Source organism: Sphingomonas phoenicis, from assembly GCF_047238005.1.
Classification (GTDB): Bacteria; Pseudomonadota; Alphaproteobacteria; order Sphingomonadales; family Sphingomonadaceae; genus Sphingomonas.
Genome location: NZ_JBDFMC010000002.1, coordinates 3,287,672 through 3,345,342 on the forward strand (window position 1 = coordinate 3,287,672; position 57,671 = coordinate 3,345,342).

Annotated in this window: 36 protein-coding genes (2 of these 36 running past the window's edge); 11 read left to right on the top strand and 25 right to left on the bottom strand. The window is 69.7% G+C overall.

The genetic code is table 11. The features are described 5' to 3' along the window. On the top strand, window positions 1-2,477 hold the 3' portion of the coding sequence (locus tag ABC319_RS16565; RefSeq protein WP_413071279.1) for a glycoside hydrolase family 3 protein. It extends 22 nt beyond the left edge of the window; the window shows 2,477 of its 2,499 coding nt (coding positions 23-2,499); the start codon falls outside the window, past its left edge; it ends in the stop codon at window positions 2,475-2,477. Window positions 2,478-2,486: 9 nt separating this feature from the next. Here the strand turns inward: ABC319_RS16565 and ABC319_RS16570 are convergent, their stop codons facing one another. The 3 genes from ABC319_RS16570 to ABC319_RS16580 form a co-directional block, all read right to left on the bottom strand. Continuing rightward, complete coding sequence (locus tag ABC319_RS16570; protein ID WP_413071280.1) at window positions 2,487-3,788, bottom strand: sugar porter family MFS transporter; 1,302 nt, start codon at window positions 3,786-3,788, stop codon at window positions 2,487-2,489. 28 nt (window positions 3,789-3,816) lie between these two features. Then, complete coding sequence (locus ABC319_RS16575; RefSeq protein WP_413071281.1) at window positions 3,817-5,337, bottom strand: tryptophan halogenase family protein; 1,521 nt, start codon at window positions 5,335-5,337, stop codon at window positions 3,817-3,819. Between the two features lie 634 nt (window positions 5,338-5,971). Next, complete coding sequence (locus ABC319_RS16580) at window positions 5,972-9,085, bottom strand: TonB-dependent receptor (protein WP_413071282.1); 3,114 nt, start codon at window positions 9,083-9,085, stop codon at window positions 5,972-5,974. 344 nt (window positions 9,086-9,429) lie between these two features. Here ABC319_RS16580 and ABC319_RS16585 point away from each other — a divergent pair, with 344 nt between their 5' ends. Continuing rightward, window positions 9,430-11,406, top strand: coding sequence for a glycoside hydrolase family 84 protein (locus tag ABC319_RS16585; RefSeq protein ID WP_413071283.1), 1,977 nt, complete (start codon window positions 9,430-9,432; stop codon window positions 11,404-11,406). Here ABC319_RS16585 and ABC319_RS16590 read toward each other — a convergent pair. Continuing rightward, complete coding sequence (locus tag ABC319_RS16590; protein WP_413071284.1) at window positions 11,366-13,915, bottom strand: beta-N-acetylhexosaminidase; 2,550 nt, start codon at window positions 13,913-13,915, stop codon at window positions 11,366-11,368. The two genes, ABC319_RS16585 and ABC319_RS16590, sit on opposite strands and share 41 nt — an antisense overlap. A 198-nt stretch (window positions 13,916-14,113) precedes the next feature. Here ABC319_RS16590 and ABC319_RS16595 point away from each other — a divergent pair, with 198 nt between their 5' ends. Next, entirely contained in the window at window positions 14,114-14,851 is a 738-nt protein-coding gene (locus ABC319_RS16595; RefSeq protein WP_413071285.1) for a GntR family transcriptional regulator, read from the top strand. A gap of 9 nt (window positions 14,852-14,860) precedes the next feature. Here the strand turns inward: ABC319_RS16595 and ABC319_RS16600 are convergent, their stop codons facing one another. From ABC319_RS16600 to ABC319_RS16615, 4 genes are read right to left on the bottom strand one after another with little or no spacing between them, the layout of a single operon-like run. Beyond that, window positions 14,861-16,771: an alpha-L-fucosidase gene (locus ABC319_RS16600; protein ID WP_413071286.1), complete on the bottom strand. Its 1,911-nt coding sequence runs from the start codon at window positions 16,769-16,771 to the stop codon at window positions 14,861-14,863. Further along, window positions 16,768-19,077: a GH92 family glycosyl hydrolase gene (locus ABC319_RS16605; protein WP_413071287.1), complete on the bottom strand. Its 2,310-nt coding sequence runs from the start codon at window positions 19,075-19,077 to the stop codon at window positions 16,768-16,770. The genes ABC319_RS16600 and ABC319_RS16605 overlap by 4 nt, the downstream gene beginning before the upstream one ends. Further along, entirely contained in the window at window positions 19,071-20,486 is a 1,416-nt protein-coding gene (locus ABC319_RS16610; RefSeq protein WP_413071288.1) for a glycoside hydrolase family 125 protein, read from the bottom strand. Before ABC319_RS16610 ends, ABC319_RS16605 begins: the two co-directional genes overlap by 7 nt. Beyond that, on the bottom strand, window positions 20,483-23,041 hold the full coding sequence (locus tag ABC319_RS16615) for a glycoside hydrolase family 3 C-terminal domain-containing protein (RefSeq protein WP_413071289.1): 2,559 nt from the start codon (window positions 23,039-23,041) through the stop codon (window positions 20,483-20,485). The genes ABC319_RS16610 and ABC319_RS16615 overlap by 4 nt, the downstream gene beginning before the upstream one ends. A gap of 117 nt (window positions 23,042-23,158) precedes the next feature. Here ABC319_RS16615 and ABC319_RS16620 point away from each other — a divergent pair, with 117 nt between their 5' ends. From ABC319_RS16620 to ABC319_RS16630, 3 genes are all read left to right on the top strand, one after another. After that, window positions 23,159-23,905 carry a copper homeostasis protein CutC gene (locus ABC319_RS16620; protein ID WP_413071290.1) on the top strand — a complete coding sequence of 249 codons (747 nt, stop codon included), beginning with the start codon at window positions 23,159-23,161 and terminating at the stop codon, window positions 23,903-23,905. Window positions 23,906-23,968: 63 nt separating this feature from the next. After that, window positions 23,969-24,979 carry a glycosylasparaginase gene (locus ABC319_RS16625; RefSeq protein ID WP_413071291.1) on the top strand — a complete coding sequence of 337 codons (1,011 nt, stop codon included), beginning with the start codon at window positions 23,969-23,971 and terminating at the stop codon, window positions 24,977-24,979. A gap of 65 nt (window positions 24,980-25,044) precedes the next feature. After that, window positions 25,045-25,539, top strand: coding sequence for a hypothetical protein (locus tag ABC319_RS16630; RefSeq protein ID WP_413071292.1), 495 nt, complete (start codon window positions 25,045-25,047; stop codon window positions 25,537-25,539). Window positions 25,540-25,926: 387 nt separating this feature from the next. Here ABC319_RS16630 and ABC319_RS16635 read toward each other — a convergent pair whose 3' ends face one another. The 5 genes from ABC319_RS16635 to ABC319_RS16655 form a co-directional block, all read right to left on the bottom strand. Then, window positions 25,927-26,361: a pyridoxamine 5'-phosphate oxidase family protein gene (locus ABC319_RS16635; RefSeq protein ID WP_413071293.1), complete on the bottom strand. Its 435-nt coding sequence runs from the start codon at window positions 26,359-26,361 to the stop codon at window positions 25,927-25,929. Between the two features lie 25 nt (window positions 26,362-26,386). Next, window positions 26,387-26,611, bottom strand: a complete 225-nt coding sequence (locus ABC319_RS16640; protein WP_413071294.1) for a hypothetical protein — start codon at window positions 26,609-26,611, stop codon at window positions 26,387-26,389. A 142-nt stretch (window positions 26,612-26,753) separates the two neighbouring features. After that, window positions 26,754-29,387: a M1 family metallopeptidase gene (locus ABC319_RS16645; RefSeq protein WP_413071295.1), complete on the bottom strand. Its 2,634-nt coding sequence runs from the start codon at window positions 29,385-29,387 to the stop codon at window positions 26,754-26,756. 119 nt (window positions 29,388-29,506) lie between these two features. Next, window positions 29,507-30,598, bottom strand: coding sequence for an AI-2E family transporter (locus tag ABC319_RS16650; protein ID WP_413071296.1), 1,092 nt, complete (start codon window positions 30,596-30,598; stop codon window positions 29,507-29,509). 2 nt (window positions 30,599-30,600) lie between these two features. Next, on the bottom strand, window positions 30,601-31,077 hold the full coding sequence (locus tag ABC319_RS16655; RefSeq protein ID WP_413071297.1) for a hypothetical protein: 477 nt from the start codon (window positions 31,075-31,077) through the stop codon (window positions 30,601-30,603). 207 nt (window positions 31,078-31,284) lie between these two features. Here ABC319_RS16655 and ABC319_RS16660 point away from each other — a divergent pair, with 207 nt between their 5' ends. After that, window positions 31,285-34,581, top strand: a complete 3,297-nt coding sequence (locus ABC319_RS16660; protein ID WP_413071298.1) for a trifunctional glycoside hydrolase family 18/polysaccharide deacetylase/glycosyltransferase family 2 protein — start codon at window positions 31,285-31,287, stop codon at window positions 34,579-34,581. Here ABC319_RS16660 and cobA read toward each other — a convergent pair. The 7 genes from cobA to ABC319_RS16695 all read right to left on the bottom strand — a co-directional run bounded on the left by cobA (window position 34,467) and on the right by ABC319_RS16695 (window position 44,086). Beyond that, window positions 34,467-35,321 (bottom strand): uroporphyrinogen-III C-methyltransferase, encoded by an 855-nt coding sequence (gene cobA / locus ABC319_RS16665; protein ID WP_413071299.1) that lies wholly within the window; start codon window positions 35,319-35,321, stop codon window positions 34,467-34,469. The two genes, ABC319_RS16660 and cobA, sit on opposite strands and share 115 nt — an antisense overlap. Continuing rightward, window positions 35,311-37,905, bottom strand: coding sequence for a molybdopterin-dependent oxidoreductase (locus tag ABC319_RS16670; protein ID WP_413071300.1), 2,595 nt, complete (start codon window positions 37,903-37,905; stop codon window positions 35,311-35,313). The genes cobA and ABC319_RS16670 overlap by 11 nt, the downstream gene beginning before the upstream one ends. Window positions 37,906-37,963: 58 nt before the next feature. Further along, entirely contained in the window at window positions 37,964-38,302 is a 339-nt protein-coding gene (gene nirD / locus ABC319_RS16675; protein WP_413071301.1) for a nitrite reductase small subunit NirD, read from the bottom strand. Further along, complete coding sequence (nirB, locus tag ABC319_RS16680; RefSeq protein ID WP_413071302.1) at window positions 38,299-40,788, bottom strand: nitrite reductase large subunit NirB; 2,490 nt, start codon at window positions 40,786-40,788, stop codon at window positions 38,299-38,301. The genes nirD and nirB overlap by 4 nt, the downstream gene beginning before the upstream one ends. Before the next feature lie 28 nt (window positions 40,789-40,816). Beyond that, a complete protein-coding gene (locus tag ABC319_RS16685; RefSeq protein WP_413071303.1) occupies window positions 40,817-42,052 on the bottom strand; it encodes a nitrate/nitrite transporter in 1,236 nt (411 codons plus the stop codon). Between the two features lie 244 nt (window positions 42,053-42,296). Continuing rightward, window positions 42,297-43,508, bottom strand: a complete 1,212-nt coding sequence (locus ABC319_RS16690) for an ABC transporter substrate-binding protein (protein WP_413071304.1) — start codon at window positions 43,506-43,508, stop codon at window positions 42,297-42,299. Continuing rightward, window positions 43,505-44,086, bottom strand: coding sequence for an ANTAR domain-containing response regulator (locus ABC319_RS16695; RefSeq protein ID WP_413071305.1), 582 nt, complete (start codon window positions 44,084-44,086; stop codon window positions 43,505-43,507). The genes ABC319_RS16690 and ABC319_RS16695 overlap by 4 nt, the downstream gene beginning before the upstream one ends. Before the next feature lie 177 nt (window positions 44,087-44,263). On the opposite strand from ABC319_RS16695, the gene ABC319_RS16700 reads away from it, so the two are divergent. Genes ABC319_RS16700 through ABC319_RS16710 form a run of 3 tightly spaced genes read left to right on the top strand, consistent with a single transcriptional unit; the run spans window position 44,264 to window position 50,245 of the window. Further along, on the top strand, window positions 44,264-47,629 hold the full coding sequence (locus ABC319_RS16700) for a polysaccharide deacetylase family protein (protein ID WP_413071306.1): 3,366 nt from the start codon (window positions 44,264-44,266) through the stop codon (window positions 47,627-47,629). 40 nt (window positions 47,630-47,669) lie between these two features. Then, a complete protein-coding gene (locus ABC319_RS16705; RefSeq protein WP_413071307.1) occupies window positions 47,670-49,241 on the top strand; it encodes an alpha-amylase family glycosyl hydrolase in 1,572 nt (523 codons plus the stop codon). After that, a complete protein-coding gene (locus ABC319_RS16710; protein ID WP_413071308.1) occupies window positions 49,238-50,245 on the top strand; it encodes a glycosyltransferase family 4 protein in 1,008 nt (335 codons plus the stop codon). Before ABC319_RS16705 ends, ABC319_RS16710 begins: the two co-directional genes overlap by 4 nt. 55 nt (window positions 50,246-50,300) lie before the next feature. Here the strand turns inward: ABC319_RS16710 and ABC319_RS16715 are convergent, their stop codons facing one another. Further along, window positions 50,301-50,753 (bottom strand): VOC family protein, encoded by a 453-nt coding sequence (locus ABC319_RS16715; RefSeq protein WP_413071309.1) that lies wholly within the window; start codon window positions 50,751-50,753, stop codon window positions 50,301-50,303. A gap of 129 nt (window positions 50,754-50,882) precedes the next feature. Beyond that, the gene (locus tag ABC319_RS16720) at window positions 50,883-51,944 is read right to left on the bottom strand and encodes an SDR family oxidoreductase (RefSeq protein WP_413071310.1); all 1,062 of its coding nucleotides are present in this window, start codon (window positions 51,942-51,944) and stop codon (window positions 50,883-50,885) included. A 91-nt stretch (window positions 51,945-52,035) separates the two neighbouring features. Here ABC319_RS16720 and ABC319_RS16725 point away from each other — a divergent pair, with 91 nt between their 5' ends. Further along, complete coding sequence (locus ABC319_RS16725) at window positions 52,036-52,416, top strand: winged helix-turn-helix transcriptional regulator (protein WP_413071311.1); 381 nt, start codon at window positions 52,036-52,038, stop codon at window positions 52,414-52,416. A gap of 15 nt (window positions 52,417-52,431) precedes the next feature. On the opposite strand, the gene ABC319_RS16730 is transcribed toward ABC319_RS16725, so the two are convergent. The 3 genes from ABC319_RS16730 to ABC319_RS16740 all read right to left on the bottom strand — a co-directional run. Further along, window positions 52,432-54,231, bottom strand: a complete 1,800-nt coding sequence (locus ABC319_RS16730) for a DUF885 domain-containing protein (RefSeq protein WP_413071312.1) — start codon at window positions 54,229-54,231, stop codon at window positions 52,432-52,434. Window positions 54,232-54,354: 123 nt separating this feature from the next. Further along, entirely contained in the window at window positions 54,355-55,041 is a 687-nt protein-coding gene (locus ABC319_RS16735; protein WP_413071313.1) for a response regulator transcription factor, read from the bottom strand. Beyond that, window positions 55,041-57,671, bottom strand: the 3' portion of a protein-coding gene (locus ABC319_RS16740) for a DUF4118 domain-containing protein (protein WP_413071314.1). The gene runs 45 nt beyond the window's last position; only the last 2,631 of its 2,676 coding nucleotides appear in the window; its start codon lies off the right edge, out of view — the gene reads right to left on this strand; its stop codon occupies window positions 55,041-55,043. Before ABC319_RS16740 ends, ABC319_RS16735 begins: the two co-directional genes overlap by 1 nt.

Genomic DNA, 57,671 nt, shown 5'->3' on the forward strand with positions numbered 1-57,671 from the left:
TGACCGGTGCGGTCGGCGTGGTGATGGCGATGGCGCCGGCAGCGGCGCAGACGGTGGCGGGCAATCTGGGCAGCGATGCCGTCCATCCGGCGGAATGGCCCTCGCCCAAATGGCCCTATGCGCGCGACGCCGCGACCGAGGCGAAGATCGCGGCCCTGCTGAAGCGGATGTCGGTCGAGGAGAAGGTGGGGCAGGTCATTCAGCCCGACATCGCCAGCGTCACGCCCGCGGATATGCGCAAGTACCATTTCGGCTCCATCCTGAACGGCGGCAACTCGGCGCCTAACAACGATGAGTTCGCGCCGGCCGGCGAATGGCTGAAGCTGGCGGACGCCTTCTACGATGCTTCGGTCGACGCGACGGGCGGCAAGGTCGCCGTGCCGATGATCTGGGGCACGGACGCGGTCCATGGCCATTCGAACATCGTGGGCGCGACGCTGTTCCCGCACAATATCGGGCTGGGCGCGATGCGCGACTCCACACTGATCGAGAAGATCGGCGCGGCGACCGCGGCGGAGATCCGGGCGACCGGCATGGAGTGGACGTTCGCGCCGACGGTAACGGTGCCGCAGGATTATCGCTGGGGTCGCGCGTACGAGGGATACTCGTCCGATCCGACGCTGGTCGCCGGCTATGTCGGGGCGATGATCCGTGGCCTGCAGGGCGCGCCAAATGGGGAAGCGGTGCTGAAGGGCGCCCATGTCATCGCCAGCACCAAGCACTTCCTGGCCGATGGCGGCACGGCCGGTGGCGTGGATCAGGGCGATGCGAAGATCGATGAGGCGACGTTGCGTCGAATCCATGGCGCCCCCTATGTTCCCGCGATCGAGAACGGCGTCGACACCGTCATGGCGAGCTTCTCGAGCTGGAACGGCCGCAAGCTGACCGGGCACAAGGGCCTGCTGACTGACGTGTTGAAAAACCGGATGAACTTCGGCGGCTTCATCGTATCGGACTGGAACGCGCACGGCCAGGTCGAGGGGTGCACCAACGCGCGCTGCCCGACCGCGCTGCTCGCGGGGATCGATCTGTACATGGCGCCGGACAGCTGGAAGCCGGTGTACGAATCGCTGCTGGCCGAGGTGAAGGCGGGCACGGTGCCGATGGCGCGGCTGGACGATGCGGTGGCGCGCATCCTGCGGGTGAAATACCGGATGGGCCTGTTCGAGGCGGGACGCCCGTCGAGCCGACCACTGGCGGGGCAGTTCGACCTGCTCGGCTCTCCTGCGCACCGTGCAGTCGCGCGCGAGGCGGTGGCGAAATCGCTGGTGCTGCTGAAGCAACAGGGCAGCGTGCTGCCGATCAGGCCGGGTGCGAAGGTGCTGGTGGCGGGCGACGGGGCCGACGACATCGGACGCCAGTCGGGCGGCTGGACGCTGACGTGGCAGGGCACCGGCGTCGACAACAGCCGCTTCCCCGGCGCGACGTCGATCTGGAAGGGGCTGAACGATGCGGTCACCGCCGCCGGCGGCACCGCGACGCTGGCGCCGGACGGACACTTCACGACGAAGCCGGACGTGGCGATCGTCGTGTTCGGCGAGACGCCGTACGCCGAGTTCCAGGGCGACGTGAAGGCGCTGCAACTGCGCCCCGAACTGCGCCAGCCATGGGAGACGATGCGCAAGCTGAAGGCGGCGGGCGTGCCGGTCGTGGCGCTGATGATCACCGGGCGGCCGCTGTATGTGAACCCGGCACTGAACGTGGCGGATGCGTTCGTGGTGACGTGGCTGCCGGGATCGGAGGGCGGCGGCATTGCCGACGTGCTGGTCGCGGGCAAGGACGGGCGGGCGAAGCGCGGCTTCACCGGCAAGCTGCCCACCGCCTGGCCGATCAGCGCGGCCCCGGGGGCGGCGACGCTGTTCCCGTTCGGATACGGGATGGCCGGCGCGGCGGCGTGGAAGCCGTTGCCGGAGAACTCCGGCGTGGCCGAGGCCACCGGCGAGGGCGTGTACCTGGACCGCGGCGTGCCGTCGCCGGCCTGGTCGCTGGAGGTGGGCGCACCCGGCCAGTCGACCAGCCGCATCTCGACCGTGCCGGCACAGGCGGCGGCGGGGAAGATCACCGTCACTGCGACCGACAACGTCGTGCAGGAAGGCGCGCGCAAGTTCGCGGTCACCGGCGGGCAGGGAGTGATCGCCCTGTCGACGCAGGATCCGGTCGACGTCACCCGGCAGTCGAACGGCGACGTCGCGTTGATCGTGACGGCGCGGCGCGACGCGGCGGTGACCGGCACCCCGACGATCGGCGTGCGCAACGGCCAGAAGACCGCCAGCGTGCCGTTCGGCGACCTGGCGGCACTGCCCGCCGGCCAGTGGCGGACGATATCGGTGCCGCTGAAATGCTTCGCCAAGGCGGGAGCCGACCTGGCGAAGCTGGATGCGCCGTTCGTCCTGACGCTGCCCGGGCCGGCGACCGTCAGCATCTCCCGCGTGGCGCTGGGCACGGTGGCCGACCAGATCGTCGCCTGCCCCAAGTGACGGAAGCGATCAGCGCGGGCCGGACAGGTCCGCGCTGATCGTCTCCAGTGCCCGGCCCCGCGTCTCCGGGAAGAAGCGCCAGACCAGCACCGCCTGGAGCAGCATGGCGGCGGCGAAGAACCAGAAGGGCAGCGACTGGCTGTATTCGGCCAGCACCGGGAAGGCGAAGGACAGGACCGCGTTCGCCACCCAGTGCGTCGCACTGCCGATCGACTGGCCGCGGGCGCGGACGCTGGTCGGGAAGATTTCCGACAGATAGACCCAGATCACCGCCCCCTGCGACATCGCGAAGGCGATGATGAAGAGGATCAGGAGTGGCAGCAGCAGCGTCGCCGGCGCGGCGCCGGTATAGACGAGCGCGACCCCCGACAGCGCGACGGCGGTGACGATGCCGCCCAGGATCAGCAACGGCTTGCGCCCGACCCGGTCGATGATCGCCATCGCGGTCATCGTCGCGATGAGGTTGGCCACGCCGATGGCGATCGCCTGGGCATCGGCAGTGAGGCCGGAAAAGCCGGCGGCGGCGAAGATGTCGTTGAGATAATAGAGGATCGCGTTGATCCCCGACAGCTGGTTGAACAGCCCGATGCCGATCGCAAGCATGATCGGCAGGCGGTGGCGACGCCAGTCGAGGCGCGCGGTGCCCGGCTGGTCATCGACAGCGGCGGGGGCCAGATCGATGCCCAGCCGGCCGGCGGCATCGGCCGCCTCCGCATCGCGACCACGCGCGGTCAGCCAGCGCGGGCTTTGCGGCAGGCCGGTCAGGAGGACGAGGAACAGTGCGGCGGGGAAGGCGGCGGCGGCGAGTTTCCAGCGCCACGCGATGTCCGGATCGACGGCCTGCGCGATCAGGAAGTTGCTGAGATAGGCGACGAGGATGCCGAAGACGACGTTGAACTGGAACAGCCCGACGAGGAAGCCGCGGCGTGCCGGCGGGCTGATTTCGGCGATGTAGACGGGCACGAGCACCGACGAGGCGCCGATCGCGATGCCGCCGAGGAAACGGAAGGCGGAGAAGACGGTCAGCGAATCCGCGACCGCGCAGCCGAGCGCGGAGACGACATAGAGAAGGCCTATGATGCGGAGCACCGCGAGGCTACCCCAGCGGTCGCCCGGCGCGCCGCTGAACATCGCGCCGACCAGCGTCCCCCACAGCGCGGCGGACACGGCGGCGCCGAGACCGGCGGCGGAGAGGGCGTATTCGGTGCGCAGCGCTTCCGTCACGCCGGAGATGACGGCGGTGTCGAAGCCGAACAGGAGGCCGCCGAGGCTCATCGCGACGACGGCACGGGTGTGGGTGGATCGGGTCATGCGGTCGCCTGCACTGGAGAGGAGGGGATCATGCCGCCGACAGCCGGTCGAGGAAACGGGCATGCGGTTCGGCATGGGCGAGCGTGGCGCCGATCGCCGCCTTCATCCGGGCGAAGGTATCGGCGAGCTGGTCGTCGGTGAACTGGTCGGCGAGCGGCGAGGGGCGGACGGGCAGGTCGTCGAACCCGGCGTACATGCTGAGCCAGCTGGGGTCCTGGAAGGTATCCCATTCATTGCGGACGAACTCGCCACCGGCGCGCCACGCGTCGAGCTTGATCTGCAATCCTTCGGGCGGAGTCAGTGCGCGCATGCGATCCCAGAACGGCTCGCCCTCGCGCCGGTTCGACCAGTAGTGCAGGAAGAGGAAGTCGCGCAGCCGCTCGAACTCCAGCGTCGACTGGCGGTTGTAGGTGGCGGCGAGACGCGGATCCATCGCCCGGTCGGGCAGCAGCGCGACGAGCCGTTCCAGCCCCGACTGGATCAGCGTGATGCTGGTCGATTCGAGCGGTTCGAGAAAGCCCGACGCCAGGCCGAGGCCGACCACGTTGCGATCCCAGAAGCGGGCGCGGTGGCCGGTGGTGAAACGCAGCTTGTTGGGGTTGGCGAGCGCCTCTCCCTCCAAGCCGGCGACCAGCATGTCCTCTGCCTGCTGGTCGTCCAGATGATCGCTGCAATAGACATGGCCGTTGCCGATGCGATGACGCAGCGGGATGTGCCACTGCCAGCCGGCGGTGCGCGCGGTGGCGGTGGTCAGCGGCCTGTGCGCCGGCACCGCCGCCTTGCACGGGATGGCCACGGCACGGTCGCAGGGCAGCCAGTGGCGCCAGTCGACATACGGAACGCCGAGCGCCTCGCCGAGCAGCAGGCTGCGGAAACCGGAACAGTCGATCCACAGGTCGCCGGCGACGCGGCGGCCGTCCTCCAGCGTGACCGACTCCAGCCGGCCGTCCTGACCGTCGCGGTGCGTGTCGACGATGCGGGCATCGATATGGGCGACGCCGTTCGCCAGCGCCAGCCGGCGGAGGAGGGCGGCGAACTTGGCGGCATCGAAATGGACCGCGAAGTTGAAGACGCCGAGATCGTTCTGCGGGCGGTCGTTGGGCGGGAGGAACAGCCCGCGCTCCGCCAGCTGGGTCGCCAGGCAGTATTCGCCGAGCGGGGTCGTGTCGCCGGCGGCGCGCCGTTTCAGCCAGTAGTGATGGAAGGCGACCCCGCGTGCGGGCACGCCGTAGAGGCCGAAGGGATGGAAGAAGGAGTGGCCGTCGCGCTGCCAGTCGGCGAAGCGGATGCCGTATTTGATCGTGCCCTCGGTCTCGCGCAGCACCTCAGGCTCCCCGAGTTCGACCGCGGCGAAGAAGTCGCGGATGGCCGGCACGGTCGCCTCGCCGACGCCCACGGTGCCGATCGCGCTGCTGTCGACGACGGTGATCGACAGGCGGAGATGCGCCAGTTTGCGGGCGAGGAACGTCGCCGCCATCCACCCGGCGGTGCCGCCACCGACGATCACGATCGAGCGGATGGGGGCGGGGATATCCGTGGTCAGATCCATGCGGTGGGTTCCGTCGGTGCAAGGGCGCGGGCGCGCGCGAATGTTGAGGAAGTTGCGGGTTGCGGAGGGTCGGGGTGGGGGACGGTCGTGTCAATGTTCGGGGCGTAAGGCGTTTTATCTGTGTGGGTTAGGCGAATGTTGAGGCGATCGCCGCGCGATCGATGAAACCGGGCAAGTTTCGACAGTGAGGCTGTCGTAAGTGAATGTTGAGGCGGGAGGGACATGGCCTGCCTATACGCCAGGATGAGTGGCGTAGGACATGGTTGGCCGGCGTTCGCGTGAGCGTCCGGGTAGTCGATCTTCCGTTGTCCATGGGTGCCGGCGTTCGCCGGGATGACGAAGAGAATGGCGTGCGGAGTGGCCTTCGCAGTGGCTCCGCCGACGCCGGGTTTCAGTCGGACTGCCCCTGCTGGTCTACTGGCGACGTTACCCATCTGGATCCCGGCCTTCGCGGTGATGGTGCGGGATGGTGTCGCGGGGCTGTTCAACCACGATCCCCGCGAAGGAGAGCGGGACCCCGGATCGAGCCCGGGGCGACGAGTGCGTGGGGCGGCAGGATCATTCTCGCCAAAAGAAACGCCGCACCGACCGGGAGGGTCGATGCGGCGCGAGGTTGGGGAACGGGTAGGACCGATCAGAACTTGACGCGGACGCCGCCGATGAAGCGACGCTCGTAGATGTTCTCGAACAGCACCTGATCGGCGAAGGTCAGGTAGTAGCGCTCGGTCTCCGCCGTCAGGTTCGATGCCTGGCCGTACAGGGTGATGTTCGGCAGGATGTCGTAGCTGATCGACGCGTCGAGATAGTTGGTCGGCTTCTGGTACTGGGCCAGGCCGGTGATGCCGCCGTAATCGGACGAGACCAGACGCTTCGAGCGATAGTTGTAGGCGACGCGCGCCTGGAAGCCATACTGCTCGTACCACAGCGCGGCGTTCGCCTGATGCTTCGAATTGTCCTGGAACGGCTGCTTGTTGCCGGCCAGATCGGTGCGGCCGGCATCACCCAGCGACAGGGTGTAGTTGGCATCGACGCCGAAGCCGCCGAACAGGCCGTTGACGCCGTAATCGGCCAGCGACTGGCGCGCGGAGAACTCGGCGCCCTTCAGCGTGCCGCCCTCGCCCTGACCGATCGTGTTGATGATGACCGGGTTGCGGATCACGCCGTCATTGTCGGGGATGTCGTTGCGCGTCTCGGTGCCGTTGGTGATGAAGCTGTCGACCTTGATGTAGAACACGCCGGCCGCGATCAGGCTCGACCGGCCGGTGTAGAACTCCAGGCTGGCCTCGGCATTGTCGGCGCGCCACGGATCGAGCTGCGGGTTGCCGTTCGAGTTGCCGCCCTGCGCGCGGAACAGCGGCGGGTTGACCGACGTGTCGATGGCGTAGTTGACGTTCAGGCCACCGCCCCACTGATCGAGGTTCAGGAGGGTCATCGTCTTCGAATAGGCACCGCGCAGCCGCAGCTTGTCGGTGATGTCGAAGGCGACGTTGAACGCCGGCAGGAAGTCGGTGAAGTCACGCTTGGTGAAGGCGTCGCCATTGTCGCGGCCCGACAGGCCGTAAGGCTGCGGTGCGCCGACGATGTTCTGGCGGACGGTGAAGCGGGTGTTGACGACGCGCAGGCCGCCATTGGCGCGGAACGGCAGGCCGAACAGCTCACCCTCGCCGCTGACCTCGGCATAGCCCGAGATCTGCTTCAGCTCGATGCCGAACGAGTTGGCCGGGTTCACGTTGTTGACGCTGCCGGGATAGAAGCTGTTCTGGAACGCTTCGGAATTGTCCATCGCCTTCGGATCGAGGACGAAGAGGGCGGGGGTGCCGGCGGCGGGCAGCTTGTACTGCTTGATGATGCCGGCGAACTTCGGGTCGTTGGCTAGCCGGGTATAGCCGGCGGTGTAGGCATTGCCCTGCGCATCGCGGACGTTGCAGGTCGGGTCGTTCAGGTTGACGTCGAACGCCTTCCACTTGACCAGGCAGCCGGCGGCGGGGTTCGAGGGATTGTCGGTGTTGCCGGCATAGAAGGGCGACGCGCGCTCGAAGCTGAACTGCTCGACGCTGCGCTCGCCGTAGCGGCCGCCGAACTTGATCCGGAGCTGCTCGCTCGGGCTCCACTCGGCATCGCCGCGGAACGCCCAGAGATCGCCGTCCTGATAGAGATTGTTCTCCGACGAGATGGTCTTCAGGCCGTAGCGCGAGATGTCCTGCGTCTGCGCCAGGAACGCCTGCGGGAAGGTGAAGACGGGCGCGCCGCTGGAATAGTCGACGGTCGCCTTCTGGCTGTAGGGCGCATAGCCGGTGGGGTTGAAGCGCACGTCGCCGCCGATCGAGGCCGGGTAGTTGCCGACGCCGTTATAGGCCCATTGCGTGCCGTTGGTCAGGTTGAACTGCGCGTAGGACTGGTCCGACTTGCGGCTGGCCTTGCCATAGATGCCGCGGACGGTGGCCTTGAAGTTGCCGCCATTGTCCCAGTCGAGCTGCAGGTTGTAGTTCTGCGATTCCGACTTCACCCGGAAGGTTTCCGAGTAGCTGTCGAACGCGGGCATGTCGTACTGGAAGGTCTGGACGGTGTTCAGGTTGAACCCGTTGACGACCGCGCCGGTGTCGCGCGACTGGGTCGGCAGGAAGGGCGAGGTCTGCCAGCTGATGTTCTGGAACTGGAAGCCGGCGGTGCGGTCATACTGGGTCTGGCGGGTGTAGAAGCCGTCGGCAGTCAGCTTCAGCGCGTCGTTGATCTGGAACTGGAGCGAGGCGTTGGCGCCGAAGCGCTCGCGGCTGGTGATGCGGTTCCAGGCGGTGTGCGACTGCGGCGTGATGAACGCATCGTTGGCGTCGCCGTCGCCGTTCACGTCGTAGCCGATGATCGCGCCCTGGCCGTTGCGGACCGGCGTGCCGCGGCTGACTTCCCGGCCGTTCACGAAATTGCCGATCGCGAAATCGCCCTGGTTCGTGGCGCTGCCGCCCTCGTTGCGGAGAGCGACGCCGTAATCCTGGATACCGCGGAAGCTGTTCGACAGGTCGAGGTCGCTGTACGCGGCCGAGACGAGCAGGCCGACGCGGCCGGCATTGTACGAGATCAGGCCGTTGACCGACGGGTTCCACTTCTCGGTGCGGTCGCCATATTGCCCCTCTGCGGCGGCGGACATGGTCAGGCCGTTCTTCAGGTCGAACGGACGGCGCGTCAGCAGGTCGATCGTGCCGGTCAGGCCCGCCTGCTGGAGCGAGGCGGTCGGCGACTTGAAGACGGTCGCGCCCGAGAAGAGCTGCGACGGGATGTCGGTGAAGTTCGGCTGGACCGCGGTGACCGAGTTGGCGCCCAGGAACTGCTCGCCGTTCATCAGCGTCGTCACCTGCGGCAGGCCGCGGATGTTGACGGCGCCGCCCTCACCGGCTTCGCGGCGGATCTGGACGCCGGGAATGCGCTGCAGCGAGTCGGAGATGGTGACGTCGGGCAGCTTGCCGATGTCCTGCGCGCTGATCGCCTCGACCACGCTGTCGGCGTTGCGCTTCACCTCGATCGAGCGGGCCTGCGACGCGCGGATGCCGGTGACGACGATGTCGGCGTCCTCGGTCGACTGGTCGGGTGCGGCGACCGGATCCTGGCTCGTCACCGGGGCGGCGGGGGTGTTGCCGACGGGGGTCGCGTCCTGCGCGGCGGCCGGTGCGGCGGTCAACGCGGCCAGGCCGAGCACCAGCGGCGATGCGGCCGACAGCAGCGTGACACGACGCAGCGGTTTACGGAAATCTGCCATCTTCATCCTCCCAATCGGCCGTGTCGGATCCCCAAGATCCGCACAGCCTCTCATAAAATCATTTTGATTTAATCATTGGGTGCCGGGAAATTGTCAAGCAGTACGAGGCGATTGCACGGACACTGTGGGGAGTTTGCATCACCTGAGCAACCATAATGCCATATTGATACCAATCTGGGCTATCGCCGAAACGAGTATTCTATACCTGACGAGAATCGTCGTTTTCAGCGGGATGCGACGCTCCAGCGATGGGTCCGGGACGGTTGGTGACGGGAAGGATTGCGGCGTCGGATCGACTTGCCTATCGATGTCGCTAGATACCAGTCCAATACCGGAGATCGACGATGACGCGCAGCTGGGTCCGGTGGTGGGGCGGGGTATCTCCGGCGGCGGCGATCGCGGTGGCGCTGCCGGCAGCGGCATGCGCGGAGCCGGTGACGATGCCGGCGATCGTGCCGACGCCGGTATCGGCCACCCTGATCGGCGGCACGGTGGCGCTGGGGCGGTCGGTCGTGCTGGTCGTCGCACCGGGCAGCGATGCGGACACCGTCGCGCTGGTACGTGACATCCTGACCAGGGCGGGGGTGGAGCGGATCGAGCGCGCCGCACGCACGACGACGAAAGCGGGGCGGACGCAGGTGGTGATCGGCCCGGCCGATGCGCCGGTGGTGCGCGCCGCACTGGCGCGGAGCGGTGCGGCGGCGGAGGCGACGCCGGAGGGATATACGCTGGCGAGCGTCGAGACGGGCGAGGGTGCGCTGATCACGCTGGCCGGGCACGATGCCGACGGGCTGTTCCATGCCGCGCAGACGCTGAGGCAGCTGGCGGCGCGCGCGGCGTTTCCAGCGATCGTCATCCGCGATCGCCCGGCGATGCCGATCCGGGGCACGATCGAGGGCTTCTACGGCAAGCCCTGGTCGATGGCGGACCGGGCGGCGCACCTGGACTTTCTGGGACGGATGAAGGCCAATACCTATATCTACAGCCCCAAGGACGATCCCTATGCGCGCGACCGGTGGCGGGACGACTATCCGGCCGCGACGCTGACTGCGCTGGGCGGACTGGTGAAGGCGGCGCGGCGCAACCACGTCACCTTCGTCTACGCGATCTCGCCGGGACCGTCGGTCTGCTTCTCCGATCCGGCCGACCAGCGGACGCTGATGCGCAAGGTGGACGCGATGCGGGCGATCGGGGTGCGCAGCTTCTACGTCGCGCTCGACGACATCGAATATACCAAGTGGAACTGCGACGCCGATCGCGCGGCCTTCGGCGAGCCGGGGGCGGCGGCAGCCGGCGTGGCGCAGTCGCGGTTGCTGAACGCGGTGCAGGCCGATCTGCTGGCGCGCCACGACACGGCGTCGGCGCTGATGATGGTGCCGACCGAATATTACGATGCCAAGGAGAGCCCGTACAAGGCGGCGCTGCGCCAGCATCTGGACCCGCGCATCGTCGTGCAGTGGACCGGCACCGACGTGGTGCCGCCCGCTATCGCGATCCCCGACGCCCGCGCCGCCGCCAAGGTATTCGGGCGCAAGACGCTGTTGTGGGACAATTATCCGGTCAACGACTTCGCGACCTCGGCCGGGCGACTGCTGATGGCGCCCTATGCCCGGCGCGAGGCGGGGCTGTCGGCTGAATTGAGCGGGATCGTGGCAAACCCGATGAACCAGGAGGCGCCGAGCAGGGTGGCGGTGACGGGGGTCGTCGCGTTCGGCTGGAACGATCAGGGGTACGACGCCGACCGCGTCTGGCGGCTGGCCGCGGCCGATCTGGCGGGCGGCGACGGGCAGGTGGCGGCGGCGCTGCTGCGTTTCTTCGATACCCAGCATCTGGCCCCGACGTTCGGCAGCCAGCCATGGCAGGAGCAGGCGCCGACGCTGAAGGCGGTGCTGGACCGGGTACGCGGGGCCATCGCGGGCGACGATGCGGTGGAGCGCGCGGCGGCGATCGCGGCACTGGCGGCGGAGGCCGATGCGTTTGCGGGCGCGCCCGACACCATCCGCGCGGGCGTGCCCGACCAGGGGTTCGCGACGCAATCCGCCCCGTGGCTGGATGCGATGCAGCGCTGGGGACGGGCATTGCAGCTGACCGCCGCCGGTCTGGATGCGGCGAACCGCGGCAGTGGTGCCGCCGCCCGCTTCTTCGCCGATGCGCAGCGGCTGGCGAGCGAGGCGGCGGCGACTCCGACGATCCCCGGTGCGACCCGGTTCGGCGGGCCCGCGAAGATCGCCGACGGCGTGCTGGACCGGTTCGTGGCCGACGCGCCGACGCTGATCGCGATCAACCCGTTGGCCGGCCCCGGTCCGGTGGCGACACCGTGACGGTGCGGCCGACGCGGCGGCCGTCGGGCGAGCGGGTGCGCAGGTCGACGGGACCCGTCACCGCGACCGGCGCGGCGTAGCGCCGCCACGGCCCGCCGGTGACGCGGTATTCGATCGGGGTGCCGGGCAGTTCGCTGTTCGCCTGGAGCAGGCCATCGACGATGCGGGCGCCCGGCGGTGCGAGGCGATAGGTGATGCCCGCCCGGTCCAGCGCCCGCAGCCGGACCGCCATCCGCCCGGCGAAATCCCGCCAGCCGGCGAGCAGCGCGGCGCGGTCGACCCGCGGATCGCCGAGAGCGTAGGTGGCGCCGGGGACATAGGCCGGCTGCCACGCCGGGCTGCTCCAGGCGCGCTCCGCCAAAGCGAGCAGGCGGGGGAACAGCATGTAGTCGACCTGCGTGTCGCGCCGCACCGTCTCGCTCCATAGCTGCGCCTGCAGCCCGGCGATGGCGCGGCCGGGCGCGAGCGGCACCGTGTCGACGACCGGCGTGGGACGCGCGAAGGTATCGGGGATCAGCGCGGCGTTGGCGGGCAGGTTGCCGGGCATGAAGCCGAACGCCTGGAAGGTGTCGACGCCGCGCGTGGCCCAGTCATAGCCCGGCTCGTCCGGATCGGGCGCATAGGGCATGTCGAAATAGCCCGCGTCCGGCATCGACAGAACGGTCTGCCAGCCGCGATTGGCCTGTCCGTGCGCCTCCGCGACGCCGCCGGTATGGACACCGCTCCAGATATTGGTCTGCACCGAAGAGGGCATGCGCGCCGCATCGGTATGGCCGAGCCCGTCGCTCCACCCGGCGACGCGGATGCCCCGGCCGGCGAGCTGGGCCGATACTCGCTCGATGAAATAGGCGCCCAGGCCGCTCGCCTTCATCCCGGTGCGCGCGAGCAGCGCCCGGCAGACCGGCGACCCGGTCCATGCGCCAGCCGTCTCGTCGGCGCCGATATGGTAGGTGGTGAGGGGAACACCGGCGGTGCGATGCAGCGCGGCGACCCCGCCGACGACGGCGTCGATGAAGCGATAGGTGGCGTCGAGGCAGACGTTCAGCGTGTTGTCGCCATAGTTCTGGATGCTGCGGTATCTGGTGGTGTCGGCGGGATCGACCAGCCGGTAGCGTTCGGCACCGGTCCGGTCGCCACGGGCCATCAGCGCGGCGTAGCGAACCTCCATGGACCGGATCGCCGCGCGGGAGTGGCCGGGCATGTCGAACGAGGGGATGACGGTGATCTGCCGGGCGGCGGCGGCACGGAGCAGATCGACATAGTCCGCGGCGGCGAGATAGCCGTTGGTCGGGGCCGCGCGGTCGGGATCGGCGCCCAGCTGCGGGGACAGGCAGGTCGCCTCCGTCACGTCGCCGCAGCGATACGCACCGATCGCCGTCAGCTCGGGCAGCCCGGCGATCTCCAGCCGCCAGCCCTCGTCGTCGCCCAGATGAAGGTGGAGGCGGTTCAGCTTGTAGATGGCCATCTGCTCGATGAGCTTCAGCAACTCTGCCTTGCTGTGGAAATTGCGGGCGATGTCGATGTGGAGGCCGCGAAACGGCAGGGCGGGCGCATCGTCGACGATCAGCGGGCGCAGGCTGGTACCCTCCGCCGCGATCTGCTGTGCCAGCGACCGGAGCGCGTGGGAGGCACCCGCGGCGTCCCCCGCATCGATCATTACCGCGCCCTTACCGATCGCGAGGCGGTACCCCTCGGCCGGCAGCTCCGCCTTGCGACGGATCGTCAGCCGGGTCGGGCCGGCCCCCTGCGGCAGGGCGGCAAGACCGGCGGCGATCGCGGCACGCGGAATGCCGGCGGTGGTGATGCGGAATCCGGCGGCCAGGTCGACCGGGGTGCCGGCGGGACGGCTGGCGCGCAGCGGTTTCGGCAGGATGGCGACGTCGATCGCGGTCGCGGGTCCTCGTCCGGCATACAGGGCGAAGGCACGTTCGGGCGTCTGCCAGACGGTGCGATCGGCCGGCGCGCCGCCGGCCAGCGCCGCCTCGTCGGTCATCGGGGCGACGAAGGGCAGCGTTTCCATGCCCGTATCGGCGTCGGTGCCGGGACGGGTGGCCGCGATCACCCGCGGGGCGAGGCCGGGTGCGTGCAGCATCGCGTTCGGCATGACATGGTTGCGCGAGTAGAAGGCGCCCACCGCAGTGATGCCGATGCGATAGACCCGCCCGGGCAGCAACCGGCGGCCCGGCTTCAGGGTGAGGGCGTTGACGTCGCCCGCGACCTGGCGGCCGGCGAAATCGTCGCTGTCGATCGCCAGCACCCGGTTGACGAAGCCGTAGCGGATCTCAATCGGCACGCCCGCGAGGCTGGGATCGAGCGCGGCGGGGACGGTGATGTCGATCGTCGACCGGAAGCAGCGCAGCACGCCGCCGGGGCAGGGCGCGGTACGGTTGTCCACGACGGTGAAGCGGTAGCCGAGCGTGGCGGCGAGCCGGTCCAATCCGGCCTGTTCGGGCGGCAGCGCCGTTGCGGCCGCCACGACCGCCAGCGGGAGCAACGACCACATCACCATGCCAAGTCCCTCATATTCCATCGATCGTCGTTCGACCGGCGATCATCTGCGTACCGATCGATAACCAATCGCAGCGACGAGCGCCACAATGGACCGTGCGGCCGCAGCCCCGGCGTTGCCAGCGCCCCGACGGCGCGGTAATCCGCCGGTACCGCCCGCCCCGCGGATCATCCATCGCACGCAGGTACCTGCCCGACCATGTCCTTTTCCGAGAAGATCGGGCGGTTCCGGCCCGACAATCCTGCGCCCCTCTATCTACAGTTGCAGCAGCTGTTGCGCGACGCAGTGCAGCGGCAGCTGCTGACCACCGACGAGGCGATCCCGGCGGAGCGCGATCTGGCGATCGAGTACGACGTGTCGCGGATCACGGTGCGCAAGGCGATCGGCACGCTGGTGGAGGAGGGGCTGCTGACCCGGCGTCGGGGAGCGGGCACGTTCGTGGCGGGGCGGGTGGAGAAGATTTTCTCGCGCCTGTCGTCCTTTTCGGAGGACATGCTGTCGCGCGGGCGCCAGCCGTCGAGCCAGTGGATCACCCGCGCCGCCGGCACGGTGACGCCGGAAGAGGCGATGGCGCTGGGCCTGTCGCCCGGCGCGGCGGTGTTCCGGTTCCAGCGCATCCGCTTTGCCGACGACGTGCCGATGGCGCTGGAATTCTCGACCATCGAGGGTCGCTGCCTGACCGGGGTGGAGGCGGTCGACACGTCGCTGTACGAGGCGCTCGACCGCGCCGGCAACCGTCCGGTGCGCGCGTTGCAGCGGCTGCGCGCGGTGCCGTTCCGCGGCGAGCATGCACGGATGCTGGGCGTCGACACCGGCGCACCGGGGCTGCTGATCGAGCGGCGCGGGTTCCTGCGCGACGGGCGGGTGGTGGAGTTCACCCAGTCCTTCTATCGCGGTGACGCCTATGACTTCGTCGCGGAACTGAGCGACCTGTAGCGGGCGGCATCAGCGCGGCGTCAGGAACGCTCCGACGCCGGCGATCGCCAGCCGGTCGGCCGGAACGGCGGTGGCGGCGAAGGTGAGGCGCAGGTAGCGGACGGCGCGGGGCGTGGTGAAGTCCAGCCGCTGCGTCGCCAGCGCATAGGCGATGTTGGGCAGCTCGCCCGCGCCCGCCGGCTGCCACGATCGACCGTCGACGCTGGTCTCCGTGACATAGCCGCGCGGCGGCGCCGAGCCGGCGGAGGTGTGGCGCGCCGGCGTCAGGCTGAACCCGGCGAGTTGCCGTGCCGTGACGAGGTCGATGGTGACCCGGGCGGGGCGGCCGGGGACCGGCGCAGGCTGGACCCAGAGGGTGGCGGCGTCGCCGTCGAGCAGCCGCTCCGCCCCCGGTGCGCTGGCCGCGACGATGCGCCAGCCGCCGGTCGCGAGCACGGTGGGATCGGAGGAGACGATCGCGGGAACGGGTGCCGGCGCCACCGCCAGGAACAGGGCGACCTCCGCGATCGCGGGACAGACGGGCGCATCGAGGATGACCAGCCGGACGCGGCGGGCGAGGACGGGCGCGTCCAGCCGGATGATGCGCTGCGCGCCGATACCGGTCTTTTCGGCCAGGCGGCGCCAGCGGCCCTCGACCTCCGCCTCCACCGCGAAGCGGGTGACGCGTACGCCCAGCGGCAGATATTCGCGCAGGCGGATCAGGTCGAAACGGCGGCCGGGCGGCAGATCGAGCGTCAGCGTCGGCGTGGCGATGCCGTCGGGCGACGACCAATAGGTGTCCCGGTCGCCGTCCAGCACGCGGGCCGGCTGGAAGGCGGGGCCGCGGACGTGGCTGGCGGTCGCCACCGCCCCTTGCGCGAGATCGGTCGCGAAGCTGGCGCGGATCGCGTCGCCGAAGCTCTGCAGGATGCGGACGTCCTGATCGGGGATGCGGCCGCGCCGGTCGGGCGGGATGTTGAGGTTCATGGTGGTGCCGCGCGCGACCGAGGTGTCGAAGAAGCGGACGAGGTTGTCGGGGCTGCGGACGCGGGCGTCCTCGTCGGCGTGGTAGAACCAGCCTGGACGGATCGAGGTGTTGGTCTCCGCCGGCCACCACAGGGGACCGCCACGCACGCCGCTGTTCCCTTCCGCCTGGACATAGGGATGGTCCGGCATGGTCGGCCAGCAGGGGTCGCCGGCGATCCCGTCCTCGTTGCCGACCCAGCGGATGTCGGCGCCGAGCGGATCGAAGGTGCAGGCCATCGGCTGGTGCCGATGGACGAGCGCGATCATCGATGGCCAGTCGTAATAGGCGGGCGCGTCGATCCGGCGCGTCTCGCGCGCGCCGCCGTAGAACCCGTCGCCACCGTTGGCGCCGTCGAACCAGAACTCGAACAGCTCGCCATAGCCGGTGCACAGCTCGACGATCTGGCGGCGGAAATAATTGATATAGCCCGGCCGGCCGTATTCGGCGTGATTGCGGTCCCAGGGGGACAGGTAGATGCCGAAGGCGATGCCGCCGCGCCGGCACGCCGCCGCCATCTCGCCCACGATATCGCCCTTGCCGCCGCGATAGGGCGAGTTGCGGATGCAGTGCTCGGTCAGCATCGTCGGCCACAGGCAGAAGCCGTCGTGATGCTTGGCGGTAAGGATCAGCCCCTTCAGATTTCCCGCCTTCGCCGCGGCGACGATCTGGTCGGCGGAGAAATCAGTGGGATCGAAGCGGCGGGGATCCTCGTCGCCATAGCCCCATTCCTTGTCGGTGAAGGTGTTCATCGAGAAGTGCACGAAGGCGTATTGCTCGCGGGCGTGCCAGCGCCACTGACGGGGGCTGGGCACCGCGCCGAAGGGGGCGGGTGCATCGTCGATGCGGGCAGCGAGGGCCGGCGACAGCGGCGTCGCGAGGCCGGCGGCGAGCACCATGCGGCGATCGAGTGTCATGCGGGCTTTCCAAAAGAGGGCGGACGATCGGCGCGCGCCCGGCCGAAGGCGCGGTTGGGCGCGGCGCCCATGCGGAACGAGAGGGTGCCGCCACGGATCAGGTCGGCATGGCCGATCCAGCTTTTCGTCCACGGCCGGCCGCGCCAGCGCACCGACTGGATGTAGGGGCGGTCGGGGCCGTTGCCCTCCGCCTCGATCACCAGCCGCCGACCGTCGCCGACGCGCAGCTCGGCCCGGTCGAACAGCGGCGAGCCGAACACCCACGCCGCCTCGACCGGATCGACCGGGTAGAGGCCGAGGGCGGACATCACGAACCACGCGCTCATCTGGCCGCAATCGTCGTTGCCGATGATGCCGTCGGGTGCGGCCCTGTACATCTCGGTCAGCAGCCGGCGGACCATCGCCTGCGTCTTCCACGGCGCACCGGCATAGGCATAGAGATAGGGTGCGTGCTGGTCGGGCTCGTTGCCGTGCGCATATTGACCGACCAGCCCGGCGATGTCGGGCGGCGCGTCGGCGGGCAGGGTGGACGGCGCGGCGAACAGCGCGTCCAGCCGCCCCTCGAACGCGGCATCGCCGCCCAGATGCGCGATCAGGCCATAGATGTCGTGCTGGTTCAGGAACGTCGCCTGCCAGCCGTTCGCCTCGGTATAGTCGCGCCACCCCGGCCGGGGCATGTGACCCAGCTGGACCGGGTCGTAGGGGTGCCACCAGCTGCCGTCGGCGAAGCGGGGGCGGGCGTACCCGATGCGCGGGTCGATCACGTTGCGCCAGTTGCCCGACCGTTTCAGCAGGCGTGCGGCGGCCGCCTGCTGACCGGCGGCGCGGGCGAGCCGGGCGGACGCCCAGTCGTCATAGGCATATTCCTGCGTCCGGCTGACGCTTTCAAATATGCGGTCGGCGGGCACATAGCCCATGGCGTCGTAGAGGTCGCGGCCGAGGCTGTTATCCTTGTCGGGGGCGGCGAAGTCGAAGCTGCGCCGGGCGATGGCGGGCCATGCGGCGGCATAGTCGGCGACGATCCCCTTCGCCTGCGCCTCCGCGAGAGGAGCGACGCCGTGCCAGCCGATCATCGTGCCGGTTTCGACACCCTGCAGCGGCCAGACGAGCGGGCCGAAGGGCGAGTGCGCGGTCTGGCGGATCATGTCGTCGACCAGGCTCTTCACCCGGTCGGGGGCGATCAGCGTCAGGAGCGGATAGAGGGCTCGATAGGTGTCCCACAGCGAGTAGCTGCTGTACGCCGCGCCGCCCGCGGGTACGCGGCGGACCTGCCGGTCGAGCCCGACATAGCGCCCGTCGACATCGGAGAAGAGCGTCGGCGCGACCTGCGCATGGTACAGTGCGGAGGCCATGATCGTCCGCTGGTCGGCAGTGCCGCCAGTGACGCGGATCGCCGCCAGGCTGTCCGTCCAGCGCGCGGCGGCGGCACGGCGGACCCGGTCGAAATCCCAGTGATCCGCCTCCGCCGCCAGATTGGCGCGCGCGCCGGCGACATCGACCGCAGAGATGCCGCAGCGGATCAGCAGGGGGGCGCCGCCCGCCTCGTCGAAGTGCAGCGCCGCCTTCACGCGCCGGCCGGCGACGCTGACGGCCCCGGCGGGCCGGAGCGCATCGTCATCGCCGTAGAAGTCGATGCGTGTGGGCCGGCGGGACAGCTGGAGGGCGAAGTGGATGCGCCGCCCCCTGGCCCAGCGGTGCACCCGGCGGGCGCCGGTGATCGTGCCGTCGGCATCGACCGCGATATGTGCATCGTCGATCAGCGGCGCGGCATCGGACCGGTCGAGGACGAGGTGGGACAGGTCGATCAGGATGTGCGCCGCGCCGGCGGGAAAACGGTAGCGATGCCAGCCCGTCCGCTCGGTCGCAGTCAGTTCGGCGGCGACGCCGCTTTCCAGCAGGACGCGGTAGTAACCGGGCTCCGCCGCCTCTCCCGAGTAGCGCTGGCGGTATCCGGCATCGGGATCGGCCAGCGGACCGGGCGTCAGCTTCACCGGCCCGCGGGTCGGCACCACCAGCACGTCGAGCATGTCGCCGATGCCGGTGCCGGACAGGTGGGTGTGCGAGAAGCCCATGATCGAGCCGTCGCCGTGGTGATATCCCGAACAGGTGTCCCATCGCTCCACATCCGTATCGGGCGACAGCTGGACCATGCCGAACGGCACCGTCGCACCCGGATAGGTGTGGCCGTCGCCGCCGGTGCCGATGAACGGGTCCGCGCGGGCGGGCGGCGCGGCGATGGCAGGCAGCGGGAACAGCGCGAACGCGGCGGTGCCGCCCAGCAATTGGCGGCGATCGGGCGTCACCATGGTTCCTTCAACAAGTGCGGCCGCGTGGCGGCGAGGTGGACGACCAGTTCGCCAAACAGCCCGTTGGCCCAGGCGAACCAGCGGCGGGTGAAGGTGGCGGGATCGTCGCGGTCGAACGCCTCGTGGATGAAGCCGGTGCCGGCATGTGTGGCCATCAGCGTCCGCAGGCAGGTGCGAATGGTCGCGTCGTCGCGGGCGGACAGGGCGCGGACGATCAGCGACATCGGCCAGATCTGGCCGGACCCGACATGGGGGCCGCCGATTCCCTCGCCGGCGCGCCCGCGGAAGAACCAGGGGTTGGCGGGGCTCCACGCCGCTGCCTCGGTCCGGCGCCAGCGTGCGTCATCGGGCGCGACGCAGCCGAGATAACCGAGCCCGGACAGCGACGGTACGTTGGCGTCGTCCATGAAGACGGCATTGCCGTAGCCGTCGACCTCGTACGCCCAGACCTCCTGACCCGAGGACAGGCGCATCAGGCCGTGGCGGGCAAGCGCGGCGGCGACCTCGTCCGCGAGCGCGGTCGCGTCAGCGGCGAGGGCGGTGTCGCCGCACGCCTGATAGGCGACGATGGCAAGTTCGCGCAACGTCGTCACCGCGAACAGATTGGCGGGCACGAACAGCGGATAGAGACACGCATCGTCCGACGGGCGGAAGCCGGAGTGGATCAGGCCGACCGGACGGGTGGGGTTGCCGGTGCCCCACAGCAGCGTCTCGGTCGGCTGCGGCGCGGCGCGGCGGAAGCGATAGGGGCTCGTGCCGGACGTGCGCTGTTCGGTGCGGAAGGTGCGGACGATGGCGCGGGCGCTTTCCGCCCAGGTCGCATCGAAGGGGACGGGATCGCGCGTCGCCGTCCAATAGCCATGGGCGAGCCGGAGCGCGTAGCAGAGCGAGTCGACCTCCCATTTCCGTTCGGCGACGCCGGGGCGCATGTCCGTCTCGTCGTGCAGCGCCCAGCGGAGATCGGTCTTCGCGGCGAAATCCTGCATGAAGGCGTTGGCATAGGGATCGATCAGGATCGATCGGGCGTGGCGGGCGATCAGGCCGCGGAACAGGTCGCGCAGGCGGGGATCGTCACGGACGAGGTGAAGATAGGGCTTCAGTTGAGCCGCGGAGTCGCGCAGCCACAGGCAGGGGATGTCGCCGGTGATGACGAAGGCGTCGCGCCGGGGGCCGGTCTCCACCGACAGGACGGTGGTGTCGAGCGTGTTGGGATAGCAGTTCGTGAACAGCCAGCGCAGTTCCGGCGACGCGATCAGCGCGCCGATCCGGTCGATCTCCCGCTCGACGGCCGGCGAGACGAAGCGGCGATCGGCCGGGAGCGGCCGCCGCGAGGGCAAGCCGGGTCCTGCCCGGACCGGCAGCGCGACAGCCGCGCCGGCCGCGGCGATCAGGGTGCGGCGATCGATCAACGGGGCAGTTCCAGCGGGTCGCCGGTGACGGTGAAGCCGGTCCAGACGCCGGGCGCGTCGCCGGGCTGGCCGCCGCCGATCCACAGCCGGTACGCGCCCGGCAGCACGCGGCGGACGCCGGCCCGATCGACGCTGCTCATCGCGCGCGGATCGATGGTGAAGCGGGCGATGCCGTCCCTGCCGGGTGCGAGCGCGAGCCGGCGGAACCCGACGAGCTGGTGCTGCAGCACCGGGTCGGTCAGATTGCCGGCGCGTCCCGCATCGGGCGGCAGGAGATACGCCTGTACCACTTCGTCGCCTGCCCGACCGCCAGCGTTGCGGACGGTGACCGCGACCGGCAGCGAGCGTCCCGCGGGGATGGTAGCGGCGTCGACGCGCGGGGCGGCATAGGTGAAGCTCGTGTAGGAGAGGCCGTGGCCGAAGCGCCAGGCGGGCGTGCCGGTGAAATAGCGATAGGTCCGCTCCTTCATCCCGTAATCGACGAAGGCCGGCAGGTCCGAGACGGTGCGGTAGACGGTGACCGGCAGTCGCCCGGACGGATTGACGTCACCGGCCAGCACGCGGGCGAGCGCGGTGCCGCCTTCCACGCCCGGATACCAGAGCTGGAGCACGGCGGCGGGCTCGACATCGCCGATCGACACCGCGCTGCCCGCGGCGATCGCGACCACCAGCGGCTTGCCGGTGGCGGCGAGCGCCTTCAGCAGCCGGCGCTGCGGATCGGGCAGGACGATGTCGGTACGATCGCCGCCCGTGAAGCCGGGCACGGCGAGCTTCAGCGCCTCTCCCTCCAGATCCGGCGACAGGCCGACGACCGCGACGATCACCTCGGCATCGCGGACGGCGGCCAGCGCCTCGGCCAGCTGGATCTCCGGCGGCGCGATCCAGCGCAGGCGCAGGCCCTCGTCGCCACCCTTGTGATCCAGGGTCAGGCTGATGGCCACCGGCGCGGTGGCGTCGATCGCCGTTTCCAGCACCTCGCCGATGGTGCCGTCGATCACGGTGCGGCCTTCGATCGACAGCGTGACGCGATCGTGCGGCGGACAGCGGTGCCAGCAGGCCGGACCGTCGACCGCGAGCCGGTAGCGGCCGGGGCCGGGCGGTACGAAGCTTCCCGTCCAGGTGGCGGTGAAGGGCGCGGTTCGGGTGAAGTTGAAATCGATGCGGCGATCGATGCGGCGCGTCACCCGACCGGCGGTGTCGCGGATCTCGGCCCGCAGGCCGGGCGTGGTGCCGGTCCGCAGCGCGGTTTCGGGAACGACCACCGGCGCGTCCTCGGCAAGGGTCGACCCCTGGGCGTAGGCGACCGGGCCGAAACGGCGGCGCAGCCCCTCAAGCGGAGTGACGGGACGGATCGCGGTGCCGTGGTAGTTGCCCTCGACCACCGACAGATCGTCGGCATTGGCGCCGATCACCGCGATGCGCTTGCCGGCCAGCGGCAGGGTGGCGGCGCGGTTATCGAGCAGGACGATCGACCGCTCCGCCGCAACCTGCGCAAGGGCGCGATGCGCGGGTGCGCCGACGGCATCGGGACGGATGCGGTCCCAGCGGGAGGGCAGGGCGATCGCGCGCCGCAACGCCATCGCCCGCGCGAAGGCGGTATCGAGAGTCGCACGGTCGACCAGCCCGCGGCGCACCGCCTCCGGCAGGGCGGCGTAGGTGGAGCCGCAGTTCAAATCGGTCCCGCCCTTCAGCGCGGCGGCGGCGGCGTGGGCGGCATCGGGCGCGGCGAAGTGGAACAGGTGGATGTTGGCGACGGCGTCGCAGTCCGACACGGTCAGCCCGTCGAAGCCCCAGTCGCCGCGCAGCCGGTCGATCATCAGCGCACGATCGGCGCAGACCGGCGTGCCGTGGATCGCGTTATAGGCGCACATCAGCGACAGCGGCCGTGCCTCTGTCACGACGGCGCGGAAGGCGGGGAGGTAGGTCGCCTCCAGATCGTGCGGGCTGACGTTCACCGAAAAGCTGTCGCGCCCCGCCTCCGGCCCCGAATGGACGGCGAGGTGCTTGGGCGTGGCCACCGTCTTCGGCACGGCACGGTCGGGGCCCTGCAGGCCGCCGACGAACGCCACCGCGAGCCGGCCGGTCAGATAGGGATCCTCGCCATAGGTTTCCTGGCCGCGGCCCCAGCGGGGATCGCGGAAGATGTTGATGTTGGGCGACCAGATCGTCAGCCCCTGATACATGTCGGACCCGGCGGCGCCGCGGCGGCGCGCGTTCCATTTGGCGCGCGCCTCGGTCGCGACGACATCGCCGATGCGGGCGAGCAGCGCCTCGTCCCAGGTGGCGGCGAGGCCGATCGCCTGCGGGAAGACCGTCGCCTCGCCGTTGCGGGCCAGGCCGTGCAGCCCCTCATTCCACCAGTCATAGGCGGGCAGGCCCAGGGCAGGATCGGCGGGGGCGGCGTTCTGGAGCTGGGCGGCCTCCTGGTCCGGCGTCGGCGGTGCGGGAGCCCGCGCCGGCAGTGCGGTGGGCAACAGCGCCGCGGCGATGGCGAGGCAGCGGATCATGCGCCCGCGTGACGCCGTCCGCCGGAACGCCGGCCGGATCGATGCCATCCCCGCCTCCTTCATCCCCCGGCTCCTTCCATCAAGGTATTTAATTGGTATGTTGGTCGCGGACGGCTTGCGCGTCCAGCCCTTTCTCTAGCACCACGGCGTCGAAGGAGTGTCACGATGAGGTCTGTGCTGCTGGAGATCTGCGTCGAGGATCTGGCGGGAGTCGAGGCGGCGAAGGCCGGTGGCGCCGACCGGGTCGAACTCTGCGCCGCACTGGCCGTGGGGGGGCTGACCCCGTCCGCGGCATTGACCGCGGCGGCCGTGAAGACCGGGCTGCCGGTGCACGCGATGGTCCGGCCGCGACCGGGCGACTTTGTCTGCGACGACGCCGTGCTGGCGCTGATGGCGGACGAGATCGCGCGCCTGCGCGACCTGGGCGTCGCCGGCGTGGTCGTCGGCGCGACCCATGCGAATGGTTCGCTCGACGAGCGCGCGCTGGTACGGCTGCGCGAGGCGGCGGCCGGGCTGCACATCGTCCTGCACCGCGCGATCGATCTGGCGCCGGATCCCGTCGCAGCGGTGCGACTGGCGGTCGCGCTGGGGTATGATCATGTGCTGAGTTCGGGTGGTGCCGCTTCGGCACCGGCGGGGGCGGCGATGCTGCGGGCGATGGTCGACGCGGCGGACGGCCGGCTGGAAGTGATCGCCGGTGCCGGGGTGCGGTGCGGGAACGTCGCGGCGCTGGTCGCGGCGACCGGGGTGGGCGCAGTGCATTCCTCCGCATCGATCGCGAGCGAATGGCCGGACCCGCGGATTGCGGCACTGGGGTTCGGGCCGGCGCAGCGACTGACGACCGACCGAGAGGCCGTCTCGATGCTGGTGGCCGCCCTATCCCGACCGGCGGCACCGCGCGCGGGTGCCTGAGCGAGATTGGTATTGTTCCTGCCCGGCAGCCATGCCAGCCTCGGCCGGCATGCAGGAGGAACGATGACGCAATCGCGCAGGCAGATGCTGTCGACGATGCTGGCGGGTGGCGGCGGGATCGCGCTGGCGGCGGGGACGGAGGCGGCCGTTGCCGCGAAGGCGGTGATGGTGTCGACCTGGGATTTCGGCGCGGCGGCCAATGCGGCGGGCGTGGCGCGGATGCGCGGCGGCGGATCGCTGCTGGACGCGGTGGAGGCGGCGGGGCGGGTGCCGGAGGCGGACCCGGCAAACCACTCGGTCGGCTATTCCGGCTATCCTGACCGGGACGGGCGGGTGACGCTGGATGCGGTCATCATGGACGATGGCGGACAGGTGGGGGCGGTCGCCGCGCTGGAGGACACGGTCCATGCCGTGTCGGTGGCGCGGGCGGTGATGGAGAAGACGCCGCACGTCATGCTGGTCGGCGAGGGGGCGACCCGCTTCGCACGGGAACAGGGGTTCGCACGCCGCAACCTGCTGACGCCGGAGGCGGAGGCGGCGTGGCGTGCGTGGCTGAAGACGGCGGACTATCGCCCGCGCGCCAACAGCGAGAACGATGTCGCCCCGCGCACCGCCACCCCCGGCGGGGCGCTGGATCACGATACGATCGGCATCCTGGCGCGGGACGAGCGCGGGCGGATGGCGGGCGCGTGCACGACATCGGGAATGGCGTTCAAGATGCACGGGCGGGTGGGCGACTCGCCGATGGTCGGTGCGGGCCTGTATGTCGAGCGCGGGGTCGGCGGCGCCACCGCCACCGGCGTCGGCGAGGAAGTGGTGCGGATCGCGGGCACCGCGCGGGTGGTGGCGGGGATGCGGCACGGCCTGTCGCCGATGGCGGCGTGCGAGGAGGCGGTACGCCATATCGCGTCGCTTCGCGGCGATGCGATCCGGGGGACGCAGGTCGGATTCCTGGCGCTGGACGTGCATGGGCGGGTGGGGGCGTTCTGCCTGCTGCCCGGCTTCACCTATGCCGTCACCGACGCCGCCGGCACGACCGTCGTCCGCCCCGCGGCCGCTCTGTTCCGCCAGTGAGGTGCCATCCTGCCGGCCGCCGCTAAGCGCCGGAACAGGAACCGTTCTTTCCGGTTCTGCCACTTATGAGCAGCACGGCCAAACGCGACGATCCCGCCCTGTGGGCCAAGGTCAAGGACGAGGTCACGGCGGGTGACAAGGGCGGCGAGAAGGGCGAGTGGTCCGCCCGCAAGGCGCAGCTCGCGGTTGCCGAGTACAAGAAGCGTGGCGGCGGGTACGAGGGCAAGAAGGACCCGCACAACTCGCTCCACGAATGGACCGAGGAGAAGTGGGGGACCAGGTCCGGCAAGCCGAGCGGAGAGACGCACGAGCGGTACCTACCCAAGGCGGCGCGCGAGCATCTGTCGAAGGCGGATTACGCCCGCACCACGGCGAAGAAGCGGGCGGACACGAAGAAGGGCAGGCAGTTCTCTGCCCAGCCCGACGACGTGGCGGCGCGAACGAGGCAGTACCGGGATCACCGCACCAAGGCGGAACTGTACGAACAGGCGAAGAAGCGGAAAATCCCCGGCCGGTCCGGGATGTCGAAGGCGGCGCTGATCAAGGCGCTGGAGGATTAGGTAGGTGGGCTTGCACTCCGTCGACGTGGTCGGCGCGGTTGAGTTGGACGGGCTTTAGAGTGGCATTCATCCGGGATGAAGCGCCACCTTGGCGAAGGCCGGGGTCCCGCGGCAGCGACGGGCGCTGCGCATCGTCAAGACGGCTGTCCTGACTGGACCTTGGCCTTAGCGGGATCTCTGCGAAATTTGCCAACACTCGATTTTCTGCGTCATCCCGGCGTACGCCGGGACCCATGGACACGGAACATCAACAGCCCGGACGCTCGCGGAAAGATGGGTCCCGGCGTCCGACGGGATGACGGAAGAGTTTTGCGGAGTCATGAAGCAGGATCCCGGATCGGGTCCGGGGTGATCGCGGTCATTCGGGCGTTCAGGCCGATACCGGGATCAGGGAGTGACGGTGCCTTCGTCGCCGCCGTCCCAGTAGCGGATTCGGTCGGCGTGGATACGGATCATGACGACGCCGGGCGTGTCGATGCCCTCGGGGAAATAGCGGTCGAGGTCGCTGGTCCAGTGTTCGGCGAAGGCGGCCTTGTCGTCGATCAGCGTCGCCCGCCCCTCCACCGCCACGAACAGCGGCGGGCCGCCCAGCATGCCGACCGCGCCGGTATAGCCGAGCAGCACCGTGTCGTCGGCACGGATGTCGGCGACCTTTCGCGAATCGTCATAGGCGAAGAAGTAGCTGTCGCCGCTAAACTCGACATCGCCGTTGTTGCTCATCGGCCGGGCGGTGAGCGCGCCATCGGCGGAGCGGGTGGTGAGCAGCGCGAAGTCCAGCTTCGCCATCTTCTTCGCGAGATCGTGCAGCGTCAGGTCGGCCATGGTCGTCTCCTGTCGGTCGGGCGGGTCAGCGACGGGCGCTGGCGATCAGCTTGCGCGCGATCTCGCGCACGGCCTCGTCGTCCTTGCTGTCGTCGTGCGCAGGATCGCCCAGATGGTCGAGGCTGGCGTCGAGGGTGTCGAGCAGGCCGGGATGGCGCGCCTCGACATATTCGATGACCTGAAAGAGCAGATGCTCGACCGCCATCTCGCGGCGGCGGGCCTGAACGGCGGTATCGTCGGGCGTCGGCATGTCGTCGGCTCCTGTCCGGTTGCCGCCAACGGTCCTGCGTGGCCCGCTGGCGGGGCAATTACAGTACGTTGCGCGGCATGGCGGGGTTCCGTCGGTGGACGGAACCCGTGGATCAGCCGGCGTGCTACCGAAGGCGGGCGGATCAGCCTGCCTCGATCGCCGCGCCGAGTTCGGCGGCGCGCGCGGTCTTCAGGGCGCCGCAGTGGCGGATCATCTCCAGCGCGCGATCGAACGGCAGGACGGCGGTGTTCTGCGCACGAAGCTTTCCGCCCAGAAGCCGGTCGATCCGCTGCGCCCTGGCGGCATCGCACTGGCCGGCGAAGATGCGGGGCAGCCGGCCAGACAGGAAGACACCGTTCGCGCCGCTGGCCAGCCCGTCGAAATCGGCGAGGACCCAGTCCTGGGCGAGGTCGGCGGTGCCCGGCGTCTCCGCCATCGTCACGATCGTGCCGACCCGCTCGGTCGGGCGCAGCCGGGCGTCCTTCGTATCGAGCAGCCAGCGCGCGACCTCCGGCCGACCGCTGCCCGCCGCCGCATCGAGTGCCGCGCTGCGGAAGGTGGAATCCTGACTGGTCACCGCGCGATCGATCAGCGTACGCGCCATCGGCAGCCCGTCCTCCTCGACGAGCAGGCCGAGCGCGATGCCCAGATAGGCCTGATCGAGCGCGCGGGGGTTGCCGGCGAGGTAAGCGCGGCCGGCCGCGACCAGCCGGGCGCGGACCGCCGTGTCGCGAGCCTCCGAAGCGACGAGACCGACCAGCCCCTGACGCAGCGCCTGCCGATCGGCAACATCGCCGGCATGGGCGCCCGCCGCCGGATCGAAACCCAGCCTGGCGAGGCGCGGTACATAGATCTTCGCCATCAGCGTGCGGTAAGCGGGCAGCGCGTCATCGCCGATCAGGCCGTGGGTGCGCATCTCCGCCAGCCGCTCGCCATTGCCGATCGCGGCGACCGGGTAGGGATTGTCCGCCATCGATCGGGCGGCATCGACCAGCCAGCGCGCCTGACCACGCCCGGCGCGGAAGGTGGCCCACAGGCTGTCGATCGTCGCCACCGCCTCGCCAGCGGGCAGGGTGGCACCGTTGGCGATCAGCGACTGCCAGTCGGCAGGGGCGAGATCAAAGCGGTAATAGCCGGTGCCGCCGACATTGGGGATGATCGCGCCGCCGCCGGGTGCGGCAACGGTCGCGATCGGCTGGTCTAGCAGGGTGCAGGTGCGCCCGGCCGCGCCGACCGCGCCGATGCAGACGGGCACCGTCCAGCGTTCGGGGCGCGGCTTGCTGCCCAGAAAGGCGTAGCGCGACTGGGTGAGCCGCAGCTTGCCGCCAACGCGGGCGACGTCAATCAGGGGAACGCCCTGTTGATCGACGAAGCTCTTCATCGCCGGCACGATGCGCGGATCGTTCGCGCCGTCCGCCAGATTGGCGAAGAATTGTTCCGAAGTCGCATTGCCGTAGGCATGACGCTGCATGTGCAGGCGGACGCCCGACCGGAATTTCTCATCACCCAGATAGGCGGCGATCATCGCCACCACCTGGCCGCCCTTGCCATAGGTGATGCCGTCGAACGCGCCGTCGATCTCGCCGTTGGTGGCGATCGGCTGGTGGATGGCGCGCCCGACCTCCAGCGAGTCCACGTCCATCGCCTCGAACCCCTCGGTCAGGGCGCCGACACCGATGTTCAGCTCGGGCCGCCATTCGTTGCCGATGCGGAAGCCCATCCAGTTGGCGAAGCTCTCGTTCAGCCACAGATCGTCCCACCAGGCGGGGGTGACGAGATCGCCGAACCACTGGTGCGACAGCTCGTGCGCGACGACCATGCCGAACGCCTGACGCCGGGCGACGGTGGCGCCGCCGTCCAGCAGCAGGATGTTGTCGGCATAGATGTCGGCGCCGGCATTCTCCATCGCGCCGGGCATGACCGGCGAGGCGATCTGGTCGAGCTTGGGGAAGGGGAAGCCCTGACCGAAATAGGATTCCAGTAGCGAGACGATGCGCGGCGTCTCCTGGTTGGCATAGGCGATCCGGTCCGCCTGGCCGCGGGTGGCGGCGGCGCCGAGGGGGAGCGGTGCGGCGCGCTGCGGCGTCGGCGGCACCTGCGTGGTGGCGTGCACGAACGGACCGGTGACCAGCGCGACGAGATAGGTCGGCAGCGGCTTGGTCGCCTCGAACACGTGGCGTTCCATTTTGCCGGCCTTCAGCACCTGCGTTTCCCGGGCGTTGCTGATCGTCTTCAGGCCGGGGCGGGTGGTGATCGAGATGGTGAAGGGCGTCTTGAAGCCCGGTTCGTCGAAGGACGGGAAGGCGGCGCGGGCGTCGATCGATTCGAACTGGGTCCAGCTGTACCAGTCCTCCCCTACCTTGACCCGGTACAGGCCCGACGGGCTGTCGCCGAACGCGCCCGAATAATCGAACGCCAGCGTCACCGCGCCGGCCGGCACGGTGGAGGCGAAATCGAGGCGGACGACGCCGGTCGTGTCGACCTGGGTCCAGGTCGCGCGGATCGGCTTGCCGGCGACCATCGCGACCGCGCGTGTCACCTTCAGGTCGCGGCCATGGAGATAGAGCGACCGGACCGGCGCCTTCACCACGGCATCGATCTCGTCATGGCCGGAGAAGCGGGGACGGGCGGGATCGATCGTCATGTCGATCCTGTAAGCGGTGGGCCGCGCCGCATCGGACAGCCGGCCGCGCGGCGCGGCCGGGTCGGTCGTCTGGGCGATCGCCGCGGTGGTGGACAGGAGCGACAGGCAGGCCGCGGACAGGAAGGCGCGCATCGATGATCCTCATTCGGTCAGGCGGGCGCGTTACCGCCGCCGCGACGCTTCAACAACACGCGCCGGGGGTGTTGGGGGAGTGTTCAGGGGGCGTCTGCCGCAGCGGGGGCCGGCAAATCCTAGTCCGGATCGTCGGCGAGCAGTCCGGCCGGCGTCGTCGCGCCGCGCTGTTCGGTCAGGATCTGCCAGCCGGTGATGAACAGCGCGCCGGCGAGCGGGCCGACGACGATGCCGCTGAGGCCGATCAGGTTGATTCCGCCCAGGGTGGTGACCAGCACCAGCCAGTCCGGAATCCCGGTATCGCGACCGACCAGGATCGGGCGGAGGATGTTGTCGGCTAGGCCGATCACCAGGATGCCGGACGCGATGACGACCACCGCCTGCCAGATCGCGCCGGTCGCGAGCAGATAGATGGCGACCGGCGCCCAGATGATCGCGGGCCCGACCGCCGGCAGCAGCGCGGCGATCGCCATCAACAGACCCCAGAGCAGCGCCGCGGGCAGGCCGACGATCCAGAAGGTGATGGCGCCCAGCGCACCCTGGACGATCGCCACCACTCCCGACCCCTTGATGGTCGCGCGCACGACGGCGACGAACTTCTGCGCCAGCCGATCGGCCACGTTCGCCTCCAGCGGCAGCGCACGGACGATCGCCGGGCCGATCCGGTCGCCGTCGCGCAGCAGGAAGTAGAGGACGTAGAGGCCGACGCCGAAGGCGAGCAGGAACGCCGCGGCATTGGCGCCGATCGAGAACGCCTGCTGCGCCAGCATGCTGGCGCTGCTGCTGACCGCCTCGGACAGGCGGGCCTGCGCCTGTTCGAAGCTGTCGAGCCCCGAACTGTCCAGCAACTGCTGCAACCGTCGTGGCAGAGCGTCGTGCATCTGCTGGAAATAGGCGGCGAAGTTGATCTGGCCGGACCGGATCTGCTGGTACACGCCGGCCGCCTGCTCGACGACGAGGCTGGCGACGATCATGGCCGGGATGACGACCGCGACGGTGATGATCAGGATCGTCACGGCAGCGGCCGCATTGCGCCGGTCGGGCCACCGCCGGAGCAGCCACCGGTACAGCGGCTGGAACAGCAACGCGCCCAGCGCGGCCCATAGCAGCGCGCCGATGAAGCTGGACACCACCAGCGTCAGGGCGACGGTGATGAGGAACAGGAAGAGGATCAGGCCGCCATTGTCGACCCGCGAGCGATCGATCGCCACGATCAGACCGTCGCGCCGGGCGAGGGAAGGAGCGCGCGGGCGGTGGCGTAGCAATCGTCGATATGGGCGTTGCCGGCCAGCTTCATCGCGCCGAAGCTGATCGTCGCAGCCGCCGCGGATCCGATCAGCGGCACGAAGCGCGCCATCGATCCGGCCGCCAGCCGCACGCCCATCCGGCGCAGCACCGCGATCACCATCCGCTTGGTCACGGCGCGACCGATGAAGGTGTTGCCCATGCTGGACGCGAGCACCAGCACCTGCTGGGCCCGCCCTGGCTCCATCTTGCGCACCTGTTCCTCGCGCAGGCCGAACCGCTCGCTGATGGCCGGCAACAGGTTGGTGAGGATGCCGATATCGGCGACGAGGTCGGCACCGGGCACCGGCACGACGGCGGCGCCGGCGGATACCAGCGCCCGCTTGGTGACCATGCGGCGGCAGTCGTCGCGCACGGCATCCAGTTCGGCCAGTGTGTGGATCATCCTTCGCCGGCCCTTTTCAATCGTTTTCGCTGCCCGCGATGCGGCAGGCGGGATGGGGAACGCCGAACCGGCCGCGACGATCCCTGACCGGCATGGGACGCGTCGATCGCGCGCATGACGAATTGTTCATGCGATGCTCACGGACGCGCAGGCGGGCCGGGCATAGAGGCAGCCGCCCGGCTTCAGCAACGCCGGCAGGGAGCCGCCGTGAGCAAGCCAATCTTCTTCGATCCCAGTGGCCGGCGCGGTGTGTGGGCGCGGCGCACCGTCGCCCTGCTGATCGCCACGATCATGCTGGCGGCGGTCGCGTTCGCCACCACGCTGGTGCTGACGCCGCGTGCGATCGGCCTGCCGCTGCCGTTCGCGCGGCGACACGGCGAGCTGTTCGCACCGCGCGTGGGCGGATCGGCGGCGCATCATCGATGGCTGCCGCGCCTGAGCGCGAACACGCCGCACACCCCGCTGACCATCGGCTTCTACGTACCCGGCGACGATGCCGGCATCGCCTCGTTGCGGCAGCATGTCGGCACGCTCGACTGGCTGGTGCCGGCGCTGGCCAACGTCCGCGGTGCGGGTGGGGTCGAGGTGACGCGGGATCCGCGGCTCGACCGGTTGCTGGCGACGACCCCACATGCGCCCAGGCTGCTGCCGATGGTCCAGAACCTGAACGGCGATCGATGGGACGGCGAGGCGATCGCCACGCTGATCGGGCATCGCACCAGCCGCCGATCGCTGATCGCGCAACTGGTGGCGATGGTGCAGAGCCGTCGCGATGCCGGGCTGGTGATGGATTTCGAGAACCTGCCCGCCGGTGCGCTGAACGGCTATGCCGCCTTTCTGGGCCAGCTTCATGCCGCCCTGCCGAAAGGGGCGACGCTGGCGGTGACGGCGCCGGCCGGCGACCCCGACTGGCCGCTCGCACGGCTGGCGCGCGCGACCGACCGGGTCATCCTGATGGCCTATGACGAGCATTGGGAGGGGGCGACCGCGGGGCCGATCGCGTCCCAGCCCTGGTTCCTGCGCGTCGTTGAGGATGCGGTCAGGCAAGTGGGACGCGATCGGCTGGTCGTGGCGCTGGGCAGCTACGCGTACGACTGGCACGGCGACGATGCCGATGCGCTGTCGATCGAGGAGGCGTGGCTGTCGGCACACGACAGCGGCGCGGCGATCGGGTTCGATCCGGCCAGCGGCAATGCCGGGTTCGCCTATACCGATGGTGGGGTCCGGCATCAGGTGTGGATGCTCGACGCGGCGACCAGCTGGAACCAGCTGGCGGCGATGCGGCGGCTGGGCCTGGACGATGTGGCGATGTGGCGGCTGGGCAGCGAGGATCCGGGGATGTGGGCGGATCTCGCGGCATTCCGCACGGCAGCGGGCATTCCGCGGCTGAACGTGCTGAAATCACCCCTGAACGTCGATGTCGAGGGCAGCGGCGAGATCCTGCGCATCACCGCCACGCCATCCGAGGGACAGCGGCAGATCGGGTTCGACCGCGAGGGCATCATCCGGCAGGAGGCGTACCGGTCGCTTCCGACTCCCTATGTCGTCCAGCGCGCCGGTGCGGTGGCGAAGACGGTGGCGCTGACGTTCGACGACGGCCCCGATCCTGACTGGACGCCGCCGATCCTGACGGAGCTGGAGAAGGCCGGCGTGCCCGCGACCTTCTTCGTCATCGGCGAAAACGCGCTGGCGCATCCGCAGCTGTTGCGCCGGATCGTCGCCGACGGCGACGAGATCGGCAACCACACCTACACCCATCCCAACCTGGCCGACACCGGCGCGCATACCACGCGGCTGGAGCTGAACGCGACGCAGCGCCTGATCGAGGCGTATACCGGCCGGTCGACCACCTTGTTCCGGGCGCCCTATTTCGGCGATGCGGAGCCGACGACCGCCGACGAGATCGGCCCGGCGATGATCGCGCAGGACCAGGGCTATACCGTCGTCGGCCTGCACGTCGATCCCAACGACTGGCAGCGGCCGGGCACCGATGCGATCGTGTCGCAGGTGATCGCGCAGGTGGAGGGGGCGACGGCGACGAACTCGGCCAACGTGATCCTGCTCCATGACGGCGGTGGCGACCGTGCGCAGACGGTGGCGGCCTTGCCGCGGATCATCGCGGGGCTGCGGGCGCGGGGCTATCGCTTCGCCACGGCATCGCAACTGGTCGGCGTTCCGCGCGCGGTGGCGATGCCGAAGGTGACGGGCAGCGACCTGCTGGCAGTAAGGACCGATGTCGCGGTGTTCATCGCGCTGGCGATCGTGGCGGCGATGCTGGCCTGGCTGTTCTACCTCGCCATCGCCCTGGGGATCGCGCGGGCGCTGCTGATGGCGGGCCTGGCATGGGTGCAGGCGCGGCGAGCCCGCCCCGACCCGCCGGTGCACACGCCGTCGGTGTCGGTCATCATCCCCGCCTATAACGAGGAGCGGGTGATCGCGGATTCGGTCGCACGGGTGCTGGCGAGCGACTATCAGGGGTTGCAGGTGATCGTCGCCGACGACGGGTCGAAGGATGGCACCAGCTCGATCGTGGCGGAGCGGTTCGGCGCCGATCCGCGCGTCACCCTGTTGACGCTGGTCAACGGCGGGAAGGCGGCGGCGCTCAACCGGGCGCTGTTGCAGGCGCGGGGCGAGATCGTGATCGCGCTGGACGCCGACACCCAGTTCGAGACGACGACGATTGCCCGTCTGGCACGCTGGTTCGTCGATCCGGCGCTGGGCGCGGTGGCCGGCGACGCGCGGGTCGGCAACCGCGTGAACCTGGTCACCCGGTGGCAGGCGGTGGAATATATCACCGCCCAGAATCTGGAACGCCGCGCACTGGCCGGGTTCGAGGCGATGACGGTGGTGCCGGGCGCGGTCGGCGCATGGCGGCGGGCGGCGCTGGACGCCGTCGGCGGCTATCCGGAAGATACGCTGGCCGAGGATCAGGACCTGACCATTGCGATCCAGCGGGCGGGCTGGCGCGTCACCTACGACCCGCACGCCGTCGCCTGGACCGAGGCGCCGGAGAGCTTCCGCGCGCTGGCCAGGCAGCGGTACCGCTGGGCGTTCGGGACGCTGCAATGCCTGTGGAAGCACCGTGCGATCATCCGGACGGGCCGGCCGGCGGGACTGGCACGGATCGGACTGCCGCAGGCGTGGCTGTTCCAGATCGCCTTCGCCGCGATTTCGCCGCTGATCGATCTGGCGCTGGTGCTGTCGATCGTCGGAACGTGGATCAGGGTCGCCCAGCATGGCTGGGCCCAGACCAGTGGCGATGTCAGCTGGATGGCGCTGTACTGGCTGGCGTTCACCGCGATCGACGTGGCGTGCGGGTGGATGGCGTACCGGCTGGACGGCAACCAGGCGCGATATCCGGCGCACCTGCTGGTCGCGCAGCGGCTGGTCTATCGGCAGATCATGTACTGGGTGGTGCTGCGCGCGATCGGCTCCGCGATCGGTGGCTGGATCGTCGGCTGGGGCAAACTGGAGCGGACCGGGAGCGTTACCGCAGCGGCCTGACGCACCGCCATGGCCGGACCAACCAGCAGCAGCGCCGGGTCGCGATCCCCCAACGTGCGGACCAGAAAGGACAGCGCGTCGAGCCGGCCATGGACCAGCCGCTCGCCCGGCAGCGACACGTTCACCGCGACCAGCACCGGCGTATCTGGCGCGAGACCGGCGGCGATCAGGTTGCGCGCGATCTCCGCCGCGGCGGCGCGACCCATGTAGAAGGCGAGCGTCGCCGACGAGCGCGCCAGCGTCGGCCAGTCGAGATCGAGCGCCTCGCCGGCGCGGGCATGGGCGGTGACCAGCGTCAGCGACCGGGCATCTGCGCGCAGCGTCAGCGACAGGGTGGCGGACGCGGCGGCGGCGCTGGCGGCGGTGATGCCGGGGCAGACGCGCACCGGGATGCCGTGGCGGCGACAGGCCTCGATCTCCTCGGTCGAGCGGCCGAAGACCGACGGATCGCCGCCCTTCAGCCGGACGACGCGGCGGCCGGCAAGCGCGGCGTCGACGATCATCGCGTCGATCGTGCGCTGATCCTTCGAATGACGGCCCGAGCGCTTGCCGACGCCGACCCGCTCGGTGCCGGCGGGGATCAGGTCGAGTATGCCGGGGCCGACCAGCGCATCGTGGAAGACGATGTCGGCGGCACCGATCAGCCGCTCGGCCCGGCGGGTCAGCAGGTCGGGATCGCCCGGCCCGGCACCGACGAGCCACACGGTGCCGGGATCGATGGAGGCCTGTTCAAGCGGCATGCGTCGATCCTTGCGCGAGGAGGCGGGACAGGGCGGGGCGGCAGGAGCCGCAATTGGTGCCGGCACCGATCGCCGCGCCGATCGCCGCGACATCGGCCGGGCGCTGCTCGGCGATGGTCGTCAGGATGGTCGACAGACCGATGTCGAAACAGGCGCACACGATCGGTCCGCGATCGACCTGCGCCCCCGGTGCGCGGCCGGCGAGGAGAGTGGGTGAGGCCTGAACCGCGGACAGCTGCGCGATCAGCCAGTCGCGCGGTGGCAGCGTGCCGTCGCGCGTGACGAACAGGGCGGCGACCAGTCGCTCGCCCAGCAGAATGGCGACCCGGCGGGTGCCGCGAGCGGTGTCGATCGCCTCCAGCCGGACGCCGGCGGGCAGGAGCGCGTCGAGCGCGGCCGGGTCACCGTCGTCGGCCAGTTCCCACAGCGTGCCGGCGGGAACCGCGACCCGCGTCGCCCACAGGCAGTCGGGCAGGGCAGCCGCCGCATCGCGCAGGATCGCGAAGCCGCGCCACGCCGTGGCGACGGGCAGGATCGCGGCCGGCGTCGACTTGAACCCTGGCTGCCCCGAGACAGGGTCGGCGAGCGGCCGCGGCAAAAGGCCGGTGCGCCCGCCGGTGGCAGTTCGGTCGGTCCAGTGGATCGGCACGAACAGCTCGCCCGGACGCTGCGTGTCGGCGACCCGCGCACGGTAGAGGCTGGCCCCCTGCGGCGTCGTCACCCGCGCCAGCGCGCCATCGGCGATGCCGAGGCGTTCGGCGTCGGCCGGATGTATCTCGACCAGCGGCTCTTCGCGGTGGCGAGCCAGCTTGGGCGACAGTCCCGTGCGCGTCATGCTGTGCCACTGGTCGCGGTAGCGACCGGTGTTCAGGGTCAGCGGCCAGTCCTTCAGCGGCGCCGCGAGCGGCTTCTGCGTGACGGGGACCAGCCGGGCGCGAGCGTCGGGAGTGGAGAAGCGGCCGTCGGCGAAGGGCGTTCCGCCCCAGCGGAACGGTGCCATCCGGTCATAGGCGGCATTGCCGGCGGCGGCGTGGCCGGGCAGCGCGAACAGGCGATTGCCGTCGTTCTGGTAGGTCGACAGCCGGCAGTGCTCCCGCCAGATCTCGGCCGGGCGATCATAGGCGAAGGCGGTCGGCCAGCCCATGCGGCGACCGACCTCCTTGACGATCCACCAGTCGGGTTTCGCCTGACCGGGCAGCGGGAACAAGGCACGCTGGCGGCTGATCGTCCGGTCGGAATTGGTGACCGTGCCGTCCTTCTCGCCCCAAACGGCGGCGGGCAGGCGGACATGGGCGTGGGTGCTGGTGTCGGTCGTCTCGACCACATCGCTCACCACGACGAAGGGGCAGCCGGCCAGCGCCTCGCGCACGCGGCCGGCATCGGGCATCGACACCGCCGGATTGGTCGCCATCACCCACAGCGCCTTGATCCTGCCCTGACCCAGCTCGCGGAACAGGTCGACCGCCTTCAGTCCCGGCTTCGTCGCCATGGCGGGCGCCGCCCAGAAGCGGCCGACGCGCGCCACGTTGTCGGGTGCGAAGTCCATGTGCGCCGCCAGCGTCGAGGCGAGGCCGCCGACCTCGCGACCGCCCATCGCATTGGGCTGGCCGGTGATTGAGAAGGGCGCTGCGCCCGGCTTGCCGATGCGGCCGGTGGCGAGGTGCAGGTTGGTGATCGCGTTGACCTGATCCGTGCCCGCGAGCGATTGGTTCACCCCCTGGCTGAACATGGTCACGGTACGCGGGGTGGCGGCGAACAGGTCGAGGAAGCGTCTGAGGTCGTCGGGCTGCACGTCGCAGACGCGGGCGGTTGACCACAGGTCGCTTCCCTCAACGACGGTGTTCCAGAAATCCTCGGGCACGACGACATGGCGGGCGAGGTAAGCGTCGTCGACGACGCCGGCGTCGCGGCACCAGGCGAGCAGGCCGTTCATCAGCGCCACGTCGGTGCCGGGCCGGATGGCTAGGTGCAGGTCCGCCTCGTCCGCGGTTTCGGTGCGACGCGGGTCGATGACGACCAGCTTCGTGCCGCGGGTGGCCCGTGCGGCCATGATCCGCTGATACACCACCGGGTGGCACCAGGCGGTGTTGCTGCCGACCAGCACGATCAGATCGGCGACGTCGAGGTCGTCGTAACTGGCGGGGACCACGTCCTCACCGAAGGCCCGGTTGTGGCCGGCGACCGCGCTGGACATGCACAGGCGCGAGTTGGTGTCGATGTTGCCCGAGCCGATAAAGCCCTTCATCAGCTTGTTGACGACATAATAGTCCTCGGTCAGCAGCTGGCCGGAGACGTAGAAGGCGACGCTATTGGGCCCGTACTGCGCGATCGTTTCGCGGAAGCGGCGGGCGACGAGGTCCAGCGCCTTGTCCCACGAGGCGCGGCGACGGCCGATCATGGGATGGAGGAGGCGGTTGTCGAGCCCCACCGTCTCGCCCAGGTGCGTGCCCTTCGAACACAGGCGGCCGGCATTGGCAGGGTGGTCGGGGTCGCCGGAGATCGTCACGTCGCGCGGACCGGTGACGGTCGCGAGGATGCCGCAGCCGACCCCGCAATAGGCGCAGGTGGTGCGGATCGCCATCATGCAGCGCGCTCCCGCATCGGTTGCCGTCGCCGTGAAGGCATCGGGTTACGGAGTGCCACTATGCCGCCGCCTTCAGTGTGGCCAGGCGGCAGATCAGGACGCGGCCGGCGGATATCTTCACGGGGATCACGGGCGTGCAGCCCTTGTCCTCGCCCAGCGCCTCGCCGGTGGTCAGCGAGATCCGCCAGTTGTGCAAGGGGCAGGCGACCGCGCCGCCATGGACGATGCCCTGCGACAGGCGGCCATGTTTGTGCGGGCAGCGGTCGAGGAGCGCGAAGACGCGGTTCTCGCCGGTGCGGAAGATCGCGATGTCGTCGCCGCCCGCCACCTGCACCGTGCGGCTGCCGCGGACCGGGATCTCGTCGAGCCAGCCGATGTCGAGCCATTCGCCGGTCATGCCAGCACCTCCTGCTTCGGGGTGAACACCGCCATCGGCGCGTGCTGTTCGCGGGCGTCGCCGGCGGCGCGGGCGGCCCAGGGATCGTCCTGCATGAAGGTCTGCGAGAACAGGAAGCGGGCGGCGAGCGCGTCGCGGCCGGCCGGATCGTCGGCGATCCGCGCGCGGACATGGTCGATGCCGACCCGCTCGATCCACGGGGCGGTGCGCTCCAGATAGCGCGCCTCCTCGCGGTACAGCTGGATGAAGGCGGCGCAATAATGCATCGCCTCCGCCTCGGTCGCGACCTTGCACAGGAAATCGGTGGCGCGGACCTTGATGCCGCCATTGCCGCCGACCGACAGCTCGTAGCCGCTGTCGACGCAGACGACGCCGAAGTCCTTGATCGTCGCCTCCGCGCAGTTGCGGGGACACCCGGATACCGCGATCTTGAACTTGTGGGGCATCCACGATCCCCAGGTCATCCGCTCCACCTTCACGCCCAGGCCGGTGGAGTCCTGCGTGCCGAACCGGCACCAGTCGCTGCCGACGCAGGTCTTCACCGTGCGCAGGCTCTTGCCGTACGCGTGGCCGCTGACCATGCCGGCGGCGTTCAGGTCGGCCCAGACGGCGGGCAGATCCTCCTTCCTGATGCCGAAGATGTCGAGCCGCTGGCCGCCGGTGACCTTCACCATCGGCGCGTCGAACTTCTCGACGACGTCGGCGATCGCGCGCAGCTCGCGCGGGTTGGTCAGGCCGCCCCACATGCGCGGGACCACCGAGTAGGTGCCGTCCTTCTGGATGTTGGCGTGCAGACGTTCGTTGACGAAGCGGCTCTGCTGGTCGTCGACATAGTCGCCGGGCAGGGCGCAGAGCAGATAGTAATTGAGCGCCGGGCGGCACGACGAGCAGCCGTCGGGCGTCGACCAGTGCAGCCGCTGCATCACTTCCGGGATCGATCGCATGCCCTGCACGACGATCTCTCGCCGTACGTCGTCGTGGCCGAAGCTGGTGCATCGGCACAGCGTCTTCGGTCCTGCATCGACCGCATCGTCGCCCAACGTCAGGGCGAGTAGGTTCTCGACGATGCCGGTGCACGAGCCACAGCTGGCCGACGCCTTGCACCCGGCGCGGACCGCGTCGAGGCTGTGGGCGCCGCCGTCGATGCAGGCGACGACCTTGCCCTTGGTGACGCCGTTGCAGCCGCAGATCTCCGCATCGGCAGAGAGCGCCGCAACGGCCGCCCTAGGGTCCGCGACGCCACCTCCCGCGGCGGCGAAAGCCTGGCCGAAGATGAGCGCGTCGCGGATTGCGGCGACGCTCTCTCCCTTGCGCAACAGGTCGAAATACCAGCTGCCATCGGCGGTGTCGCCGTAGAGGACGGCGCCGACGACGCGGTCGTCCTTCACCACCACCCGCTTGTAGATGCCGCGGCTGGCGTCGCGCAGGACGATGTCCTCGGCACCGTCGCCGCCGGAGAAGTCGCCCGCAGAAAAGACGTCGAGCCCGGCGACCTTGAGCTTGGTGGAGGTGGGCGCGGAGCGGTAGCCGCTGTGCGCGTCGGTCAGGCCGTCCGCCAGCGCGCGGCACATGTCCCAGAGGGGAGCGACCAGGCCATAGACCTGGCCGTCATGCTCGACGCACTCGCCGACCGCCAGCACGCGCGGGTCGCTGGTGACCATGTGGTCGTCGACGCGGATGCCGCGGCCGACATCCAGCCCGGCGGCGCGGGCCAGCGCGACCGACGGGCGGATGCCGACCGCCATGACGACGAGGTCGGCAGGGATCAGCGTGCCGTCCTTCAGCTGCACGCCCTCGACCCGGTCGGTGCCGGTGATCGCGGCGGTGTCGGCGCCGGTCAGGATGGTCTGGCCGCGCGCCTCCAGCGCCTGTTTCAGCAGCCAGCCGGCCGCCTCGTCGAGCTGGCGTTCCATCAGCGTCGGCATGATGTGGAGGACGGTGACCTTCATGCCGCGCAACGAGAGCCCGTGCGCCGCCTCCAGCCCGAGCAGGCCGCCGCCGATCACCACCGCGCTGCCGCCACGATCGGCGGCGGCGAGCATGTGCTCGACATCCTTCATGTCGCGGAACCCGATGACGCCGGGCAGGTCGCGGCCGGGGACCGGGATGATGAAGGGATCGGAGCCGGTCGCGATCAGCAGCCGGTCATACGCCATCGTGACGCCGCTTCTCGCCGTGACGGTACGCGCATCGCGATCGATCGCGATCACCGGGTCACCGCTGACCAGCGCGATGCCGTGGGCGTCGTACCAGTCGGCACCGTTGATGACGATCTCGTCGAAGGTCTTCTCGCCTGCCAGCACCGGCGACAGCATGATGCGGTTGTAGTTCACCAGCGGCTCGGCACCGAAGATGGCGATGCGGTAGCGGGCGGGGTCACGCGCCAGCAGCTCCTCGACCGCGCGGCACCCGGCCATGCCGTTGCCGATGACGATCAGGTGTTCGCGGGTGTCGCCCTGGGGCGGGCGGATCGGTCGATGTTCCATGGAATGTCCCGTCATCTGAATGGGAGGATCAGATCCGCACGCCGGCGGCGGTGCCCCAGCGGCGGCGCCAGCCGGCCTTGACCACGGTCAGCCCGACAAGCGCCGCAAGCGCGAGACCGGCGAAGATCAGGAAGCCGCCCGAAAAGCTGCCGGTCCACTGCCTGGCAATGCCGAGCGACGAGGCGAGATAGAAGCCGCCGATGCCGCCGGCCATGCCGACCAGCCCGGTCATCACGCCGATTTCTGCCGCGAACCGCTGTGGCACCAGCTGGAACACCGCGCCGTTGCCGGTGCCGAGCGCCAGCATGGCGAGGACGAAACAGGCAAGCGCGGCGGCGACGCTGCCGGCCATGCTGACGCCGACAAGCGCGAGTGCGGCGACGGCGAATACGCCGGTCAGCGTCCGCACCCCGCCGATCGCATCGGCCATCGCGCCGCCCATCGGCCGCACCAGCGAACCGGCGAACACGCACGCGGCGGTGGCGTAGCCGGCCTGCACCGGCGTCAACCCGAACCGGTCCGTGAAGTAGATCGGCAGGCTGGCCGCCAGCCCGACGAAACCGCCGAAGGTGACGGCGTAGAACGCCATCAGCGACCACGCGTCGGCGAGTTTCAGCGGGCGGAGATACTCGGTCAGGCTGCGCGGGGCGGGAGCGTCCGGCGCATCCTTCGCCATCAGCATATAGGCGGCGAACACCAGGGTCAGCGGGATGCAGGCAAGGCCCAGCACCGCGTTCCAGCCGAACATCCGGGCCAGCGCCGGCGCGAACAGGGCGGCGAGCACGGTGCCCGAATTGCCCATGCCGGCCAGGCCCATCGCCTTGCCCTGGTGTTCGGGCGGGTACCACCGGCTGGCGAGCGGAAGCGCAATGGCGAACGAGGCGCCGGCGAAGCCCAGCACGACCCCCAGTGCCAGCGTGCCGGCAAAGCTGTCGATGCCCAGCATCCATGCGCTGGCGAGGCCGGCGATGACGATGATCTGGCTGATCGCGCCCGCCCGCTTGGGGCCGATCCGGTCGACCGCGAGGCCGTTGACGACGCGCAGGATCGCGCCCGCCAGCGTCGGCACCGCGACCATCAGCCCCTTTTGCGCCGGTGTGAGGCCCAGCGCGGCTGCGATGTCGGGCGCCAGCGGCCCGAGCAGAACCCACACCATGAAGGCGAGGTCGAAATACAGGAACGCGGCGATCAGCGTGGGCGTGTGCCCGCTGGCCCAGAACCCGTTCGCCGGTGTCGCCTCTTCACCCCAGAATGCCGTTGCCATGTGCCGTCCCCGATCTGCGATGGACAAAGAAAAAGCCGCCAGGACGGCGGCCATCGCTGGCGCATCCTGGCGGCTTCGTTGCCGTGTCGCGGGAGCGGACCGATCCGTCCCGCGCTCGCCGTGCAGCCCCGCCATTGGAGCCGCGCCAGCGTCTATCTCGTGCCCGACGCCTTTGCCGGACGAGGGACAAGCTGCCCGATCCGAGAGAGCCGCGCAAGCGGTATTCGCACGTGCAGCATGAACGTCACGGCAGGTCGTTCAGATAGGCGGAAATATCGTCGGGATCGAAGGCGCGATGGTCGAAGAACCGGTCGCTGCCCAGCACCAGTCGTCCCTGTGTCGATCCGGCAGCGATGCTGGCGCCGATCGCCCCCTCCATCTTCGAACTGGCACCGGGCAGGGTGGCGTCTGAGCCAGCCAGTGCGGCGCGGTACACGTCCGGCCGGAATACATCCTGCGCGATCGCCGCCTCGGCGGCGGAGAACGGGGTGCCGTCCCACCGGATCATCTGCGCGTACAGCCATGCCGCCTGGCTGCGCCATGGGAAGTTGGCGGCCTCACGGTACTGGAACATGAAATCGGGAACGTGCAGCGTCGGCGTATCCCGCGCCAGTCGGATACGGTCGGTGATCGCGCGCAGCACGGTTTCCACCGGCGCGTCGCAATATTCCGGGCGGGCGAGGATGGCGGCACTGTCGTGCGCGGTGTCCGCGGCGACGAAGTGGGCGGCGGCAGCGTGCAGGGCGCGCAGCAGCGCCTGCGTCTCGGCGGGGCGATCGTCCAGCATGGCGGTGCGCATCGCCAGCACCTTCTCGACCCCGCGGCGCCAGATCTGGGCGGTGACGAGCGCGATGCGGCCGACGCCGCGATCGACGGCGATGCTGTTCCACGGTTCGCCCACGCAGATGCCGTCGATCTCGCCGGCGGCCAGCGCGTCGGCGGCGAAGGGCGGGCTGGTCACGACCACCTCGACGTCGCGGTCCGGACGGATGCCGATCGCCGCGAGCCAGTAGCGCAGCATGTAGTTATGGCTGGAATAGCGATGGACCACGCCGAAGCGGAGCGGCGCGCCGGCCGCGACCCGTTCCGCCGCCACGACGCGCAATCGTGCGCCGAGGGCAATCGGATCGGCAAGCGAGGCGCCCAGTTCGAGCGCCGCGGCCAGTGCCGTCGACATCGTCACTGCATTGCCGTTCAGCCCCAGCACGAACGGTACCGACAGCGGCACCGGCGGACGGCCGCGGCCCAGCGCGGTCGCGATGGCCAGCGGCGCGATCATGTGCGCGGCATCGGTATGACCGTAGAGCAGTCGGTCGCGTACCGTGGCCCACGTCATGTCGCGGACCATATCGATCGCGATCCCCTCCCGCGCGGCGAAACCCTGTTCGCGGGCCAGGATCGGCAGCGCGGCATCGACGAGCGGCAAAAAGCCGATGCGGAACAGCGGGAGGGTCATGGCAGGTCTCCCATCAGGGCCTCGCTGGTCACGATCGCCTCCGCGATTTCGGCGAGGCGGCGATTGGATCGCATCGCGTGACTGCGCAGCACCGCATAGGCCGCGGGTTCGTCGAGCCCGCGGCGGCGCATCAGGATCGCCTTTGCCCGGTCGATCGCGGCACGATCGGCAAGCGCGATCTTCGCCTCGGCCAGCTCGTCCTGCAAGCGGGCGAACGCCTGGAAGCGGCGGACCGCAAGGTCGAGGACTGGAGCGATCCGCTGACGGGCGAGCCCGTCGACGATATAGGCCGACACGCCCGCATCGACGGCGGCGGCGGTGGCCTCCGCATCGCTCTGGTCGACGAACATCGCTATCGGACGGGCGAGCACACGGGTCATGGTGAAGAAATCCTCCAGCACGTCGCGGCTGGGATTCTCGAGATTGACCAGCACTACCTCGGGCCGCGCGGCCTCCAGTTGCGCCAGCAGCGGGCCGCCCGCGTCGATCACGATCAGATCGGTCAGTCCGGCGTCGCGCAGCCCGTCGGAGATGATGGCGGCGCGCGTCGTGCTGGTGTCGATGATCGCGATCCGCATGGCGCCACTATGCTGCTTCGCAACGTGATGCCAAGGCGGGATGTGGGTGGCGATCCGGGCCGTGGCAAATCGGTGGTGATCGGCCTCTGCCTGGCAGGATTGTGCGGTTCGGGTCAACGCGGCGTTTACCAGCCCCGGTTAAGGCAGGCGCCGTTCCCTACCCGAAACGGACCTTTCGTGATCCAGCCGATCTTCTACGATGCCAGCGGTCGACGTGCCCGCTGGGTGACCGGCAGCGCGATCATGCTGGCGACGCTGCTGCTGGCCATCGTCGGCTGGCTCGGCTGGACGGTCGCGCGGGTGGAGGCGCACGTCGCGCCGCGGATAGTCGCTGCCGCGCCGCGTCGGATGATCGCCCTCGCCGGCGGAAGCGGCGCCGGCGGGGCATGGCTGCCCGCCCGCCGCCCGATGGCCGGGCATCGTCCATCGGTGATGGCGTTCTACATGCCATGGGATCAGGCGTCGCGCCGCTCGCTGGCGGATCATGTCGCGCAGGTCGACTGGCTGGTGCCGGGGCTGGCCACCATCACCGGGAATGCACACCGTTTCGCCTACGAAACGGATAATGATTTGCACCGGGTGGTCGATGGCGCCGCACGGCGGCCACGACTGCTGCCGATGGTGCAGAACACCCGCGACGATGGCAGCTGGGACGGCAAGGCGACGGCGGCCCTGCTGGGTGACGCCGCGGCTCGCCGGCAGTTGACCGCGCAGCTGGTCGCGATGGTGTCGGCCGAACGCGGCGACGGTGTGATGCTGGATCTGGAGAGCCTGCCCGCGACGGCACACCGCGATTACCGGCGCTTTCTCAGCGAATTGCGCCACGCCTTCGCGCCCCATGGCTGGCTGGTGACGATCGCGGTGCCGGTCGCGGACGCCGAGTGGGACCTGCGCGCCTATGCCGCGGTGGCCGACCGGCTGGTCCTGATGGCGTATGACGAGCACTGGATGGGCGGCCCTGCCGGCCCGATCGCGTCGCAGCCATGGTTCGCGCGCGTGGTCGACGACGCGGTCGCGGTGGTCGGGGCGGAGAAGGCGATCGTCGCGATCGGCAATTACGCCTATGACTGGGCAGGCGGGAAGACCACGCCGCTGACGATCGCCGACGCCTGGTCGCTGGCCCGCCGGGCGGGCGTGGTGCCGCGTTTCGACGGCGTGAGCGGCAATTTCCAGTTCGCCTATGCCGACAAGGGCGTGAACCATCAGGTCTGGATGCTGGACGCGGTCAGCGCCGCGAACCAGATGCGGGTGCTGGAGCGGACCGGCGCGGCGAGCGTGGCATTGTGGCGGCTGGGATCGGAGGATCCGCAGGTCTGGGACGCGATCGTACCCGATGCACGCCCCGCATTGGCGACGCTCCCCGCACCCGACCGGCTCGACGTGCGCGGTACCGGCGAGGTCATGCGCCACGACGCCAGCGCCGGCGACGGCCGGCGCAGCGTCTATTACGATGCCGACGGCCTTGCTCGCAGCGCCCGCTACGATCGCCTGCCCACGCCGGAGACAGTCCAGCGGGTCGCGGGCGCCCGGCGCCAGGTCGCCCTGACCTTCGACGACGGTCCCGATCCACGCTGGACGCCCCGGCTGCTCGACATCCTGAAGCGGGAAGGGGCGCCCGCCACCTTCTTCGTCACCGGTGCCAGCGCGCTGGGGCAGGGCGATCTGCTCCGCCGCATCGTCGCGGAGGGCAGCGAGCTGGGCAATCATTCCACCTCGCACCCCGATCTCGCCACCCGGTCGGCGACCATGGTCGCGCTGGAGTTGAACGCGACCGAGCGGCTGGTCGAGGCCTATACCGGGCATCAGATGCGGTTGTTCCGGCCGCCCTATCTGGGCGATGCCGATCCGGACCGGCGGGAGGAGCTGCACGCGATGCGGGTCGCCGCGGGAATGGGGATGCTGACCATCGGCCTGAACGTCGACCCGCTCGACTGGCAGGGGCCCGCCGCCGCGACGATCATCGCGCGCACCATCGCGCAGGTCGAGGCGGGTACGGCGGCGAGGCCGGCCCGGATCGTGCTGTTGCACGACAGCGGCGGCGACCGGTCCCAGACGCTGGCGGCACTGCCCGGCATCATCCGCGGGCTGCGTGCGCGGGGGTACGAACTGGTCGGCGTGTCGAAGCTGGCGGGGCTGACCCGCGATCAGGCGATGCCGCCGCTCGACCGGGCCAGGCGCGTCGGTGCGGCGGGAACGCGCGGGCTGTTCGACGGGGTGGCAGGGCTGCGCGACCTCCTCGGCATCGTCTTCGTGGCGATCATCGCGATCGGCATGGTGCGCGCGATCGCCCTGACCGCGCTGGCATGGCACGCCCGCAACCGCGGCGGGCCGCCACCGGCGCCGCCGCATCTGGTGCCCGGCTTCGTCTCGGTCCTGATCCCCGCCTTCAACGAGGCGCGGGTGATCGAGGCGTCGGTCACGCGCATCCTGGCGAGCAAAGGCATACGCATCGAGGTGATCGTGATCGACGACGGATCGACCGACGACACCTCCGCGATCGTCACGCAGCGTTTCGGCATCGATCCGCGCGTCCGCCTGCTGACGCTGGCCAATGGTGGCAAGGCGCATGCGCTGAACACCGCCTTGACGGGGACCCGGGGCGACGTGGTGATCGCGCTGGACGCCGATACGCAGTTCGAGCCGGACACCGTCGCGCGACTGGCCCGCTGGTTCGCCGATCCCGCGCTGGGCGCGGTGGCGGGGAACGCCAAGATCGGCAACGCCAACAATCTGGTCACGCGCTGGCAGGCGGTCGAATATGTCACGGCGCAGAATCTGGAGCGGCGGGCATTGGCGGCCTTGCGGGCCATCACGGTCGTGCCCGGCGCCGTCGGAGCCTGGCGCCGGACGGCCCTGGACATGGTCGGCGGCTATCCGGTCGATACCCTGGCGGAGGATCAGGATCTGACCATCGCGATCCAGCGGGCCGGCTGGACGGTCGCGTGCGACATCGACGCGGTGGCCTGGACCGAGGCGCCGGAGACGGTACGGGCGCTGTTCCGCCAGCGCTTCCGCTGGGCGTACGGAACGATGCAATGCCTGTGGAAACATCGCGGTCTGATCGGGCGGGGGATCGGGGCCAGCGGGTCCGCACGGGGCCTGGCGCTGGTCGGATTGCCGCAGGCGATCCTGTTCCAGCTGCTGTTCACGCTGGTCGCACCGCTGATCGATGTGGCGCTGATCGCGAGTATCGTCGGCACCGTCTGGCGGCTGGGCGAGCGCGGCTGGGCGGAGGCGGGTGGCGACGCGCTGACCGTTGCCATGTTCTGGGCGGCGTTCACCGCGGTCGAGGTCGCATGCGGCTGGGTCGCGTTCCGGCTGGACCCGCGGGAGGGGCGGTTCCCCGCGCTGAGATTGCTGATGCAACGGTTCGGGTATCGCCAGCTGCTGTACGCCGTGGTGCTGCGGGCGGTGGCGGCGGCATTGACCGGGCCGCGGGTCGGCTGGGGGACGCAGGAACGCAGCGGACGGGCGACGATCGCCGATCCGGTCGCAGCGCCCTCGTCGCACCCGCGCCCGATCACGCTGGCCGAGGCGGCGTAAGCGGCCTAGGTGACGTCGGAAAGCGGCAGGAGCCTTTCCGATGTCCGGATCCGAGCACGCCGCTCCCTGGTGGGAGCGCGGCGTCATCTACCAGATCTATCCCCGTTCCTTTCAGGACAGCGACGGTGACGGCGTCGGCGATCTGGCGGGGATCGAAGCGCGGCTGGACTATGTCGCGGCGCTGGGCGTGGATGCGATCTGGCTGTCGCCGATCTTCCCGTCGCCGATGGCCGACTTCGGCTACGACGTCGCCGATTACTGTGGCATCGAGCCGCTGTTCGGCGACCTTGCGGCGTTCGACCGATTGCTGGCAGCGGTCCATACGCGGGGGCTGAAGCTGCTGCTGGATTTCGTCCCCAACCATTCGTCCGACCGGCATCCGTGGTTCGCGGCCAGCCGACGGTCGCGTGACGATCCGAAGCGCGACTGGTACATCTGGCGCGATGCTGCGGCCGATGGCGGGCCGCCCAACAACTGGATCAGCGACTTCGGCGGCTCCGCCTGGGAGTGGGACGAGCCGACCGGCCAATATTACCTTCACGCCTTCCTGAAGGAGCAGCCCGACCTGAACTGGCGCAACCCGGATCTGCGTGCCGCGATGATGGACGTGATGCGTTTCTGGTTCGAACGCGGCGTCGACGGGTTCCGGATCGACGTGCTGTGGCATATCGTGAAGGCAGAGGGACTACCCGACAATCCCGCGAACCCCGATTGGACGCCGGCGCGGACGGAGCGCGACCGGGTGATTCAGCTGCATTCCACCGACCAGCCCGAGGCACATGCGATCTCCGCCGAGATGCGGGCGCTTGCCGACGATTATGGCGATCGCCTGCTGGTCGGCGAGATCTTCCTGCCCAACGATCGCCACGCCCGCTGGTACGGCACGCCGGAGCGGCCGCAGGTGCATCTGCCGTTCAATTTCCAGCTGATCGAGAATGTCTGGGACGCCGCCGTGCTGCGCAGCATGATCGCAGCATATGCCGCATCGCTGCCGGCGCATGGGTGGCCCAACTGGGTGATCGGCAGCCATGATGCGCCGCGCATCGCCGCGCGGATCGGCGAGGCGCAGGCGCGGGTGGCGGCGATGCTGGTCCTCACCCTGCGTGGGACGCCGACCCTGTATCAGGGCGACGAGCTGGGCATCGGCCATGTCGCCATCCCGCCCGATCGCATCCGCGATCCCCAGCATTTCCGCCAGCCGACGCTGGATATCGGACGCGATCGGTCGCGGACTCCGATGCCGTGGAACGAGGAGCCACATGCCGGATTCAGCAGCGTCGAACCCTGGCTGCCGCTGAACGCCGACTGGCCGACCCGCAACGTTGCCGCGCAGACGGACGATATGCGGTCGATGCTGGCACTCTATCGCGACTTGCTGACGCTGAGGCGTGCGACGCCGGCATTGGCGACCGGAGCGATGGTGCTGCTCGACGCGCCGCCTGGCGTCCTCGCCTATGAACGCGAGCAGGACAGGCGACGTGTGCGCGTGCTGCTGAACCTGACGGCCGAGGCGGTCGCCTGTCCGTGGCGGGGCGTGGGGTTGCTCTCCACGCTGGACGGCGTCGCCACACCTGGCCTGCTCCGCCCGAACGAAGGACTGATCGTCGAATGAGGATCGCGATGCTGGCGCCGATCGCCTGGCGTACGCCGCCCCGGCAATATGGCCCTTGGGAGCTGGTCACCAGCCTGTTGACCGAGGCGCTGGTCGCCCGCGGCATCGACGTGACGCTGTTCGCCACGCTGGACAGCATCACCGCGGCGACGCTGGAGGGGGTGGTGCCTGCGCCCTATTCGGAGGACCCGTCGATCGATGCCAAGGTGTGGGAGATGCGCCATCTGTCGCATCTGTTCGCGCAGGCCGACCGGTTCGACCTGATCCACAACCAGGCGGACTTCCCCGCCCATGCCTTCGCACCGCTGGTCCATACGCCGATGGTGACGACGATCCACGGTTTCTCGTCGGACCGCATCCTGCCGATGTACCGCCCCTTTCAGGACCGCGTGCATTATGTCGCGATCAGCGACGCCGATCGGCATCCCGACCTGCGCTATGCCGCGACGATCCATCACGGCATCCCGGTCGAGGCCTTTCCGTTCGATCCGGTGGGCAGCGACGACCTGCTGTTCTTCGGCCGCATCCATCCCGACAAGGGCGCGCGGGAGGCGATCGAGGTGGCCATGGCCGCCGGTTGCCGGCTCGACCTGTACGGTATCGTGCAGGATCAGGGTTATCACGAGCGGGACGTGGCACCGCGGATCGATGGAGGGCAGATCCGTTACCATGGCCCGGTCGGGGGCGAGGAGCGGTTGCGCGCGCTGGGTGGGGCCAGGGCGCTTCTGCACCTCATCGGGTTCGATGAGCCCTTCGGCCTCTCCGTCGTCGAGGCGATGGCGTGCGGCACACCGGTGATCGCGTTCCGTCGCGGATCGATGCCCGAGCTGATCGACGACGGCGTAACCGGCTTTCTGGTCGAGACGGTGGACGAAGCGGTGGAGGCGATCGGCCGGGTGGGCGATCTGGACCGTGCCGCGTGCCGCCGGGCGGTGATCGAGCGGTTCAGTGTCGAACGGATGGCCGACGCCTATATCGCGCTCTACACCCGTATTCTGGGCTGAACGACCGGAATGCCGGCGGGGTAGCCGCCGGGCTCCCGTTCATTCAGCGCGCCGTTCAACGAGGCGCCGGCTTCCCGCGGGAGTCGCCGATCTCCAGCCAATATCCGTCGGGATCCTGCGCGTAGATCTGGCGGACGCCGTCGAACCGCACCTGCATCGTCCGCGGCTTGCCGGCAAGGTCGGTCCAGACGATGTTGTGGCGATCCAGCCAGGCGGTGACGGTGGCGAGGTCGTCGACGTGCAGCGCCAGATGCTCGTTCCGGTTCGACGGCTTGGGCGCGGTCCGCCCGTCCAGGATGTGCAGCGCGAGCCCGTGGCCGAGATCGAGCCAGCGACGGTTCTCCAGCGGCGTGGGGATCAGCCGCAGGCCGAACGCCTCGTGGTAGAAGGTGGCGCTGCGATCGATGTCCGCCGCCTGGATCGCGACATGCTCCGCGAGCGCGGCGGGCGCTGCCGCCGGTTGCGGCGCCGCGGCCGCCAGGGCCAGCAGGAATGAAGAAACGATCACCGGCAACTCTCCTCGATCATCCGAACGTCAGCGACGTGGTTCCGGTACGTTGCCGGCGTCGGCGGAGGGTTACCGTGGCGCGACGGTTTTCACCATAGTTCCGATGGTCCCGTACGGCATCCCGTCGATTCACGGGATGAGGCGAGCGGCGCGCAACCGATCGAACAGGGCGAAGAAGGCATCGTCGGTCGGGCGGTAGCCGGTGAAGCCCAGCCGGCGGCTCTTCGACATGTCGGTGACCACCTCGATCGGGCGACCGAGATCGGCGTCGGTGTGCCATGGCGAGGCGAGGCGGGCCAGGTCCGGCTCGACCAGTGCGTTCCTGCCGGCGATTTCGCGCCAGCGTTCGCCGTCTTCGGCCATCTGTTCTTCCAGCGGTCGCACGATCCCGTCGAACGGTACGGCCTCTACGCCGAACCACCCGGCGATGCGGCTCCACATCCACTCCCAGCGGAAGACGTCGCCGTTGACGACGTTGAACGCCTCGTCATGGGCGGCCTCCGTCCCGGTCGCCCATAGCAGGTGCTCCGCCAGCTGGCCGGCGTCGGTCATGTCGGTCAGCCCCGACCATTGCGCGGCCGATCCGGGGAAGGTGAATGGTCGACCCGTCTCGCGGCACAGGGTGGCGTACACGGCCAGTGTCGTGCCCATGTTCATGGCGTTTCCGACTGCGAGCCCGATCACCGTGTGCGGGCGATGCACGCTCCAGGTGAACCCGTCCCGCCTCGCCGCGGCGAACACCTCGTCCTCCTGTGCATAGTAGAAGTTCTCGATGTCGAGCCGCTGCTGCTCCTCGCGGAACGGGGTCTGCGGCAAGCTGCCTTTGCCATAGGCCTCGAACGGCCCCAGATAATGCTTCAGGCCGGTGACCAGCGCGACATGGCGGGGCGCGGCCGGTTTGGGCAGGCCATCCAGCAGGTTGCGTACCATGGCGGCGTTGACGCGGATGTTCTCCGCCTCGCTGTCCTGCCGCAGCCAGGTGGTGATGTAGACCGCATCGGGGTTCAGCCCGGCAAGCGCAGCCGCCGTTGCCCCGGCGTCCTGCAGGTCCGCCACTACAGGGTGCACGCCCGGCTGGCCCGTCGGTCGCCGCGCGAGACCGTGGACGGTCCAACCCTTCTCCACCAGCAGCGCCGCCGTCGCGCTGCCGACGATCCCGCTCGCTCCCACTACCAACGCCGTCTTCGTCATCGAATGCTCCTTGTCGCCGGCAGAGCTAGGCATGGACGTCGACGGCTTCTAGACGGCACCATTTGGGCCCCCAGGCACCAGGAGGTAACCGATGCAGCCCGGAACGTCGGACGGGGAGTGGCGCGAGGATTGCGCGCCGCGCCGGGTATTGGAGCTGTTCGCGACCAAGTGGACGAGCATGGTGCTCCATACGCTGCATGTCCGGCATGGGGGAGCCGCGCGGACCGGCGTGCTGCAACGCAGCCTGCCGGGCATCTCGAAGAAGATGCTGACCCAGACGGTGCGCGACATGGAAGACAGCGGCCTGCTGAGCCGGCATGTTCACAGCAGCATGCCGCCGATGGTCGAATACCGGCTGACCGATCTCGGCCGGCGCTTCGTCGAGCCGGTCGAGCTCCTTTATGGCTGGGGCCGGGACAATGCCGACGCGCTCGACCTCCTGCGGGCTCGCCCAAGCTCGCGAAGAGGGTGAGCGCGACCGCGCGGATCAGCGTCCGCGCGCGACTTTCTCCAGCACCGTCAGCGGCATCGCGCCCATGGTCAGGATGCGGTGGAACGCCTTGGGATCCCAGTTCGCACCGGCCTTGCGCCGCGCCTCGTCACGCAGTCGCACCCACACGGTGTGTCCGATCTTGTAGCTGCACGCCTGACCCGGCCAGACGGTGTAGCGATCGATCTCGCCCTGGCTGCGACCGCGCGCGATGCCGGTGGTGGCGATCAGGTAGTCGGTCGCCTTCTCGCGGCTCCACCGCTTGGCGTGCATGCCCGAGTCCACGACCAGCCGCGTCGCGCGGAACAGCAGCGATTGCAGATAGCCGATCTGGCCGAGCGGATCGCCCTCGTACATGCCCATCTCGTCGGCGAGCTGCTCCGAATACAGCGCCCAGCCCTCCGAATAGCCCGAGTAGAAGCCGCGGCGGCGGATCAGCGGAATGTCCTCGCTCTCCAGCGCAGACATGACCTGCAGATGATGGCCCGGCACCGCTTCGTGGTAGCTGAGCGTCGCCAGGCCGAACTTCGGTCGATCGAACGTGTCGCGCAGGTTGATGAAATAGATCGCCGGTCGCGACCCGTCGAGCGAGGCGGACTGGTAATAGCCGCCGGGCGAACCGGCCTGGATCGCTTCCGGAACCCGGCGAACCTCGACCGGCGCCCTGGGCAGGACGGCGAACTGTTCCGGCAGCCTTTTGGTCATGGCCGCGATCTGCGAGCGGAGCTGCTGGAGAAGCTGCTCGCGGCCCGGATCGGTGTTCGCATAGAGCTGGTCGGGGCGCTTGTTCAGCGCCACCAGCCGATCGCCGACGCTGCCTTGGCTCATACCCTGCGACGACAGGAGGCCGTCCAGGCGCGCGCCGATCTCGGCCACCTGCGCCAGGCCGAGCTTGTGGATCTCGTCGCCGGTCATCTCCACCGTGGTCGCGGCACTCGCGGCTGCGGCGTAATAGGCTTCACCGTCGGGCAGGCGCCACACGCCGGCGTCATGCCCGGCACGCGCGCGCAGTTCGGTGACCAGCGCGCGCTGGCGATCCAGCGCGGGGAACACCTTCTCGCCCATCAGCTTCGCCACCAGGGTGGCGCGTTCCGGTGGCAGGTTGGCCGCCTTCAGCTTGGCGGCGATGTCGGTCGCCGGGCCGCTGGCGTCCGGTGCCTTGTCGCGGACGGCGGCCAACTGCTTCAGGGTGGTATCGAGGATGTAGTCGGGCGCGAACACGCCCTTTCCGGCATCGTCGCGCTGACGCGCGGTGTCGGCATCGATCGCGCCTGCAAAGGCCTGAACCCGGGCGACATAGGCATCGGCATCGGCGGCATCCCGGATGCGATGCTGGTTGGCCAGAAAGTCGGGGACGTCGCGATAGGCGCCGGTCAGCTGCGACAGGATATAGGGCGAGTAACGGCCGGCACTGGCACCGAAGGCGAAGCGTTCGCCGGCGATCACCCGTTCCAGCCCATATTGCACGACGTCGTAATCCAGCTGCGCCGCCTCACCCAGCGCGTCGCGCCGCACCGTCTTCAGCGCGGCGAGCTCCTGCTTCGCCCGCGCGAACTGCCGTGCCTGGGCGGCCCGCGACGTATCGTCCAGCTGCGACTTCAGTCGCGCCCGCGTGCCGGTATCGAGGCCGAGCGACGTCGCCTGTTCCGGGCTGTCGTCCAGCCGGGCGTAGAAGAAGCGATCGAGCATCGCGCGAAAATCGGCGTCGCGGTCACCCGGCGCGGCGCGAACGCCGGCCGGCATGACCATGGCTGCGGACAGGAAACCGGTGGAGGTGAGGAATTGGCGGCGCTGCATGGACGTTCCCGTTGATGGATCGCCGACCACTTACCGTACTACCGGCACGAGCTTAACCGAATTATCCGGTCGGCAGGGGCGATCCGTCGCGATCACGCTCGTGCTGGCGTGTTAGCCGCTCACTCATGCATCGCCGCGCAATCGGTAACCGACGCCGAGCTCGTTCGCGATCACGCTGCCTACCGGATCCGGCGCCTCCAGCTTCTGGCGCAGGTTACGGATGACGATACGCAGATATTCGATCCGCGGATCTTCCTCCCTCCCCCAGCAGGCGGAGAGGATGCGGTCATGGGTAACGATCCGGCCGATGTGCCGGGCGAGCAGCGCCAGCACCTCATGTTCCTTGCGCGTGAGGTGGACTTCAACTTCCGCCCGGGTGACGACGCGGCGATCGAGATCGATGGAAAGGTCGTCGCGCCGGATAATCTTCGGTGCAGAATCCGTCGGCGTCCGGTGGCGGAGCGCGGCGCGCAATCGTGCCAGGAGCTCCTCGGTATCGAACGGCTTGCCGACGAAATCGTCGGCGCCCAGATCCAGCGCGGCGACCTTCTCGTCGACGGCATCACGAGCGGAGACGACAAGGATCACGGCGTCGCCTTGCGCCCGGAGGAGCGGTATGATGCCAAGGCCGTCGCGGTCGGGAAGGCCGAGGTCGAGCAGGACGGCATCGGGATACTCGACGGACATCTGGCGCAGTGCGTCCCTGGCGTCGACCGCCTCCACGACCGCATGGCCCGCACGGACGAGGGTGTTGCGGAGCAACCGGCGGATCGACGCCTCGTCGTCCACCACCAGGATCTTGGCGGGCATCAGGTCGCACCTCCGATCGACGGATCACGCAGGATCAGGGCAGGGGGGAAGATCAGCGAGAACGATGCACCCTCGCCGTGGGGCCGGTTGGCCGCCTCTACGATCATGCCCATCGCCTCGGCGAACGCCTTGACGATGGCAAGGCCGAGCCCGGTGCCGCCGATCGCGCGATCGGAGCCTTCCAGTCGCGTGAACGTCTCGAACACTTCGGCCTCTCGCCCCGGCGGCAGGCCCGGCCCATGATCGAGCACGGCGAGCCGGACCTCGCCGAAGCGATTGCGGCCCTCAATGACGATCTCGGTGCCGGGATCGCCGTAGCGGCCGGCATTGTCGAGCAGGTTCAGCAGGCAATGATGGAGCAGTTGCGGATCGACCCTGACGAGCGGCAGATCGGGCGGCACGTCGAGCCGGACACCGTGTCCCTCCAGCGCGCGCCGCGCATCGTGGGCGGCACCGGCCACCGCATCGCCCAGGTCGATCGCCTCCACGTTCAGCCTGATCGCCCCGGCCTCGACACGGGCCATGTCGAGGAGGTTGGCGACGAAGCGGTTGAGCCGCGCCGCCTCTGCCTTGATCGTGCCGATCAGGTCGGCGGTCACCCCGTGATCGAGCTGGTCCGCGGCCGCGATCACGGCGGTGAGCGGGGTGCGCAGGTCGTGGCTGACCGACGAGAGCAGCGCGGCGCGCAGGCGATCTCGCGTCCGGACTACATCGACATCGCGCATCTCGGCTTGCAGCCGCAGCCGTTCCAGCACCAGCGCGGACTGATCGATCAGGCTGCTCAGCAGCGGCAGCTGGTCGGCGCGGACGGGGTTGCCGCCCTCTTCGTTCGCGACGCCCAATACGCCCAGCGTACGGTCGCCCGTCTTCAGCGGCTGGAACAGCCATTCGGACGCGGTCAGTGTTCCCGATCCCTTGCCGGCCGGACTGCCGGTGTCGTACGCCCAGCGCGCCGCGGCCTGATCCATCGTGTCGAGCCGGAAGCCGGGATCGCTTGCGGCCATGATCCCCAGGTTCGATCCGTCGGCAGGCGCGAGCAGGACGACTTGGACATCCAGCAGCCGCCGGACGTCGTCGCAGATCATGCGGGCCGCGACATCCGGATCGTTGACGGCGACGATCTGGCGCAGGAACCCGGCAAGCGTGGCGTTCGTGCGGGCGCTGGCGGCGGCAAGATCGGCCTGCAATCGCACACGGGCAGTCAGGTGGCTGGTCGCCACGGCAATACCCAGCAGCACGATGACCGAAACGACGTTCTCGGGATTGCTGATGCTGAGCGTGCCGACCGGCGGCAGGAAGACGAAGTTGTAGGCAAGGCTGGATGCCAGCCCGGCGAACAGACCGGTACGCAGCCCGAACAGGCTAGCGGCGGCCATCACCGGCAGCAGGTACAGCATGCCGATATTGCCCAGTTCCAGGACATGGGACAGCGCACTGGCGATCGCGGTGATGCCAGCCACCATCGCTGTGGCCACCGCATAGCCCCATGGTGTTCCCTGGGGGGCCGGCCGGCTCCGTCCCTGCCGGCCGATGCCCGTGTCGGCTGGTACCGGCAGCACATGGACCGTCACCCCGGGCGTATCGCGGATCAGGCGGTCGACCACCGATCCGTGGCGCAGCTCGAACCAGCGCGACCGGCGCGACTTGCCGAGGACCAGCTGCGTGGCCCGCGCATCGGCCAGGAAACGCTGGATACCTTCGATCACCGTCGCCGCCGGCACCGTGGCGACGGCGGCACCCAGCTGCGTCGCCAGGGTCATCGCCGCCGCGACGCTGGCATGCTGCGCGTCGGTGAAGTGCGCCGCGCGTGGCGTCTCGACGAACAGCGCGGTCCATGGCGCGTGCAGACCGTCGGCGACGCGCTTGGCGGCGCGCACCAGGATGTCGGCACCGGGCAGCTCGTTGATCGCCACGACGATGCGGTCGCTGCCGGCCCATGTGCCGCCAAGGCCGAGCGCCCTGACGTCGTCGAGCATCCGCGCGTCGACCGCCTGCGCGGCGCGGCGCAGCGCGAGCTCGCGCAGGGCGGACAGGTTCGACTTCGAGAAGAAATGGCCCAGCGCGCGGGTCGCTTCGTGGGGCAGGTATACCTTGCCCGCCTTCAACCGCTCGATCAGCTCGTCGGGCGGGATGTCGACGACCTCGATCTCGGCCGTTTCCAGGATGCGGTCGGGCACGGTCTCGCGCACCCGGACGCGGGTGAAGCTCGCGACCACGTCGTTGAGGCTTTCGACGTGCTGGATGTTGATCGTGGAATAGACGTCGATGCCGGCGGCCAGCAGCTCCTCGACATCCTGATAGCGCTTGGGATGCCGGCTGCCGGACGCATTGCTGTGGGCCAGCTCGTCGACCAGCACCAGCCGCGGGGCGCGCGCGATGATGGCGTCGAGATCCATCTCGTGCAGCGTGCGTCCTTCGTATCGCACGGCACGACGGGCGACGATCTCGTGCCCGCGCGTCAGCGCCTCGGTCTCGGCCCGGCCATGGGTTTCGACGACGCCGATCACGACATCGACGCCGTCGCGCTTGCGCGCCATGCCTTCGGCGAGCATCTCATACGTCTTGCCGACCCCGGGTGCGGCGCCGAGGAAGATCTTCAACCGGCCGACGCCCTCCTGCGCGGTCGTGCG

Coding starts and splice junctions, on each gene's coding strand:
- ABC319_RS16600 (WP_413071286.1), bottom strand. CDS start 16,771: ATGACACTCGATCGCCGCATGGTGCTCGCCGCCGGCCTCGCGACGCCG.
- ABC319_RS16695 (WP_413071305.1), bottom strand. CDS start 44,086: ATGCGGATCGCGATCATCGACACCAGCACGACGCGCGCCGCCATCATC.
- ABC319_RS16705 (WP_413071307.1), top strand. CDS start 47,670: ATGTCCGGATCCGAGCACGCCGCTCCCTGGTGGGAGCGCGGCGTCATC.
- ABC319_RS16605 (WP_413071287.1), bottom strand. CDS start 19,077: ATGGTGACGCCCGATCGCCGCCAATTGCTGGGCGGCACCGCCGCGTTC.
- ABC319_RS16645 (WP_413071295.1), bottom strand. CDS start 29,387: ATGCGCGCCTTCCTGTCCGCGGCCTGCCTGTCGCTCCTGTCCACCACC.
- ABC319_RS16575 (WP_413071281.1), bottom strand. CDS start 5,337: ATGGATCTGACCACGGATATCCCCGCCCCCATCCGCTCGATCGTGATC.
- ABC319_RS16655 (WP_413071297.1), bottom strand. CDS start 31,077: ATGATCCACACACTGGCCGAACTGGATGCCGTGCGCGACGACTGCCGC.
- ABC319_RS16640 (WP_413071294.1), bottom strand. CDS start 26,611: ATGCCGACGCCCGACGATACCGCCGTTCAGGCCCGCCGCCGCGAGATG.
- ABC319_RS16670 (WP_413071300.1), bottom strand. CDS start 37,905: ATGATGGCGATCCGCACCACCTGCGCCTATTGCGGGGTCGGCTGCGGC.
- ABC319_RS16620 (WP_413071290.1), top strand. CDS start 23,159: ATGAGGTCTGTGCTGCTGGAGATCTGCGTCGAGGATCTGGCGGGAGTC.
- ABC319_RS16570 (WP_413071280.1), bottom strand. CDS start 3,788: ATGACCCGATCCACCCACACCCGTGCCGTCGTCGCGATGAGCCTCGGC.
- ABC319_RS16585 (WP_413071283.1), top strand. CDS start 9,430: ATGACGCGCAGCTGGGTCCGGTGGTGGGGCGGGGTATCTCCGGCGGCG.
- ABC319_RS16635 (WP_413071293.1), bottom strand. CDS start 26,361: ATGGCCGACCTGACGCTGCACGATCTCGCGAAGAAGATGGCGAAGCTG.
- ABC319_RS16690 (WP_413071304.1), bottom strand. CDS start 43,508: ATGACCCTCCCGCTGTTCCGCATCGGCTTTTTGCCGCTCGTCGATGCC.
- ABC319_RS16630 (WP_413071292.1), top strand. CDS start 25,045: ATGAGCAGCACGGCCAAACGCGACGATCCCGCCCTGTGGGCCAAGGTC.
- ABC319_RS16725 (WP_413071311.1), top strand. CDS start 52,036: ATGCAGCCCGGAACGTCGGACGGGGAGTGGCGCGAGGATTGCGCGCCG.
- ABC319_RS16720 (WP_413071310.1), bottom strand. CDS start 51,944: ATGACGAAGACGGCGTTGGTAGTGGGAGCGAGCGGGATCGTCGGCAGC.
- ABC319_RS16580 (WP_413071282.1), bottom strand. CDS start 9,085: ATGGCAGATTTCCGTAAACCGCTGCGTCGTGTCACGCTGCTGTCGGCC.
- ABC319_RS16595 (WP_413071285.1), top strand. CDS start 14,114: ATGTCCTTTTCCGAGAAGATCGGGCGGTTCCGGCCCGACAATCCTGCG.
- ABC319_RS16735 (WP_413071313.1), bottom strand. CDS start 55,041: ATGCCCGCCAAGATCCTGGTGGTGGACGACGAGGCGTCGATCCGCCGG.
- ABC319_RS16625 (WP_413071291.1), top strand. CDS start 23,969: ATGACGCAATCGCGCAGGCAGATGCTGTCGACGATGCTGGCGGGTGGC.
- nirD (WP_413071301.1), bottom strand. CDS start 38,302: ATGACCGGCGAATGGCTCGACATCGGCTGGCTCGACGAGATCCCGGTC.
- ABC319_RS16710 (WP_413071308.1), top strand. CDS start 49,238: ATGAGGATCGCGATGCTGGCGCCGATCGCCTGGCGTACGCCGCCCCGG.
- cobA (WP_413071299.1), bottom strand. CDS start 35,321: ATGCCGCTTGAACAGGCCTCCATCGATCCCGGCACCGTGTGGCTCGTC.
- ABC319_RS16615 (WP_413071289.1), bottom strand. CDS start 23,041: ATGGCATCGATCCGGCCGGCGTTCCGGCGGACGGCGTCACGCGGGCGC.
- nirB (WP_413071302.1), bottom strand. CDS start 40,788: ATGGAACATCGACCGATCCGCCCGCCCCAGGGCGACACCCGCGAACAC.
- ABC319_RS16685 (WP_413071303.1), bottom strand. CDS start 42,052: ATGGCAACGGCATTCTGGGGTGAAGAGGCGACACCGGCGAACGGGTTC.
- ABC319_RS16590 (WP_413071284.1), bottom strand. CDS start 13,915: ATGGTGATGTGGTCGTTGCTCCCGCTGGCGGTCGTGGCGGCCGCAACG.
- ABC319_RS16730 (WP_413071312.1), bottom strand. CDS start 54,231: ATGCAGCGCCGCCAATTCCTCACCTCCACCGGTTTCCTGTCCGCAGCC.